This window comes from Allobosea sp. TAB14, assembly GCF_052113865.1.
In the GTDB taxonomy this organism is placed as follows: Bacteria; Pseudomonadota; Alphaproteobacteria; order Rhizobiales; family Beijerinckiaceae; genus Allobosea; species Allobosea spartocytisi.
The window spans coordinates 1-42275 of sequence record NZ_JBFRDQ010000056.1 but is presented as its reverse complement, the minus strand read 5'-3'; the positions used below and the strand labels follow the sequence as shown (position 1 = coordinate 42275).

Genomic DNA, 42275 nt, shown 5'->3' with positions numbered 1-42275 from the left:
CCTGCGCGTCGGCCCGGCTGCGGATGGTCTCGCCGACCAGCGCGAAGAACAGGATCATCACCGGCGTCAGGACGAGAACGAGCAAGGCCGCCTGCCAGGAGACGACGGCGAGCGCGACCGCCGCCATGAGCGGACCGATCGCCATCATCAGGCTGGCGGCACGGTGACCGATGACGAGGCCCGCCACCGCCTCGGGATGGCGCTGGAGGCCGACCGTGACGCTGCCGGCCGCGAGCGAGCGCAGCCGGCCTGCCGGCATCGCTTGCAGCCTTTCGATGGCGGCGTCGCGCAGTGCCGTCGAAACCTCCGTCTCGGCCCGTGCCTGCGCACGATCGGCCATCAGGCCGGCGACGGCGGCGCCCGGCACGGAGATCGCCAGCGCAATCAGGAGCGAGGTCTCGAATGGCTGCTCCATGATCAGCTTGCCGAAGAGCACGGCCATCGACGCCGCGGCGGCGAGGCGCAGCGCGGTGCGGGCGAGCTGCCAGCTGAGCAGGCGGCCGAGCCCTGCGCTGCCGAGACGCCGCGCCCGGGCGAGCGCCGCGAAGGCGTCATGGCTTCCGCCGCGACGGTCAGGCCGATCTTCCGGGGTGACGGGCTGCTCCATGAGCTTTCTTTCGCACGACGCCGGGCGCGCCCGCTTGATCCAGATCAAGAGGCTCGACGGGGAGTGCGGCTACAAGAGAGCGTCCCGAAAGGATGATGCCATGGTCGATCCGCTCCTCGTCGATTTATCCCGCCTGCAGTTCGCGCTGACGGCCCTCTATCATTTCCTCTTCGTGCCGCTGACGCTCGGCCTCTCCATCCTGATCGCGATGATGGAGACGGTCTATGTCATGACCCGCCGGCCGATCTGGCGCGACATGACGAAGTTCTGGGGGGTGCTGTTCGGCATCAACTTCGCGCTCGGCGTCGCGACCGGCATCACCATGGAATTCCAGTTCGGGATGAACTGGGCCTATTACTCGCATTATGTCGGCGACGTGTTCGGGGCGCCGCTGGCGATCGAGGGCCTGATGGCCTTCTTCCTCGAGGCGACCTTCGTCGGCCTGTTCTTCTTCGGCTGGGACAGGCTCTCGCCGCGCGCCCATCTGATCGTGACCTGGCTGATGGCGCTGGGCACGAACTTCTCGGCGCTGTGGATCCTCATCGCCAATGGCTGGATGCAGAACCCGGTCGGCGCGGCCTTCAACCCCGACACGATGCGCATGGAAGTCACCGACTTCATGGCGGTGATCTTCAACCCCGTCGCGCAGGCGAAGTTCGTGCACACCGTCTCGGCCGGCTATGTCTGCGCCGCCACCTTCGTGCTCGGCGTCTCCGGCTGGTACATGCTGCGCGGCCGGCATGTGCAGCTCGCCAAGCGCTCCTTCGTCATCGCATCGGCCTTCGGCCTCGCCTCGGCGCTCTCGGTCATCGTGCTGGGCGACGAGAGCGGCTATGCGCTTACCGACAACCAGAAGATGAAGCTCGCCGCGATCGAGGCGATGTGGGAGACCGAGCCGGCCCCGGCCTCCTTCACCGCCATCGGCATCCCCAGCCTTACCGATCGCAAGACCCATTTCGCCATCCATATCCCCTGGGTGATGGGGCTTATCGGCACGCGCTCGGTCGATACGCCGATCCCCGGCATCAACGAGCTGGTGCAGCGGGCCGAGGCGCGCATCCGCGACGGGCTCGTCGCCTATGACGCGCTGGAGAAGATGAAGGCTGATCGCAATGACGGCGTCGCCCGCGCGGCCTTCAAGGCCTCCTCGCATGATCTCGGCTACGCGCTGCTGTTGAAGCAATTCGTCGCCGATCCACGGCAGGCGACCGAGCAGCACATCAAGGACGCCGCCTGGTCGACCGTGCCGGGCGTGCCCTGGCTGTTCTTCGGTTTCCGCCTGATGGTGCTGTGCGCCTTCATCCTGCTCGGTGTCTTCGCGGTCTCGCTCTGGCACACCATCCGCGAGTCGGAAGCGTCGCGCTGGCTGTTCCGCATGGCGCTGCTGGCGATGCCGCTACCCTGGATCGCGATCGAGGTCGGCTGGTTCGTCGCCGAGTTCGGACGCCAACCCTGGATCATCGAGGGCGTGCTGCCGACCTTCCTCGCGACCTCCGAGCTCGGCGTCTACAACCTGCTGCTCACCATCGCCGGCTTCACCCTTCTCTACGGCACGCTCGCCGTCATCGAGGTCAAGCTGATGCTCGCCGCCATCCGCAAAGGGCCCGATGTCGCCGATGTGGTCGAGGGGCTGCGGCCGAGGCGACCGGGGCAGCCGGGGCCGCACGCCGTCGCGCCCTATCCCGCCGAGTGACCGGACGCCAAGCCAAGGATCACGATGATGATCGACTTTCTCTTCTCCTATGAAACGCTGCGGCTGGTCTGGTGGGTGCTGCTCGGCGTCCTGCTGATCGGGTTCGCCGTGATGGACGGCTTCGACATGGGTGTGGGCACGCTCCTGCCCTTCGTCGCGAAGGAAGACATCGAGCGGCGGGTGGCGATCAACACGATCGGCCCGGTCTGGGAGGGCAACCAGGTTTGGTTCATCCTGGGCGGCGGCGCGATCTTCGCGGCCTGGCCGGCGCTCTACGCGATGAGCTTCTCGGGCTTCTACCTCGCGATGTTCCTGGTGCTGTGCGCGCTGATCCTCAGGCCCGTCGGCTTCAAATACCGCTCCAAGAAGCCCGATCCGGCCTGGCGCGCGCGTTGGGACTGGGCGCTGTTCATCGGCGGCGCGGTTCCCTCGCTGATCTTCGGCGTCGCGGTCGGCAACACGCTGCAGGGCGTGCCCTTCCATTTCACGCCGGATCTGCGGCCGATCTACGAGGGCAATCTCTTCGGCCTGCTCAATCCGCTCGCCTTGTATTGCGGGCTGGTCTCGCTGGCGATGCTGACGATGCATGGCGCCGCCTGGCTGACCTTCAAGGCCGACGGGGCCGTCGCCGGCCGGGCCCGCGATTTCGGCACGATGGCGGCGTTCCTGACGGCCCTGCTGTTCGCGGGCGGCGGGGTGCTGGTCTGGCTCGGGCTGCTCGGCGGCTATCGCGTGACCTCGCCGATCGTCTGGGACGGGCCGTCGAATCCGCTGCTCAAGACCGTCGTCGCCGATCCCGCCGCCTGGCTTGCGAATTTCCGGGCGCATCCCGCGCTCTGGGCGGTGCCGGCGCTCGGCGTCGTGGCGCCGCTGCTGGCGGCGATCGGCTTCCGGGCGCGGTGGGAGGGGCTGACCTTCCTCGCCTCCAAGCTCGGCGTCGCCATGATCGTGGCGACGGTCGGCGTCGCGATGTTCCCGATCCTGCTGCCCTCGAGCAGTAATCCCGGCCATTCGCTCGCGGTGTTCGATGCCTCGTCGAGCCGCGCCACGCTGCGCAACATGCTGCTGGCGACGGTGATCTTCATGCCGCTGATCCTGGCCTACACCGCCTGGGTCTACAGCGTGCTGTGGGGCAAGGTCACCGAGAAGAGCGTCGAGGACGCCGGCCATTCGGCCTATTGATCCGGACAGGAGTGAACGCGCCATGTGGTATTTCGCCTGGATTCTCGGCCTCGGCCTCGCCGCCTCCGTCGGCATCCTGAACGCGCTGTGGTACGAGCTGCGCACCGTGCGTGAGGAGCCGGCGAAGGCAACCGTGCCGCTGCCGACGCCCTGACCGGCAGGCCGGCCATGGCGCGGCATGCAGCCAGCGGCGGCGGACAGAGTGGGGCCGGCTTCGTCCCGCATATCGACATGGCGCGCGGCCATGCGCGGATGCTGGAAATCTGCGACGCGCTGGAGCAGCTCGCCGACGACCTGCCCTCCCATGTCGACCGGCTGCGCTGCCTGATGCTGGGGAACAGTCTGGTGCCGCTCATCGACGCCTGCCACCGCTTCGAGGAGCGCTCGGTCTTTCCGGCTTTCGCGACGTCGCGGCGCAACGCCGGGATCGTGAACCGGCTCAGGGCCGAGCATGTGCAGGATCGCTGTGCCGCCGAGGATCTCAGCGAAGCGCTGCTGGCCTATGGCAATGGCCGGCCGATCGCGAATCCGGAGGCCTTCGGCTACATGCTGCGGGCGCTGTTCGATTCGATGCGCCGGCACATCGCCTTCGAGCAGGACTGCATCCTGTCGGCGCCGCCCGGGCCGGATGGGCGCTGAGGCGCGCGACCGTCCGTTCAATCCCCCGAAGAGGCGGCGAGCTTGCGGATGTCGTCGAGGATGACGTGGCGATTGTGCTCGATGCTGATCGCGCCCTCGGTGCGCAGGCGCGTGAATTGCCGGCTGACGGTCTCGATGGTCAGCCCGAGGAAATCGGCGATCTCGGCCCGCGACAGCGGCAGGTCGAAGGCGACGGCGCGCTGCCCCGGCTGCATCGTCGGGTCGATATTGCGCGCGATCATCAGCAGGAAGCTTGCGACCTTCTCTGCGGCGGTCTTGCGGCCGAGCGTCACCATCCAGTCCCGGGCCTGATCGAGCTCCTTCAGGGTCTGCTGCAGCAGACGATGCTCCAGATCGGGCTGCGCCACCATCATCCGCTCGACGGCCGCGCGAGGGAAGGAGCAGAGCTCGACATCGGTCGCAGCCTCGGCGGTGAGCGTGCTCTCGGTCCGGAAGGGCCTGCCGACGAAATCCGGCGCGAATTGCAGGCCGACGATCTGCTGCCGGCCGTCGGAGAGCATCTTCGTCAGCTTCACCACGCCGGACAGGACGTTCGCGTAGCTCTCGACGTTCTCGGCCTCGCCGATCAGCTCGGCACCCTGCTCGGCTCTTCGCTTCGAGGAGGATTTCGCCAGCTGGGTGAGCTGCTCGGCCGTCAGCGAGCCGCAGATGCCGCGGTGGCGCGCCTCGCAGGAGGCGCAAAGGACCGGAAAGCCGGTTGTATGAATGTCTTCGCGCACGGTGAAGTACCTTATCCCGATCCGCGCTGCGCGGCCAGTGTGCTTCCTGGAGGTGGCCCGGCTGAAGAGCGTGGTGAAGGCGGCCGCTCTGCTTGGATTGAGCCAGCCGGCCATCTCCAAGACGGTTCAGGAGCTGGAGGACGCGCTCGGGGTTTCGCTGTTCGAGCAGAACCGCCGGCCGATGATGCTGACCGGGCCGGGGGAGGTCTTCCTGCGCTATGCCGGATCGAGCGTGACGGCGCTAAGGCAAGGCATCAGCATGGTCGGGCGCGACGGCGCCAATACGGATGTCGCCTTCTCCGTCGGGGCGCTGCCGACCGTTTCCGCGCATATGCTGCCGCGCGCGCTCGCGCAGGTCATGGAGCGCCATGGCGCGATGCGCCCGCGTGTCGTGACCGGGCCGAACGACGTGCTGATGTCGCAGCTCAGGCTGGGCGACCTCGATCTCGTCATCGGCCGCATGGGGGACCCGGAGACGATGCGGGGCTTCGCCTTCGAGCACCTCTATTCCGAGCGGATCGCGCTGGTGGTCGGTCCGCACCACCCGCTGCTGGCATCCTCGCCTTTCGACATCRCCGGGGTCGCCCGCCATCAATGGCTGCTGCCGCCGCCGGGCTCGGTGATCAGCTCTACGGTCGAGCGCTATCTCGTCGCCCATGCGCTGCAGCCGGCAGCCGGAGTGATCGAGACGGTCTCGGACGCCTTCGCGCGCAATTATCTGCGCCTGACCGACGGAATCTGGTTCATCTCGGAAGGCGTCGTCGCGGAGGATGTCAGGACGGGCTGGCTGTCCGTGTTGCCAGCCGATACGGGCGATACGTTCGGCCCGGTCGGCCTGACGACGCGGACCGATACGGCATTGCCGCTGCCGGCGCAGCTTCTGGCCGCGGCGCTGCGGGAGCTCGTGGCGCAACGGGCCATGGACACGGCCCCGCACGGTTGAGTGCGACCACAAGCGGGGTTGCCCTCGCCGGCCCGGACCCTATATCGGCGCGGTGACMATGCCCGATAGCTTCATGTCCGATACGCCGATCCAGAGCCGCTCCTTCCGTTTTCCCGGAGTGCTGAACTCCAGCGAATTGCTCGTCGCCGAAGCGGTCCATGCCCGCGCCTGGGCGTCGCTCGACCATGACGGACGGCTGGATCCGGAGCTGGAAACAGATGCCAAGGCCCGTCTCGGGCGGATCGTGCTGCGCCTCATCGGGGCGCCGCCTGCTTCCGTCACGGACCTCGCCACCGCGGCCRTCGAGGAATTCAAGGCGACCCGCCCGACCGGCCCCGAAGCGTAGAGCCGGCCGAGCCGAATCGACTCAGTGAGCGGCCATGTCGAGCGGCGGCTCGACATCATCCGTGATCGGATTGGCGAAGGGGTTGCCCGCGCGGAAGCTGGCGAACTCATCCTTCGCGGCCTTGAGCAGGGCCGGATCGTTCAGCACGTCCTGGGCGACGCCGGCCATGGCCTTGGCCGCGAGGGCAAGGCCCTTATGCGCCGCCGGCGCCAGGCCTTGCGCGACAAGCTGCCAGGAATGGCCGGGCGTGCCGACCGCATAGCAGGCGGCGCGGCACTGGACGGTGGGGACGACCCAGCTCACCGTGCCGACATCGGTGGAGCCGACGAAGGAATCGCTGCCGGAGCCGAGCGGGTAGATCTCGTCGCTCAGCGATTCGCCCGCCTTCGGCCTCAAGCCGAAGCGGGCATAGGAGGAGGCGATGTCCTCGCCATTGAGGGTCTTCTGGAACTTTGCCGCGAAAGCCTGATCGGCCGCGTCGAAGCCGGGCCCGCCCAGCGCCTGCAGATTGGCATGCATCGCTTCCTCGAGCGGGCGGTTGCCGACGAGATTGGCATCGCCCGAAAGCTGCTTGGCTGCGACCTGCGTCTCCGTCATCAGCGCGGCGCCCTCGGCGATCTTCTTCACGCGGGCGACGAGGCTCCACATCTCCGACAGGTTGGCGGCCCGGATGAGCTGGCGTGTCGTCGCCGTCGCCTGCACCACGTTCGGCGCGRTGCCGCCGGCGTTGATGATGGCGTAGTGCACGCGGGCCGTCGATGGCATGTGCTCGCGCATGTAGTTGACGCCGATATGCATCAATTCGACCGCATCGAGCGCCGAGCGGCCGAGATGGGGGGCGGCGGCGGCGTGCGAGGCCCGTCCGGTGAAGGTGAACTCGACCTCGACGCAGGCCAGCGAGAACGGCCGGTTGACCCCGGTGAAGGAGGCCGGGTGCCAGCACAGGGCGATGTCGACATCGTCGAAGGCGCCGGCGCGGACCATGAAGCCCTTGGCGGAGCCGCCTTCCTCGGCGGGGCAGCCATAATAGCGCACCCGGCCCTTGAGCCCGTTGGCCGCGAGATAGTCCTTGACCGCGGCGGCCGCGAGCAGCGAGGCGGAACCCAGCATGTTGTGGCCGCAGCCATGGCCATTGCCGCCCTTCTGAACCGGCGTCTCGCTCGCGATGCCGGCCTCCTGGCTCAGGCCGGGCAGGGCGTCGTACTCGCCCATGATCGCGATGACCGGGCCGTCCTCTCCCGCTTCGCCGATCAGGGCGGTCGGGATGCCCGCGACATTCTCGGTGATGCGGAAGCCTTCGCGCTCCAACATGGCGCGGTGCTCGGCGGCGGAACGGACCTCCTGATAATTGAGCTCGGGCATGTGCCAGATGCGGTCTGACAACGCGAAATAGTCCGGCGCCTTGTCGTCCACGCGCTGCCAGACTTCCTTGCTGTTGCTCATCGGAGTTCCTGTTCCCGGGTGTAAGTCATCTTTGATATTGGCGCCAATTTCTCGCATAAGGGTTGTGGCGGGACAAGCCGAGCCGGATGCGGGGCGGCCGCTCGAACGGTGCATGGGGCGACGATGTCTGAGAGCGAGCCGAGCGGCGGGGCCGTTCGCGGCAAGAATCGCGGCAAGAGCGCGAAGGCGCGTGCGGAGCGTCACGAGGCCCTGGCGAATCTCCTCGCGGCGGAGATCCAGTCCGGTGCGCTTTCCCCCGGCCAATGGCTCAAGCAGATCGACATCGAGGAGCGCCATGGAGCCAAGCGCATGGATGTCCGCCGGGCGCTCGACCGGCTGGTGCAGAAGCGGCTGGTCGTGCATCTGCCCAATCGCGGCTACCACGTCTTCAAGCCGGATGGGCGGCTGGCGCAGGAGATCCGGGCCGTGCGGGTCATTCTGGAAACCAGCGCGGTCGACGGCATCGTGGCGCGGGCGCGGGAAGAGGATATCGCGCAGGCGATGCGGCTGGCGCGGCACTTCGAGGCGCTGCTGCTGAACGGCACGGCCATCGACCTGCACGATGCGAACATCGCCTTCCACGAGCATCTGCTCGGGCTGTGCGGCAATCTCGAATTGGCGGCGCTGGTGAAGGAGCTGCGCGGGCGCATCTCCTCGGCCGTGGCCGGGCAATGGCAGAAGCGCAGCCGCATCGAACAGTCGAACCGCGAACATCTGGCGATGGTCGAGGCGCTGGCCGCGCGCGACACGGAGGCGCTGCGGCGGCTGGTGGGGGAGCATATCCAGCAGAGCGCGGAATAGGCGCGGGATTCCGCCGATGGCTCATCGGTCCGATTTCGAATGCAAGCGTCATTCTCTCCGGCCGCCGCTGGCATCTGGAGATTGAAGTTTAGATTTGATCGAATTCAGTTTCCTTGCCGAAAAGACACATGGCGAGATCTGTTTGGGGGCGTGGTGCATCGGGTTTTGACGCTGCCCGGGTGCCTTGCTACCTGTCGTTCCAGGCCCTCTTGCTGAACTGAGCCGTCATGAATCTTTCTTGCCGCCTGACCTTGGTTTCCTCCGCAGCGCTTCTGATCTCGGCGCTTTGGTTCGGCATCGGGCCGCTGCAAGCGCAGGAAGAGCCCTCTGCCGCGCCTGCGGCGCACGCTGCCCAACGGCGCCAGCGCCATCAACGAGACCTATGGCGACTGGACGGTCGATTGCCGCATCCTCAACGGCCAGCGGCTCTGCGTGCTCAGCCAGTCGCAAGGCAACAGCCAGACAGGCCAGCGCGTCTTCGCCATCGAATTGCGMACGCCGCGCGAGGGCAGGGCGGAAGGCACGATCCTGATGCCGTTCGGCATGAAGCTCGACAATGGCGCGGTGCTGCGGCTCGACGACAAGAATCTGGGCCAGGGCCTGCGCTTCTCGACCTGCCTGGCGCAGGGCTGCCTCCTGCCGATCTCCTTCCCGACGGTCGCGACCGATGCGATGAAGACGGGCAAGACGCTGACGGTGGCGGCGCTCAACCTCTCCACCAGCGAGCCGGCTTCCTTCAATGTGTCGCTCAACGGCTTTGCCGCGGCGCTCGACCGCATCGCCCAGATCGATCGATAGCCGGCATTCGGCTCACAGGAGCAGATTGGCAGCTTCCGGCTTTCATGCCGCCTCGATTGGCGGAATCCGCCAAGTCGGGCGGGCCTGTCGCTGAAAATTGGTTCGCTTAGCCAGAGGCTTCGATGCATGATCGGAGTTCTGGGGAGTTCGAGCCAATCATGACGACCGATCCGCGCCTGCCGTTTCTCGCCGAGCTGGAGAGGAAGATCCTCTGGCTGGCCTCATGGACGATCCACAACGCCAATCATCTGCGCGACAACGGCGACGGCATGAAGGTCGGTGGGCATCAGGCCTCCTCGGCTTCGCTCGCCACGATCATGACCGCGCTCTACATGGCGGCGCTACGCCCGCAGGACCGGGTCGCGGTGAAGCCGCATGCCTCGCCGATCTTCCACGCCATCAACTATCTGATGGGGCTTCAGACGCGCGAGAAGCTGGAGAATTTCCGCGGCTACAAAGGCGCGCAGAGCTATCCGTCCCGCACCAAGGACATCGACGACGTCGATTTCTCGACCGGATCGGTCGGCCTCGGCGTCGCGCAGACGCTGTTCTCCTCGCTGACGCAGGATTACGTGAAGGCGCATGGCTGGGCGAAGGATCGCCCCGAAGGCCGCATGGTCTCGCTGATCGGCGATGCCGAGCTCGACGAGGGCAACATCTTCGAGGCCCTGATGGAGGGCTGGAAGCACGGGTTGCGCAACACCTGGTGGATCATCGACTACAACCGCCAGTCGCTCGACGCCGTCATCCGCGAGGGGCTCTACGACCGCTTCGAGACGATGTTCCGCAATTTCGGCTGGGATGTCGTCACGCTGAAATACGGCTCGCTGCAGCAGGCCGCCTTCAAGGAGAAGGGCGGCGAGCGGCTGAAGGCCTGGATCGATTCCTGCCCGAACCAGCTCTATTCGGCGCTGACCTTCCAGGGCGGTGCGGCCTGGCGCAAGCGGCTGATGGACGATCTCGGCGATCAGGGGCCGGTGACGAAGCTGATCGAGAAGCGTTCCGACGCGGAGCTCTCGAAGCTGATGTGCAATCTCGGCGGCCACGACCTGCCGTCGCTGCTCGAAGCCTTCGAGAACATCGACCATGACCGGCCGGTCTGCTTCCTCGCCTACACGGTGAAAGGTTTTGGCCTGCCACTCGCCGGCCACAAGGACAACCATGCCGGGCTGATGACCAAGGAGCAGCTCGACGGCTTCCGCAAGGCCAACGACATCCGCCCCGGCCATGAATGGGATCTGTTCGAGGGGCTCGACCTGCCCGAGAGCGAGATCCGGGCCTTCCTCGACAAGGTGCCGTTCTTCTCGCAGGGGCGGCGGCGTTTTTCGGCCGCCAAGCTGCCGGTTCCGGAGAAGCTGGAGGCCGGCATCCAGGCCACGATGTCCACCCAGATGGGCTTCGGCAAGGTGCTCGACGATCTCGCCAAGACCGGCGGGCCATTGGCTGACCGCATCGTSACSACSGCGCCGGACGTCACCGTCTCGACCAATCTCGGSCCMTGGGTGAACCGGCGCGGSCTSTTCGCCMRGGCCTCGATGGCGGACACCTTCAAGGACGAGCGCATTCCCTCGATGCAGAAATGGGAATTCTCGCAGAACGGCCAGCATATCGAGCTGGGCATCGCCGAGATGAACCTGTTTATCAACCTGTCGGCGCTCGGCCTGTCGCATTCGATCTTCGGCGAGCGACTGATCCCGATCGGCACGCTCTACGATCCCTTCATCTCGCGCGGGCTCGATGCGCTGAATTATGCCTGCTACCAGGATGCGCGCTTCATGGTGGTGGCGACGCCGTCGGGCGTGACGCTGGCGCCGGAAGGCGGGGCGCATCAATCGATCGCGACGCCATTGATCGGCATGAGCCAGGACGGGCTCTGCGCCTTCGAGCCCGCCTTCGTCGACGAACTCGCGGTGATGATGCGCTGGTCCTTCGACTACATGCAGCGCGATGGCGAGGGCGATCCCGACGAGCGTACCTGGCTGCGCGACGAGACCGGCGGCTCTGTCTATCTCAGGCTCTCGACCCGGCAGGTCGAGCAGCCGAGCCGGACGATGACGCCGGAGCTGGAGCGCGASATCATCGAYGGYGCCTAYTGGCTSMGKAAGCCCGGYCCGAACGCCTCSGTCGTCATCGCCTATACCGGTGCGGTKGCRYCYGAGGCGATCGAGGCKGTGGGGCTGCTCRRCGARGACCGGCGCGATGTCGGCCTGCTCGCCATCACCTCGGCCGATCGGCTCAATGCCGGCTGGCAGGCGGCGGAGCGGGCGCGTCAGCGCGGCAACCATGCTGCGACGAGCCATATCGAGCGGCTACTCGGAGAGCTGTCGCGGGATTGCGGCATCGTCTCGGTGCTGGACGGGCATCCGGCGACTTTGGCCTGGCTCGGCAGCGTCCATGGCCATCGGCAAAAGGCGCTCGGCGTTGAGCATTTCGGCCAGACCGGCACGGTCGCCGATCTCTACCGGCATTTCGGCATCGACGCGAACGCGATCGTGCACGCGGCGAATGCGGCCGCGCCGGGGCGGCCGGTGCGCTATCTCAAGGCGCTGCCCTGACGGTAATGCGTCATGGTCGGGCTTGGCCCGACCATCTCGGAAACCAGAAGACGCTGGTCAGGTGATGTTCGGCTCAAGCCCGAACATCACGACGGCTGGCCCGTTCAGAAGCGGGGCGTCTCGATCGTATTGGCGAAGGGATTTGCGCCGGAGCCGACACGGCCGGGCAGGGTGCTCTCGCCATAGAGCGAGCCGGTGTTCACATAGACCGGCGCCGCCGCGAAGTGCTGGCTGGCATAGTTGTTCATCGAGCCGACCGGCACGACGTTCCCGGCATCGAAATAGCTGCGCTTCTGGACGATGATGCGCAGCGGCTCGCGGCGGCTCTGGGCCTCGGCGATGCCCGCCATGACGGTCGACGCCGCCAGTGCGATGGTGAGGGCAGTGGCAACGCGCTTGAACGACATCATGACGGCGGTCTCCGGGAGTGGCGCTACCCACCCGATGTAAGCATGCTGAACACGAAGCAAAGCCTAGCGCCTGCCTGTTAACAATATTGTTAGCACGGCGAGCCGCTGCGCGGATTCAGCGCTTCCGGCGCGTGGCCTTTGGGCGGACCGGTCGCGCGGGCGGCGTGGCTTTCGCCGGTTCGGTCGTCGCCGTCTTCATGCGCAGGGCCGGCACGGAGCCGTCGGTGTCGAGCCAGGACGCCTTGCGGCCCGCCGTGGCGAGGAAAGGCGTTGCGCAGGCCGCGTCGCGCTTGAGCTCGCTTTTCGTGAAAGACTGGCGCAGCTCCTCGCTGCCTGCGGCATTGGCGAGGTCGAGGCGGTCGATCAGGCAGGTGAGCTGACGCCGGTCAGCCGGCTTGCCGCCAGCGCACCACCAGCCGCTCATCGCGAAGCCTGCCTCGGCGCCGTCGGAGCGGAAGGCGAGGCAATTGCGGCTGGTATTGCCGTCGTCGAGGAGGACGTCGGCCGTTTCGAGTGAGCCGAAGCGGGTCGGGATCGCAGCCGGCGCGCTGCTGCGCCCGACCGAGAGGGAACGCAGCGCGGCCTCGCGGACGAGATCGATCGTGAAGGGTCGCGTGCTGGCCATGTCGAGCGGCCCGGTGCGCAGGCGCAGGACGAGATGCGGCCCGGCTTCCGCGAAGGCGGCGAAGGTCATGACATCCTCGCGGCGCCCATCCTTCGTGCGCTGGGCCTCATAGGCCGGCGTCGCACGCCCGAGCTCGGGGGAGCTGAGGTGGAACATCGCGATCGGCCGCGGAATCGCCATCCAGTTCGCGGGGCCGGGGCGGTCGGAACGGGTCGCGGCCGGGCGCGACAGCTCAGAAGGCGTCCGATCGATCGTGAGGCTGGCAAGTTGGGGCTGGTCCTCATCCTTGGCTGACAGGCCGGTGATGAGCGCGGCCGTCAGGCCGAGGCCGGCCAGCGCCGCAGCACTGCGCCAGAGCAGGGCGCCGGCGAAGCCGAGGCCGCGGCGTGGCGCGAGGCGGCGCATGCCTTGCCAGAAGGCACGAGCGAAGCGCTCGCCGTGATCGGCGGCGCTGATCAGCCCGGGAACGAGATCGAGACTCTTGAGACGTGCCGCGAGCATGTGAGCCCAATCGCGCGCCGTCGCGAGACCGGGCCGCATCCGCGCGAGCCCCTCCCGGACCGCCTTTTCCGCCATGCTTGAAACCAGACGCAACCCGTCACTCCCGCGCGGCATCGCCGCCCCTGCACCATCCCAGCCCGTGCCGAGCTTGCCCGTGGGGAGTCGCCCGGCGGTTACCGAGCGGGCGGAATCGACCGGCAGCGTGAACAGGCGGTCAAGAAGCAGGGTTAACGGGCGGGCGGCCGAACCGGGCAGGAGTGGGAGGGAGATTGACTTTTCGACGCAACGGGTGTTCTCACGGATCTCGGCGCATCCTCGCGCCGCCTGCGAAGTTTGCAGCCCTTTGGGATTGGTTCCGTGACTGTCGGCCTGACGACGAAACACACGACCAAAACGACGACCGGGAAAGCCGGTACGTCGCGCTGACGCTTCGCCTCGGTTCCGGGTCCATCTCCCCCCGGCGGGGGCAGATCGCCGAACCAGCCCGAAGACCGGGCGGGTCGGCTCCCAAAGGGAGATCCGAACCGATCTATCCGCAAAGGATCACATCAATGAGCTTCAAGGTCGCAGTGGTCGGGGCTACCGGCAATGTGGGCCGCGAGATGCTGGACATCCTGGCCGAGCGCGCTTTTCCCGTCGGCGAGGTGGTGGCGCTGGCCTCATCCCGCTCCATCGGCACCGAGGTCTCCTTCGGCGACAAGACGCTGAAGTGCCGGGCGCTGGAGCATTACGACTTCTCCGACACGGATATCTGCCTGATGTCGGCCGGCGGCGAGGTCTCCAAGGAATGGTCGCCGAAGATCGGTGCGCAGGGCGCGGTGGTGATCGACAACTCCTCCGCCTGGCGCATGCATCCGGACGTGCCGCTGATCGTGCCGGAAGTGAACGCCGCCGCAGCAGCCGGCTTCACCAAGATGAACATCATCGCGAACCCGAACTGCTCGACCGCGCAACTCGTCGTGGCGCTGAAGCCGCTGCATGACAAGTTCGGCGTCAAGCGCGTGGTCGTCTCGACCTACCAGTCGGTGTCCGGGGCCGGCAAGGAGGGCATGGACGAGCTCTTCAACCAGACCCGCGCGGTGTTCTCGGCCGGCGAGGTCCTCACCAAGAAGTTCCCCAAGCGCATCTCCTTCAACCTCATCCCGCAGATCGACGTCTTCATGGAGGACGGCTTCACCAAGGAAGAGTGGAAGATGATGGTCGAGACCAAGAAGATCCTCGACCCGAAGATCAAGCTGACCGCGACCTGCGTGCGCGTGCCGGTCTTCATCGGCCATTCCGAGAGCGTCAACATCGAATGCGAGAAGCCGGTCACCGTCGACGAGGCGCGCGAGGTGCTGCGCACGGCGCCGGGCATCCTCGTCATCGACAAGCACGAGCCCGGCGGCTACATCACCCCGCATGAGGCGGCCGGCGAGGATGCGACCTATATCTCGCGCATCCGCGAGGATGCGACCGTCGAGAACGGCCTCGCCTTCTGGTGCGTCTCCGACAATCTGCGCAAGGGCGCGGCGCTGAACGCGATCCAGATCGCCGAGGTGCTGGTCAACCGCAAGCTGATCCAGCCGCGCAAGCAGGCGGCCTGACCGGCGCGGCCGCGTTTTTCGGGTGGTTTCCAAGGCGGGCTTCGGCCCGCCTTTTTGCTGCCAATCGTCATTCCGGGCGACCGAAGGGAGACCCGGAATCCATCGTAGAGCACGGAGCTTTATGATGGATTCCGGATCGGTGCCGCTTCGCGGCTTGTCGGGAATGACGGGGATGTCGCCGCCGATCGAGGACCGGCGTCTGAAACCGACACTGCATAAGGCGCCTGTGATCTTTGCGCAGCGACGCGGCTCTCAAATCGATTAGACTATGGTTCCCCTCGCGATTTTCCGCCCTGTGCCCAGCCCCATTCCGCCCGGACCTGCTTCCGAAACCGCGCATCCGACCTCAGCCGGATCGCTGCGGCACGACAATGCCCTGCTCGGCATCGGCATCATGCTGCTGGCGACGGTCTTCCTGTCGGCCGGCGATGCGGCCTCGAAATATCTCGCGGCGAGCGTGCCGGCGCTGCATATCGTCTGGCTGCGTTACGCCACCTCGGCGCTCATCCTGCTCGCGATCATCGGCTTCCAGCGCGRCAAGATCTCGTTGCGGACGCGCCGGCCGGGCCTGCAATTGCTGCGTGGAATCGGGCTGATCGGCTCGTCGATCTTCTTCGTCTCGTCGCTGAAATACCTCAAGATCGCCGATGCGACGGCAACGAGCTTCGTCGCGCCGCTCTTCGTCACCGCCCTATCGATCCCGCTGCTCGGCGAAAGCGTCGGCTGGCGGCGCTGGCTCGCCACGATCGTCGGGTTGATCGGCGTGCTGATCGTGGTCAGGCCGGGCGGTAGCGGCTTCCAGCTCGCCTCGCTGCTGCCGGTGGTCTCGTCGCTGAGCTGGGCGTTTGCCCTCATCGTGACGAGGATGATGAGCGGGACCGAGAACCCGATCGCGACGATCACCTACTCGACCGTGTTCGGTGCGATCGTCTCGAGCCTGCTGCTGCCGGTGCACTGGGTCGAGCCGAATTGGACGATCGCGCTGGTCGGCCTCTTCATCGGGGCGGTCTCGACGGCGGGGCACTGGCTGGTGATCGTCGCCTTCCGCTATGCGGCGGCCTCGCTGCTCGCACCCTTCTCCTATATCCAGCTCTTCTGGGCCGCGCTCTTCGGTTTCCTGTTGTTCGCGGCGTTGCCGGACCTGTGGACCTGGGTTGGGGCTGCTGTCATCGCGGGCTCGGGCCTCTACACCGCCCATCGCGAGCGGATTCGGGCGCGGCAGGTCACGGCTGGTAACCAAGGCTCGCGATAGGGCGGCCGCTCCGCCTTTGGAGGAATGGCATTGCGGCCGAGTTGCTGTAGGGYGACGTTACGCCAACCGGCGCCCTTTTTGCCAGGATCCCCCTATGCCGATGCATCTCGCACGCGCGGTTCTCGCCGCGAGCCTCCTCCTGCTGCCGGGGCTTGCGAGCGCCAAGACCTATTCGATCCCCGATCCCAATCCCGTCGCGGTCATCACGATGCCGGACGATTGGGAATCCACAGAGATCGACAAGGGTGTCGAATCAACGTCCGACGACGAGGCGGTCTACGTCTCGGTCGAGGTGACGGAGCTGAAGGACGCCGCACAGGCCATCGCCGAAGCGGTCACCTGGCTGAAGAGCAAGGGCGTCGTCGTCGATCCCGCGACGCAAGAGAAGAAGCCGTTCTCCAACAATGGCATGGAAGGCGTCCAGGTGCAGTGGACCGGCAAGGACGAAGACGGTCCCACCCATGTCAGCCTGACCCTGCTGCAGGTCACCGAGACCAAGGGCCTCGTCGTGACCTACTGGGCCTCTCCCGAAGGCGAGAAGGAGAACCTGAAGGAGCTCGCCTCGATCATCGACAGCCTGAAGGGCCTCAAATAGAGCGTAACGGCCGGCGCGCGGCAGGCTGTGCGCTGGCCGCGCGGGCGTAACGCGCCATGAACATCGTGACCGCCTCGCTGACGATGCGGTGCACCTCCTCGTCGCTCGGGGGCGTCTGGATGGCGTTGAACAGACGCGGCCGCGTCAGGGTCGACTGGCAGAGATCAAGGAACTGCATCGCGGCAAGCTGGGTATCCTCGATGTCGAGCTTGCCCTCGCCGACCATGCGGTCGAGATAGCGCGCGATCATGTTCGCGCCCGTCAGGGGACCGTTCTCGTAGAATTCCCGACCGAGATCCGGCATCCGCTCGGCGACGCCGATAACGATGCGATGGGCGCTGACCGCGAATTCCTGGTTGATCATGCGCACGAGGCATTGGCCGAAATTCTGCAGTGCGCGCGCCGGCTCTGGATCCTCGTTCAGGGCCGCGATGGCGCCACGCTTCTGGGCCTCGCGCTCGCGCTCGATCAGCGCGACGAAGAGATGTTCCTTGTCCTCGAAGTAGACATAGAGCGTGCCCTTCGAGACATTGGCGGCGAAGGCGATGTCGCTCATGCTGGCGGCGTCGAAACCACGGGCCGTGAAGACCTGATAAGCGCCGTCGAGAATCTGGCGCCGCTTCTCGGGGTCGGTCCCGGCAACGCGTCGATTGCGCCGGTCCACCTTAACCTCCGGCTTGGAGTTCTCTGCCATGCTTCTCCGCCGGGCGGTCCGGCCATGCAATGCTGCTTTGCAAAAATAATCGAACCAATCAGTTCGATTTCACTTGATATGCATCATCACTGGCGCTATTTCAACCGCAATCGAACCAATCGGTTCGAATTGTTCTCATCAGGATAGCTCATGTCCGCCGAGATCACAGAACAGCGCCGGGACCGCCTCAAGCTGGTCGACCCGGCCCTGGAGACGGCACAGCCCACCGAGGCGCGCCAGCCCGTCGAAACCGCGCCGGCCGCGCCTGTCGAGGCGGTGCAGCCTGCCCCGAAGCGCAATACCGTCCGCCGTGCCGGGCTGATCCTGCTCGCCGGCGTCGCGCTCGGTGCCGGCCTCTGGTACGGCATCGACTGGTGGCGCAACGGTCGCTTCATCGTCTCCACCGACGACGCCTATGTCGGCGCGGAGATGGCGACGGTGTCGGCCAAGCTCTCGGCCAATGTCGCCAAGGTTTCGGTGCTGCAGAACCAGGAAGTGAAGGCCGGGCAGTCGCTCGTCGCTCTCGACGACGGCGACCAGCGCATCGCGCTCGCCGCCGCGCAGGCGAAGACGGCGACCGCGCAGGCCACGCTCGGGCGCATCGACAGCCAGATCGAGGCCGGCCGCGCCAGCCTGCTGCAGGCCAAGGCGCAGCAGAACTCGGCGCAGGCCGGCGTGACCCGCACGGCGGCCGATTTCGATCGCGCCAAGAGCCTCGCGGCCAAGTCCTATGGCTCGCAGGCGACGCTCGATGCCGCGACGGCGGCGCGCGACCAGGCCCAGGCAGCACTGGTCAGCGCCAATGCCGGCGTCACCGCCGCGGAAGCGAACATCAAGGTGCTGGAGGCGCAGCGCGTCGAGGCCGCAAGGCAGATCGACGAGCTCAAGGTGGCCGAGGACAAGGCCGCCCGCGACCTGACCTTCATGAAGATCGACGCGCCGATCGACGGCCTCGTCGCCAACACCAATGTCCAGCTCGGCGACCTCGTCGGCGCCGGCAAGCGGCTGATGTCGATCGTCCCGCTCGATCAGGTCTATGTCGACGCCAACTTCAAGGAGACCCAGATCGGTCCGCTGAAGATCGGCGACAAGGCGAGCGTCACGGTCGATGCGCTGCCGGGGCAGGTCTTCCACGGCACGGTCAGCGGCATCGCCGGTGGCACGGGCTCGGTCTTCACGCTGCTGCCGCCCGACAACGCGACCGGCAATTTCACCAAGGTCGTCCAGCGCGTGCCGGTGCGCATCGCGCTCGACCGGGAATCGACGGGCAAGCATGTGCTGCGCCCCGGCATGTCGGTCATCGTGTCCATCGATCCGCGTCCCGCCGGCCAGCGCTGACGCTGCAAGGAGGCCGTCATGGCCACCGCGACCCTGAACGCGCCGGCGGGTGCCCCGCCGGCCTCGGACGCCATACCGCTACGCCGGATCTTCGCCTTCATCGCGATGGTCTTTGGCATGTTCATGGCGATCCTGGACATCCAGATCGTCTCGGCCTCGCTGGCGGAGATCCAGGCCGGACTCTCGGCATCCTCGGATGAGATCGCCTGGGTGCAGACGGCCTATCTGATCGCGGAAGTGATCATGATCCCGCTCTCGGGCTATCTCAGCCGCGCCCTGTCGACGCGGGTGTTCTTCTCCATCGCGGCCGCCGGCTTCACGATCTCCAGCGTGCTCTGCGCCCAGGCCTCCTCGATCAACGAGATGATCCTGTGGCGCGCCGTGCAGGGCTTCATCGGCGGCGGCATGATCCCCGGCGTCTTCGCGGCCGCCTTCACGATCTTCCCGCCCTCCAAGCGGCCGATCGTCTCGCCGATCATCGGCCTCGTGGCGACGCTGGCGCCGACCATCGGGCCGACCGTCGGCGGCTATCTCAGCCATGCCTTCTCCTGGCACTGGCTGTTCCTCGTCAATGTCGTCCCCGGCATCGCCGTCACCATTGCGGCCTGGACGCTGATCGACTTCGACAAGCCGGATCGCGGCCTGCTGAAGCGCTTCGACTGGCTGGGCCTCGCCGGCATGGCCGCCTTCCTCGGCAGCCTCGAATATGTGCTCGAGGAAGGCACGCGGCTCGACTGGTTCGAGAGCCATGAGATCGTCTTCTTCTCGGTGGTCATGGTCTTCGGCGCGGTGCTGTTCTTTTGGCGTGCGCTGACGCGCGACGATCCCCTGGTCGATCTCTATGCCTTCCGGAACCGCAACTTCGCCTTCGGCTCGCTGTTCTCCTTCTGCATGGGCATCGGCCTTTACGGGTTGACCTATCTCTACCCGGTCTATCTCGGGCGCATCCGCGGCTATGACGCGCTGATGATCGGGGAAACCATGTTCGTCACGGGACTGGCCATGTTCCTGACGGCGCCGATCGCCGGCCGGCTCTCGGCCAAGCTCGATCCGCGCATCATGATGATCATCGGGTTCAGCGCCTTCGCCCTCGGAACCTGGATCGTTTCGCACATCACCGCGGATTGGGACTTCTACGAGTTGCTGCTGCCGCAGATCCTGCGCGGCTGCGGGCTGATGCTGTGCATGGTGCCGATCAACAACGTCGCGCTCGGCACCTTGCCGCCGCAGCAGCTCAAGAACGCCTCCGGGCTCTACAACCTGACCCGCAATCTCGGCGGCGCGGTCGGGCTCGCCGTCATCAACACCATGCTGAACACGCGCACCGACGTGCACATCACCCGGCTGCACGAATGGGTCGCGGCCGGGCGGCAGGTCGCCGAAGAGGCACTGGCGAACACGGCGCAGCGCTTTGGCGACTTCGGCGATGCCGCCAATACGATGGCTCTGGCTCTGCTCAATCAGCGTGCCCACAAGCAGGCGCTGATCATGGCGTTCGGCGACGTCTTCCTCGGGCTGACGGCGATCTTCGCCTGCCTCGTGGTGTTGTCGCTGTTCCTCAGCAAGCCGAAACCGGCACCGACCGGCGCGGGCGGCGGGCACTGAGCCTGCGATCCCGCCCGCTGGACCTCCTGGAATCGTTTCCGTCATGATCCCCAGTTTCGAACGCGTCTTCGGCCGCCTGCTGCGGCCTATCCGGGGCCATGACGCGGACCTGCTGTGCAACGATCCGCGCCTTGCCGTCGCGGCCGGGACGATGCAACTGACCAGCCCGGCCTTTGCCGAGGGCGGCGATATCCCGAGCCGATATGCCGGGCGCGGGGTCGGCGAGAATGTGTCGCCGCCGCTGGCCTGGAGCGGCGTCCCGGCCGAGACGGTGGAACTCGTCCTCGTCATGCAGGATCCGGACGCACCGCTGCCGCGGCCGGTGACGCATCTCGTCGCGACGGACATCGCCGTCGACAGCGAAGGCGTGGAGGAGGGCATGCTCCGGCCCGAGACGAATCCGCAGATCGCCTTCCTGCCGGGTTCGCTCGGCCGCATCGGCTATGAGGGGCCGCGGCCGATCCGCGGCCATGGCCCGCACCGCTATGTCTTCCAGCTCTTTGCMCTGGCACGGGTCCTGCCCGCTCTCGATGACGTGATGCTTCCCGAGCTGGCATCGGGGATGGCGGGATGGGTGCTGGCGCGCGCGGTTCTGACCGGAATTTTCGAGCTCATCTAGGCGGATTGCAGCCGCGGATGGCGGTGGACGGAGCGGTGCTGCAGCGGAATGTCGCAAACCGCGCGATTGACATTGCGATGCCGGCAGGGCAAATATGGCAGTAATATCAGTAGTTTAGATGTTTTCTAAACTGCGAGGCCGCAAGGCCCCATGGTGGAAGGCGTTTCGATGAGCGTTCTGGTGAGCAAGGATCGGGAGCAGGCTGTCGCGGCGGAGCATATCCCGTGGCCGCAGAAAAGCCCGGCCTCCTGCCCGATCAGCGCGGTGAAGGCGCGCCTGCGTATGGCGGGTCTTCGCCCGACGCGGCAGCGCATGGCGTTGGGCTGGCTGCTCTTCGCCAAGGGCGACCGCCATGTCAGCGCCGAGATGCTCTATGAGGAGGCGATCCGCGCCCGCGAGCCGCTGTCCCTCGCCACGGTCTACAACACGCTGCGCCAGTTCTCGGAAGCCGGGCTGCTGCGCCAGGTTTCGGTGTCCGGCCCCAAGACCTTCTTCGACACCAATGTCTCGGAGCACCACCACTTCTACAATGAGGACGACGAGACGGTCACCGATATCCCCGGCTCGACGATCCATGTCTCGGGCCTGCCGGATGCGCCGGAGGGCATGATGATCGCCTCGGTCGAGGTCATCGTCCGGCTGCGCAGCGCCGATGGCGAAGAGGTCACGACGACGAAGCGGGTGGCGGGCCATCACGCGTGATCGTCTGTTCCTGCAACGTCATTTCGTGCCGGCAGATCAAGGGCACCGTCGGCGCTGACGGCAGCGGGCCGCGGACGGCCGGCGAGGCGTATGACTGCCTCGGTTGCAGCCCCGATTGCGGGCGTTGCGCGCGCGCGGTCCGTGCGATCCTGGCCGAGGCCCATGCCGCATGCGCGACGCAGTGCGGCAGCTGCGCCAGCCGCGAGATCGCATGCGCCGTCCATGTCAGCGTCGGCCGCATGCTGGACGGCATCGTGACGCCAGAGGATGTCTCGCAGGCCGCGTAAGCGACGCGCTGCCGGGATTGGGCGGCGTTGGATGATTGCAGCCGCCTTCGTTTTCCCTCTTTCCTTCCCGGATGCACCTCTCTACATTAGTATCATTCTAATGTAGATTGCGAGGAGCGACGCCATGAAGGGCGACAAGAAGGTCATCGAATATCTCAACAAGGGGCTGCGCTCGGAGCTCACCGCGATCAACCAGTACTGGCTGCATTACCGGATGCTCGACAATTGGGGGCTGAAGGAGATGGCCAAGACCTGGAAGAAGGAGTCGATCGAGGAAATGGTCCATGCCGACCGCTTCGTCGACCGCATCCTCTTCCTCGAGGGCTTCCCGAACCTGCAGACGCTCGACCAGCTCCGCATCGGCGAGACCGTCACCGAGGTCATCGAATGCGACCTCAAGGCCGAGATCGAGGCGCGGACGCTGTATCAGGAAGCGGCCAAATATTGCCGCGAGGTCGGCGATTACCCGTCCGAGGATCTGTTCAAGGCCCTGATGAAGGATGAGGAAGGCCATATCGACTTCCTCGAGACGCAGCTCGATCTGATCGGCCGCATCGGCCTGGAACTCTACACCCAGAAGCATATCGGCGGCCTCGAAGGCGACGATCACGCGCATTGATCGGCGGCGCTGCCTGCGTGGCACGCCGTCATGCTTGGGCTTGATCCGAGCATCTCAGGAACGAAAAGCGCTCGATCCTGCACGAGATTCTCGGGTCGCCGCCATGCGGCGCCCGAGAATGACGAGCCCGGTTGATCATGATCCAACAAAAAAAGGCCCGCCATTGGCGGGCCTTCGTCTTTTGCGGCAGAAGCCGCCTCAGATGAAGCTGATGTTCGCCGCTTCCGGCCCCTTCCGGCCGGCACGAATCGAGAAGCGCACGCGCTGACCGTCCATCGGCGGCTGCAGACCGCTGCGGCTCAGCGAGGAGACGTGCAGGAAGACGTCTGGGCCGCCCTTGTCGGGGGCGATGAAGCCGAAACCGCGATCCGAGTTGAAGAACTTCACGGCGCCGTCATAGGGGCCTTCGACCGGTCCGCTGTCGCGATCCTGGAAACCGCCACCGCCATTGCGGTCCTGAAAGCCACCGCCGCGGGGGCCGCGGTCCTGGTAGCCGCCACCGAAATCATCGCGCGGCGGACGCGCGCCGAAGCCACCGCCGCGCGGCGCGGGCGCCGCCGTCTGGGTCGCTGTCGACGGGTCGATCTCATGGACTGCGACCACCTGCAGCCCCCGGCGGCCTTCACCGAGGTCGGCGACGATGGTTGCGCCGGGAAGCAGATCCTGCTGGTCCAGCGGGCCGATCGCCGAGATGTGCAGGAAAACGTCGGCAGAACCATCGGCCGGCGAGGCGAAACCGAACCCCTTCTCGGGGYCGAACCATTTGACTTTGGCTTCGATATTTTCGTGCGTGACGAAAGGCTGGGCAGCAGGAGGCTTGCGACGATCGAACATGGGGCTTCAGATATGAGTGACCGGGAGCACACAACTTAGCTCATGCCGGGCGCGCCGTCATCGGGGTCAACGCGAAATTATCGCACGACAATTTCGAGGGTTATAGTGCTTTTTTTCGCGGCATCCCCAGGCTGGTGACGGCACTCACTATGCATCAGGGGCATGGGCTTTCGGCATTTTCGCCTGTTTCTTCGGCAGTTACGGCGAAAATGCCGCAGGTCTGCCCCTTGCAATCGCCGCATTCGGACGCGATCTCAGGCAATCGGATGCAATAACAAATCGATAGATCACCGTCGCCGCGTCCTGTCGGATGCGCGACGATCCAGGGAAGAACGCCTCCTGTTCGATCGCGCCCCAAGGCGCTGTTCGGGAGATGATAATGGCTCGATCAAAACAAGCTCGCGGCAAGGCCGGCCGCGGGGAAATTCGCCGGCTCTGGCTGGCGGAACGCGATCTCTTCAGGGAGCATCTGCTCAGGCTCGATCCGCTGACGCGCCAGCAGCGCTTTGGCACGGCCGTGAACGATGCCTTCCTCGAGAACTATGCCACGACGACCTTCGGGGTCGGCGGGCTGGTCTACGCCTATATCGAGGACGGGGTGGTGCGCGGCGCGGCCGAGTTGCGCGGCCTCGACGACATCGCCGCGCAGACAGGCGAGGCCGCCTTCAGCGTGGAGACGGGCTGGCGTCGTGCCGGCATCGGCGGCCAGCTGTTCTCGCGGCTGATCACGGCGGCCCGTAACCGCGGGATCAGGACGCTCTACATGACCTGCCTGCCGGAGAACGCKGCGATGAGGCGGCTCGCGCAGAAGTTCGAGGCCGATCTGGCCGGCGGCTACGCCGATATCGAGGGCGTGATCGCGACCGGTGGTCCGACGCCCTTCACCATCCTGGACGAAGCGTTCGACAATGCGAAAGGCTTCGCCACGCTCGCCCTGTCGCTCCAGAAGACCTTCTGGCCGACGCGGATCCTGGCTCGCGCCTTCGGCGCCTGACCGGCGCTGCCCTCAGCGATTGAGCGAGAGGGCGGCGCCCGATTTCGTCACGGCGCCGTCCAGCGCGTTGCCGCCCGAGGCGCGCAGCCGCGCCGCGACCGTGCCGCCCTGCTGGTAGAGATAGACCTCGCCGTCGCGATAGTCCCAGGCCGTGATCTTCTGAAGATCGCGATTGGCGCAGCCCGATGAGCTGGCGCGGTAGAGATCGAGRGYCGGCGWGCTCGAGAGCTGGACGCGGCAGGTGCCGCCGGTGGCCTCGCGCGCGGTCCAGCTCCCGATCACGTTGTCACGCGTCGCCGCCGGGCGGGCCGGGGCGGACGGCGCCGGGCCAAGGCCCGCAACCTGGTTGTTGCCGGGAGCGACCGGCGCGGGAGCCGGCTGGCCGGCCGGCGGCAGGCCCTGGCCTTGCGGCGTCCCGGCATTGGGATCGAAGAACGGATCCTGCGGCGGCGGCAGACCGGCGCCCGTCCCCGGCGGCGGGRCAGCGGCGGTCGGATAGCCACCGGGCGGCGGCAGCGGCTCGGAGGTGATGGGGGCCGAGGTGACCGGCGGAGCGGAGGGCAGGGCCGGCTGACTGTAGGAAGGCGGATTCATCACCGGCCCGGAGAAGCGCTGGGAGCTGGCACAGGCCGTCAGGGCGAGGAGCGGGAGGAGCGCGGTCGCCTTCAGCGCCGGGATGGCGGTTTTCGTCGTCGTCATGCGGCGCGGTTCCGATTCCGATCAATCTAATGTTGCGTCAATATCATAGAGGCATAATGAACGCGGCATGAGCATGGTTTAGCTCAGCCGGGGCCGCTTGCGAACCCGCGAAGTCCGATCTGGTTCCGCTGTCACGTCAAAGGCATAGTGCGGCCTTCCCGGAAGGACCTGTCATGACGCCGCTCACCCCTGCCAGCATCGCCGCTCCCTTCGCCCGCTACAGCCACGGCATGGAAGTGCCGGCGGGCTGGCGCCTCGCCATCTGCTCCGGGCAACTTGGCGTCGCGGCGGATGGGAGCGTGCCCGAAGATGCGCGCGCGCAGGCCGATCTCTGCTTCGCCAATATCGCCGCGATCCTCACTGAGGCGCGGATGACGCTCGCCGATATCGTGCGGGTGAACGCCTATGTCACCGACCGCGCCCATATGAAGGGCTATATGGATTCGCGCGACGCCCATGTCGGCGCGCCGCCGCCGGCCTCGACCCTGGTGATCGTCTCGGGCTTCACCCGGCCGGAGTTCAAGGTCGAGATCGAGGTGATCGCGGCCGCGCCCTGAGACGCGACCGCGCGCTGCGGTTCACCCCGCCTTGCGCTTGTTCTGGCGGTTGGCGACGAGGTCGTCGACCACGGCGGGATCGGCGAGCGTCGAGGTGTCGCCGAGCGCGCCATGCTCGTCCTCGGCGATCTTGCGCAGGATGCGGCGCATGATCTTGCCGGAGCGGGTCTTGGGCAGGCCCGGCGCGAACTGGATCAGGTCCGGCGAAGCGATCGGGCCGATCTCCTTGCGGACATGGGCTACGAGGTCCTTGCGCAGATCCTCGGACGGCGTCTCTCCGGCCATCAGCGTGACATAGGCGTAGATGCCCTGGCCCTTGATGTCGTGCGGGTAGCCGACGACCGCGGCCTCCGAGACGGAGGGGTGCGCGACCAGCGCCGATTCGACCTCAGCCGTGCCCATGCGATGGCCGGAGACGTTGATGACGTCATCGACGCGGCCGGTGATCCAGTAATAGCCATCGGCGTCGCGCCGGCAGCCGTCGCCGGTGAAGTACTTGTTCGGATAGGTCGCGAAATAGGTTTCCTCGAAGCGCTTGTGGTCGCCATAGACCGTGCGCATCTGGCCGGGCCAGCTTTCGGCGATGACGAGATTGCCCTCGCAGGCGCCGGTCAGCACCTTGCCCTCGGCATCGACGATCTCGGGCTCGACACCGAAGAAGGGCCGCGTCGSGGAGCCGGGCTTGAGGGAGGTGGCGCCCGGCAGCGGCGTGATCAGGATGCCGCCGGTCTCGGTCTGCCACCAGGTATCGACGATCGGACAGCGGCGCTCGCCGACGACGCGGTGGTACCACTCCCAGGCCTCGGGATTGATCGGCTCGCCGACCGAGCCGARCAGGCGCAGCGACTTGCGCTTCGTCTTCTTCACCGGTTCCTCGCCAGCGCCCATCAGCGAGCGGATGGCGGTGGGGGYGGTGTAGAAGGTGTTGACCTTGTGCTTGTCGATGACCTCCCAGAAGCGCGAGATCGTCGGATAGGTCGGGATGCCCTCGAACATCAGCGTCGTCGCGCCGTTGGCGAGCGGTCCGTAGAGGATGTAGCTGTGGCCCGTCACCCAGCCGACATCGGCGGTGCACCAGTAGATGTCGCCGTCATGGTAGTCGAAGACGTATTGGTGGGTGATCGCGGTGTAGACGAGATAGCCGGCGGTGGTGTGGAGCACGCCCTTCGGCTTGCCSGTCGAKCCGGAGGTGTAGAGGATGAAGAGCGGGTCCTCCGCCTTCATCTCGACGGGCGGGCAATGGGTCGAGACCTTCTCCGCCTCCTCGTGATACCAGACGTCGCGGCCTTCCTTCATGGTGACATGGCCGCCGGTGCGCTTGACGACGATGACGGTGCCGATGCCTCCCTTGACCTTGGCGTCGGCGGCGTCGACATTTTTCTTGAGCGGCACGGCGCGGCCGCCACGCAGACCTTCATCGGCGGTGATGACGACCTTGGAATCGGCATCCTCGATGCGGTTCGAGAGGGAATCCGGCGAGAAGCCGCCGAAGACCACCGAATGGACGGCGCCGATGCGCGCGCAGGCGAGCATCGCATAGGCCGCCTCCGGGATCATCGGCAGGTAGATGGTGACGCGGTCACCCTTCTTGACGCCATGCGCCTTCAGCACGTTGGCGAATTTGCAGACTTCGGCGTGGAGCTGGCCGTAGCTGATCTTCCTCGATTCGGAGGGGTCGTCGCCTTCCCAGATGATCGCGGTCTGCTTGGCGCGCGTGGCGAGGTGCCGATCGACGCAGTTATAGGCGACGTTGGTGGTGCCGTCCTCGTACCATTTGATCGAGACCTTGCCCGGCTTGTAACTGACGTTGCGGACCTTGCTGAACGGCTTGAACCAGTCGATCCGCTTGCCCTGCTCGGCCCAGAACTTGTCGGGATCCTTGACCGAGGCCGCGTACATTTTCTTGTACTTGGCGTCGTTGGCCCAGGCCTTCTTCGCCCATGCGGCGGGCACGTCGTAGATGATCTCGGTCATTGGCAGGCATCTCCCCGGACAGGGTTCTTTGTCGCATTCCCGTGTCCGCCTGCCGGCGGGCGCGGTCCCGCTTCGTTTGAATTGTGCGCATCATAGGGTGAGTGCGCGGTGCGGCAAGCGCTTCGCGCTCGCACTTTCGTGTCACAGACTTTCGGCGATAGGCGCCTGCGGTCCGGATCGGTTCAGAGCCCGCCCATCTTGCAGACGAGGTCCCATTCCTCATCCGTCACCGGCTGGACCGAGAGGCGGAAGGAGGTGACGAGCGACATCTTGGCGAGCTTCGGCTCGGCCTTGACGGCGGCGAGGGGCACCGGCCTGGGCAGCGGCTTCACCGCCTTGAAGTCGACCAGCACCCAGGGCGGGCCGGCGGCCTCCCAGGGGTAGGCCTCGCGGATGACCTCGACGATGCCGACGACCTCGAGGCCTTCGTTCGAATGGTAGAAGAAGACCTGATCGCCCTTTTTCATCGCCATCAGGTTGAGCTTGGCGGTGTGGTTCTTCACCCCGTCCCAATGCGTGCCCTTGGCACCGGCCTTGACCTGGTCGTCCCAGGACCAGACCGAGGGTTCGGATTTGATCAGCCAGTGAGCCATCAGGCCTCGTCCTCCTTCAACGGCACGGGCGGCTTGGAGGCCGCTTCGCCCTGTTCGTTCCAGAACCGCACCATCTCGCGCGTCAGCGCGGCGTAATCCTTCGGGTCGAGCTCGACCCGGACCTCGCCCTCGCCGAAAGGCAGGATCAGCACGAAGCGATGCGTGCCCTCGGCCTTTCGCCGGCGATGCTGGATGACGGGCGTGGCGATGCGGCCGGCCAACGGCACCGGGCCGCTTTCGGCGACGAGCTCGGAGCCGGTCGTCTTCCTGACCTCCGCGATGCCGCGCGCGATGCGCTTGCCGAGATCGTTGAGCTCTCCCGCCATGGCTTCCTCCGTCATTCCGCCCTGAGTGGCCGGGCGAGCAGCGCCGCCACGGCTTCACGCACGCCGATCCTGCCCGCGATGACCGCCGCGACGGCTTCGGCGATCGGCATCTCCTTGCCCTCCCGCCGCGCCATCTCGGCAAGGACGGGAGCGGTGAAGGCGCCTTCCGCGAGCTTGCCGCCGGCGGCTTCAGCCGGGCTCCTGCCCTGGCCCAGCGCCAGACCATAGGCGAAATTGCGCGATTGCGGCGAGGCGCAGCTCAGCACCACGTCGCCCAATCCCGAAAGGCCCATCAACGTCTCGGGATCGGCGCCATGCGCCTCGCCGAAGCGGCGCAGTTCGGCGAAACCGCGCGCGACCAGCGCGGCGCGGGCGCTCTCGCCGAAGCCGAGTCCGATGACGATGCCGGCGGCGATGGCGAGCACGTTCTTGGCCGCGCCGCCGATCTCGACGCCGCGCGGATCGCCCGAATGATAGATGCGGAAAGCGGGCGAGCTCAGCGCCTCGGCGAGGCTGCGCGCCAGCGCGGGATCGGCCGCGGCGAGCGTCACCGCGGTCGGCAGGCCGTGCCCGATATCGGCGGCGAAGCTCGGGCCGGAGAGGATGGCGGTCGGGGCTTGCGGCCAGCTTCCGGCGATGATCTCGGTCGGGAACAGCCCGCTCGCCTGCTCGATGCCCTTGGCGGCCGAGATCACCGGCGCGCCGGTGGGCAGAGCGGCTGCTATCGCGGTGCAGGCCGCGCGCAAGTTCTGGGTCGGCACGGCGACGACCAGCGCGTCGCAGGAAGCGAGATCGCCCAGCGTCGAAGTGGCGCGGATTGCTTCGGGCAGGTCGATGCCGGGCAGGCGTGGGGCCTGCCGCGTCGCGCGAATGGCCCCGACCGTTGCGGTGTCGCGCGCCCAGAGGAGAACCTCGCGGCCGGCGCGATGGGCGGCGAGCGCCAGCGCGGCGCCATAGGAGCCGGCGCCGACGACGCCGACCGTCGCGAAGCCCGGATTCTGACTCATGCGGCGGTCGCGGGCTTGGCCGCGAGTTCGTCGAGCGGCCAGCGCGGGCGGGCGACGGCCGACATGTCGTCGACGAGGCCGAGTCGCAGCCGCTCCAGCCCGGCCCATGCGATCATCGCGCCATTGTCGCCGCACAGCGCCAGCGGCGGGGCGACCATCGGCAGGCCGGCCTCGGTGGCCAGCCGCGTCAGCCCGCTGCGGATTGCCTGGTTGGCCGCGACGCCGCCCGCGACGACGAGGGTCGTGGGCGTGATGCCGGCCTCGCGGCAGGCGCGCAGGCCGGCGCGGGTCCGGTCGACCATGACGTCGACGATCGCGGCCTGGAAGGAGGCGCAGAGATCGGCGACGTCGTTGTCGGAGAGCGGCGCGATGCGTTCGGCGACGAGGCGCACGGCCGTCTTGAGGCCGGAGAGCGAGAAATCCGGCGTCGGCCGGCCTTGCAGCGGGCGCGGGAAGTCGAAGCGCTCGGGATCGCCCTTCGCCGCCTCGCGCTCGACCGAGGGGCCGCCGGGATAGGGCAGGGCCAGCATCTTGGCGATCTTGTCGAAAGCCTCGCCGACCGCGTCGTCGATGGTGCCGCCGAGCTTGAGATAATCGCCGACGCCGCGCACGGCGAGCAATTGGGTATGGCCGCCGGAGACGAGCAGCAGCAGATAGGGAAAGGCGAGGTCGTCGGTGAGGCGCGCGGTCGGCTTGAGGTCGGCATGGGCGAAGGCGCGCGCGATGATGCGGTCGATCGCCTCGACATGGGCGCGCGCCGCGATCTCCGGCACGACGCCGCCATAGGCGGCATGCGCCGCGATCTGGCTCAGCACCTCGTTGGACAGGATCCTGCTCTCGCCCGAACGCTCGATGGAGACGATCGCCGCTGCCGTTTCGTCGCAGGTCGTCTCTATCCCTAGAACACGCATGATCGGTCGACTTGTCCCGCGGAATGGAGGATCAGGTGATGAAGCTTCGCGGCTGGCGGTGGCCCGCCGGCAATTCCTTCGTATAGTGCGTGCCATGGCCCAAGGCCAAGGGCAATGCAGCGGGCGCCGTCAGCGGGTCCGTGGCGCCGGAAAGAAAAAGGAGAGGGAATGGCCGGCATCATCGTTCCGCCTCAATGCGTCCCGATCGCCTTGGCCGGTGCCGTTCGCGGTTCGGCCTGTGACCGGTGGTTGCCTCGCTAGAGCGCCGCGCGTCCTGCCGGACGCGATGACGGTGGTCTATGTATTTGTTATCGCATCGGATTGTTCCGGAAGCTGGATTCCGTGTTTCGGTCCGATGCCATAGGAGCTGCGAATGCGCGTCTTCGTCTTCCGACCCCGCCCCGATGCCGACCGGACGGCGCAGGCGATCGCCGCCCATGGCTTCGAGCCGCTGGTCGCGCCGCTGTTCGAGGTGGTCAGGCTGCCGGGGGAGGCACCGGCCGGCGATTTCGCGGCCATCGTCCTGACCAGCGGCAATGCCGTTCCCGTGCTCGCTGAGGGACCCGAGGGCTGGCGCGACCTGCCGGTGTTCACCGTCGGCGCCCGCACGGCGGCGAAGGTCCGTGAGGCCGGCCTCGATGACGCCCGCAGCGCCGACGGCGACCGCAACGACCTGATCGAGCTGATCACGCGGACGGTGCCGGCGCCGGCGCGGCTGCTGCTGATCCTCGGCCGCGACCGCAAGGAGGACGTGCCACAGCGGCTGAAGGACGCAGGCTACGACATCACGCTCTGGGAGGCTTATGCCGCCGAGCCGGTCTCGGTATTGCCGGAGGACACGCAGGCCGCGCTGCGGCACGGCCAGGCCGACGCCGCCCTGCATTATTCGGCGCGCGGGGCGCGGACTTTCCTGAGCCTCGCGCAAGCGGCCGGCGTCGGGGCGGAAGCGCTCGAACTCACCCATGTCGCGCTCTCGGCCGATGTCGCCTCGCCCTTGATCTCGGCCGGCGCCAGCACGGTGCTCGTCGCCGAGCACCCCGAGGAGGCCGCGATGCTGGCGGCGCTGGAGGAGGTTTCCCGGCGGCAGAAGCCGGACGGGTCGGCGCAGGCGGAGCCGCGCGGCAGCCTGAAGCGCACGCCGCCGACGATCGATCTCAAGGCACAGTCGGACGCCGATATGGCCGGGAAGGCCGAGGCCGTTGCAGGAGCGTCCGCGCCCGAGGCCGTGGCGCCCACCGAGGCGCTGCCGCAGGAATTCTCGCCGCCGCCACCTGAACCGCCGCGGGCCGCGGCCGCAGCGCCGGTTGCGAAGCCGGCGACGCCCTGGCCGGCTTTGGCCATTGCCGGCGTCGTCGGCGGCATTCTCGGCGCGGGGCTGATGCTCTACGCACTGCGGGCGAGCAGCCCGGCCGTCACGCCCGAACAGCTCGCCGATCTGAGCGGGCGGGTCGACGGGCTTCAGGCCTCCGTCACCGCCGCCGATCGCAAAGCCGGCACCGCCGGGGATGCCGCGGCGAAGGCAGGCTCGGAACTGCAAGCGCTTTCGGGCAGGATCGGCTCGCTCGCCAAGGCGCCAGCGGCCGATACGGGCGCCCTCACGGAGCAACTCCAGCGCACCGAGGCGGCGCTCGCCGCCACAAGCGAGCGGTTCGACAAGCTCACCGGGCGGGTCTCCGCCATCGAGACGCAGGCGAAGGCCGCTCCCACTGCGAATCCGGAGGGGATGGCGGCGGCGCGAATCGTGCTGGCCGAGCGGGTCCAGCGGGCTCTGGCGGCGGGGCGCCCCTTCGGGAGCGACGTCGCCGCCCTGGTCAAGGCCGGCGTCCCGCAGGCCGATGTCGCGGCGCTCTCCGCTGTCGCGACAGCGGGCGCGGCGACGCGCGAGGCGCTGCTGGCGGGCTTCCGCACGCATGGCGCGATGTTCCAGCGCGAAGTCACGCCGCAATCGGATAGCTGGACGGACAAGCTGATCGGCTTGACGAGCCGCATCGTCACGGTCCGTCCGGTCGGCGACAACAGCTCGAATGATCCCGCCACGCTGCCGCTGCGGCTGGAGAGCGCGGTTGCGGCCGGCGACATGCCGAAGGCGGCGGCGCTCTGGGGCCAATTACCCGAGCCGGCGCGTCGCGCCAGCGCGGAATTCGGCGCCGATCTGCAAAAGCGGGCGGCGGCGGATGCAGCCATCGCCAAAATCGCGCAGGATGCGGTCGCAGCGCTTGGCGCCGCCGGCTGACGGAGGATAGAGAGGTCCATGGTTCGCGTTCTCGTCTACCTCGCCGTCTTCGCCTGCCTTGCCTTCGGCGCGGTATGGCTCGCCGATCGGCCGGGCGAAATCTCGGTGATCTGGCAGGGCTACCGCATCGACACCAGCGTCGCGATCGGCGCGATCGGCGTGGTCCTGCTCGCCTTCCTGGTGTTGCTGGCCTGGGCCATCATCCGCTTCGTCTTCGGCCTGCCTTCCGCCTTCAGCCTCTCCTCGCGGGCGCGGCGCCGGGCACGCGGCTTCGAGGCCGTTTCGCGCGGCATGGTCGCGATCGGCGCGGGCGATCCCGTCGCGGCCGGACGTTATACTGGCGAGGCGCGCCGCTTCGTGCCGAACGAGCCGCTGACCTTGCTGCTGGAAGCGCAGACGGCTCAGCTCACCGGCAATCGCGCCCAGGCCGAGGCCGCCTTCAAGGCGATGCTGGACCGCTCGGAGACGCGCGTGCTCGGCCTGCGCGGGCTCTTCGTCGAGGCCAAGCGCCGCGGCGACATGGCGGCGGCGCGCGCCTTCGCCGACGATGCCGTGCGGCGCTCGCCCTCGCTCGCCTGGGCGAACGATGCGCTGCTCGATTTCCACACCAATGCCGGCGACTGGCAGGCGGCGCGCACCGCCGTCGAGCGTCGTGCGGCCTTGCGTCTCGCGGACAAGGCGGAGGCGCGCCGGCAGCGCGCCGTGCTGCTCGCGGCCGAAGCGCTCGAAGCCCGCGACAAGGAGCCGGAGCGGGCGCTCGCCGCGGCGCTGGAAGCGGTGAAGCTCGCGCCGGCGCTGACGCCTGCGGCGGCGCTTGCCGGCCGAATGCTTGCCGAGCGTGGCGATGTGCGCAAGGCGTCGAAGCTGCTGGAGGCGGCCTGGCGCGAGGCGCCGCATCCCGATGTCGCGGCGGCCTATCTCGATGTCCGCCTCGGCGACAGCGCACTCGACCGGCTGAATCGCGCCATGACGCTGTCGAAGCTTCGCCCGGCCGACCCGGAAAGCGTGCTGGTGCTGGCCGGCGCGGCCATTCAGGCGCGCGAGTTCCAGAAGGCGCGCGACACGCTGAAGCCATTGCTCGCGGGTGGTGCCTCGGTGCGGGCCTGCCTGCTGATGGCGGAGCTGGAGGAGGCCGAACATGGCGCCGCCGGCAGGGTGCGCGAGTGGCTGGGGCGGGCAACGCGCGCACCGCATGACGCGGCTTGGGTGGCGGACGGGCTCGTCTCCGATCACTGGATGCCGGTCTCGCCGATCACCGGGCGGCTCGACGCCTTCGTCTGGACGGTTCCGCCGGCGACGCTCGGCAGCCCGCCGCAGGCGCTGGACGACGTGCTCGCGGATCTCGACGATTCGACCAAGCTGATCGAGGTGAAGCCGGAGAGCGTCACCGTCGTCGAGCCGGCTACGGTCGTGGTGTCCGCACCGCCGAAGGAGGAGCCGAAGCCCGCTCCTGCGGTTCCGGTCGAGGCCAAGGTCGAGATCAAGAGCGAGCCGGCTGCGAAGCCGGAGCCGGAAGCACAGCCCGCTCCGGTGCCGAAGCCTGCCGGGGCGACCAACTCCACGGCCTCAGCGGCCCATGGCGCTGTGGCCCGTGAAACGGTGCCGCCGAAGCCGGTGATCTTCCCCGTTCCGCACGCGCCCGACGATCCCGGGCCGGATGAGGAGCCGCCGGGCGAACCGAAGAAGAGCGGTTTCCGCCTGTTCGGCTGAGCGCGAACTTTTCCCTCCCCTCTTGCGGGGGAAGGTGGCTGCCGAAGTGCCGACGGATGAGGGCGCGCGATCTGCACCGTCATGCTCGCCCTTGTGGCGAGCATCTACGTCTTGAACACGCCCTCGACCAGCGAAGAGGTGGATGGTCGGGACAGGCCCGACGCGGGAGAGGCCGCGCGACCTCCAACCAATCCCGGAAAGATGAGCGGGTTACGGCTTTCCATGCCTCACCTTCCCGAGATACACCGGTCAAGCCCGAGCATGACGGCAGCCGCGTGCGAAAAGGCGTGCGGCCGGGGCTCATGAGCCTTATAGCGGCGGCATGAACTCCGTTTTCGAACAGAACAACGACAATGGCGCCACGACCCTGCAGGTCGGGGCGGAGCAGGCGGGCCTTCGGCTCGACAAGGCGCTCGCCATGCTTGCCGGCGAGATTTCGCGGGCGCGGCTGCAGCAGGTGATCAAGGAAGGCGGTGTCGGCCTCAACGGCACCCCCGTCAGCGATGGCAGCCGCAAGGTGGCCGAAGGCGACGCCATCACGCTGGTGATGCCGGAGGCGAAGCCGCCCGATCCGGTCGGGCAGGACATCCCGCTCGACGTCGTCTACGAGGACGAGCACCTGATCGTGATCGACAAGCCGGCCGGGCTCGTCGTGCATCCTGCGGGGGGCCATGAGGACGGCACGCTCGTCAACGCGCTGATCGCCCATTGCGGCGAGAGCCTTTCCGGCATCGGCGGGGTCAGGCGGCCGGGCATCGTCCACCGGCTCGACAAGGATACGAGCGGCCTGCTCGTCGTCGCCAAGAACGACCGTGCGCACCAGAAGCTCGCCAAGCAGTTCGCCGACCATGGCCGCACCGGTCCGCTGCAGCGTGCCTATCTCGCCATGGTCTGGGGCACGCCGCGCCTGCGCGAGGGCACGATCGACGCCCCGCTCGAGCGCTCCAACCGCAATCGCGAAAAAATGGCGGTGGTGAAGGAGGGGCGCGGCCGCGAGGCGATCACGCATATCCGCCTGATCGAGCGCTATCCGCCGCTTCTGAAGGGGCTCGACGAGACCGAGCCGCTGGCGAGCCTGATCGAATGCCGGCTCGAAACCGGGYGCACGCATCAGATTCGCGTGCATATGAGTCATATCGGCCATCCGCTTCTGGGCGATCAGCTCTACGGCTCCGGGTTCGCGACCAAGGCGGTGCGCTTGCCGGAGGAGGCGCGCGAGGCGCTGGCGGCGCTCGGACGGCAGGCGCTGCATGCGGCGGTGCTGGGTTTCGCGCATCCGGCGACGGGCGAGGAGATGCTGTTCGAATCCGACCCGCCCGAGGATTTTGCGAAACTGCAAACAGCGCTCGCGAGGCTGTGAGCCAATCGGGCGTTCCTGCCACCTTTCCGCCAGAGTGAGTTCGCATATACTGGGGTTGTCGGATGCGGATGGCCAAGGGGGCGCCGCACGCAATCGATCCCGCCGAACTCCCGACCGGTTTCTGCGTTGGATCAATTCGCATTGTCCGAAACCTGCGCGAAGGTTGATCGCGCGGTGGGCCCGCCGCACAGCGGGGGCCTCGACGAGGAGACACGCGCATGGYGAGTGCTTCGCTGCCTGTCCTGTCCGCCGAGGGTGGACTCTCACGTTATCTCGATGAAATCCGCAAGTTCCCGATGCTGGAACCGAGCGAGGAATACATGCTGGCCAAGCGCTGGCGCGAGCATGGCGACCGCGACGCGGCGCACAAGCTCGTCACCTCGCATTTGCGCCTCGTCGCCAAGATCGCCATGGGCTATCGCGGCTATGGCCTGCCGATCGGCGAAGTCGTGTCCGAGGGCAATGTCGGCCTGATGCAGGCGGTCAAGCGCTTCGAGCCCGAGAAGGGCTTCAGGCTGGCGACCTATGCGATGTGGTGGATCAAGGCCTCGATCCAGGAATACATCCTGCGCTCCTGGTCGCTCGTGAAGATGGGCACCACGGCCAATCAGAAGAAGCTGTTCTTCAACCTGCGCAAGGCCAAGAGCAAGATCGCGGCGCTGGGCGAGGGCGATCTGCGCCCCGACCAGGTCAAGCAGATCGCGACCAAGCTCGGCGTCAACGAGCAGGACGTGGTCGAGATGAACCGCCGCCTCGGCGGCGACGCCTCGCTCAACACCCCGCTGCGCGAGGATGGCGAAGGCGAATGGCAGGACTGGCTGGTCGACGATTCCGAGAGCCAGGAGCGTCGCCTTGCCGATTCGGAGGAGGCCAGCAACCGCCATACGGCGCTGCACGAGGCGCTGGAGGTGCTGAACCCGCGCGAGCGGCGCATCTTCGAGGCGCGCCGCCTCGCCGAGGATCCGATCACGCTGGAGGAACTCTCCGAGGAGTTCGGGGTGTCGCGCGAGCGCGTCCGCCAGATCGAGGTTCGCGCCTTCGAGAAGGTGCAGGACGCGGTGAAGAAGGCGATCACTCGCATCGAGGCGCCGCGCGCGGCGCTGCCGGCGGCGTGACCGCGATCATCGACGTCGAGAGAATTTAAAAAGGGGCGCTTCGGCGCCCCTTTTCATTTGCTCGACATTTTCAAACGAGCACCTGGCTGCGGCTCGGCAAGCTTCTGCCGGAGAAGGCGCTGACCCCTCCGCTTCCCGAGATGGTCGGGTCGAGCCCGACCATGACGAGGAGACGCGCGCCGCCTCAATACAACGGTAGCAGCGGCTTCAGCGGCAGGCGGATCGGGCCGAGGAAGACGCGGCCCTCCCGCAGCGAGACCGGCGGCAGCGGCGTGAGGCCGGGCGCCGCGGCGGCGGCGCTGCCGCCGCGCCCGCCCAGCAGGCCGCCGAGCCCGCCCAGCAGATTGCCGACGCGGACGCCGCCGATCTGCTGGATGCCCGCGGCGGCCAGCTGCAGATCGCCGCCGATATGGTGGGTCGGGTCGAGCAGCAATTGCCCGCTGCCGTCGATGCGGGCCGCGCCCTTGGTCGTGGCGAGGCGCGTGATGTCGAGGACGCCGTTGGCGTTGCGCCAGGCTTCGAGCGCATCGGGRTTGAAGCCCTGGCGGAATGCCTCCGACTGGGTCAGCGTCGCCTGCAGGTCGATCGTGCCGGCATCGGTCGTGCCGAGCAGGGCGTCGATCACCGGCAGCACGGTGCCCTTGGCGGAGAGCGCGATATCGACGGCCTGATCGGTTGCCGGGCGGTCCGGATTGCGGCGCAGATGCGTTTCCAGCGAAGCGGCGCGCCAGTTCTCCGCGGCCTGCCCCGGCGTGGTGAGGGTGGCGTTCGGCTCCGCCGCGACCAGCGCGAAGCGCTGCGGATCGCGCCAGGCCAGGCTGGCGTCGAGCTGCTTCCAGGTGATGTCGAGGCTGCGGCCTTCCGGCAGGGAGACGCGGGCGGGGCTGGTCGCCTCGAGGATGACGAGCCCCGGCGAATAGATCTGCCCGACAGCCAGCGCCGGGCCGGTCTCGACCCGCACGGCATCGCCCCAGCGCGTCGAGGTCAGGGCGAGCGAATCGCAGCGGATCTCGATGCGGAAGGGAAAGCCGCGAACGGTCCGGTTGTTGCAGGTCCAGCTCCGGCCGCGCTCGGCCTCCTTGGCGAGAGCCTTGTCGATCTCGGCGACGGTGCGGCCATGGACGTAGAACCAGAAGCCCGACCAGGCCGCCGCCAGCACGACGAGGAGGCCGAAAGGGGCATAGAGCCAGAAGCGGCTCTGGCGGCGCGTCGGGGAGAGGTCAGTCATGCGGCAGGCGTTCCTTGCGCGAAGGCGGGYCGATTGTTAGCTCGCCAGAACGGCGGATGCCAGAGTGGCGGATGCCCGCCACCAAGCAGGCCGGCATGGCCAAATGATGAGACGGCGATGACGAGCGAAAGCGATGCGGCGGATCTCTGGGTCTTCGGCTACGGGTCGCTGATCTGGCGGCCGGGATTCGCCTTTGCGGAAAGCGTTCCGGCGAAGCTCCATGGCTATCACCGCTCGCTTTGCGTGTTCTCGCATGTCCATCGCGGCACGCCGGACCGGCCGGGCCTCGTGCTCGGGCTCGATCGCGGCGGGGTGTGCCGGGGGCTGGCCTTCCGGGTCGAGGCCGGCCGGGCGGAGGAAACGGTCGCCTATCTCAGGGCGCGCGAGCAGGCGACGGCGGTCTATCTCGAGCGCCGTGTTCCGTTGCGGCTGGATGATGGCCGGCGAGTCGAGGGGCTGGTCTATGTCGCGGACCGCCATCACCTGCAATATGCCGGCAAGCTGCCGCCCGCCGCCTTGCTGAAGCTGGTTCGCCAGGGGCGCGGCCAGTCGGGCGAGAATCCCGATTATGTGCTGCAGACCCATGAGCATCTGCGCAAGATGGGGGTCTATGATCCCGTGCTCGCCGCGCTGGCGCAGGAGCTGGCGCCGGGCCTCCACGCGACGCATCCGCCGGTGAAGGGCTGACCGCCACACCATGCGCCCGCGACCGGGCGCGCACCGTCATTTCCGGGCTAGCCCGGGAATGACGGTGCGTTTCCATGCGATGCGCGCGGCGCCGAACCGGCTCAGGCGCCCTTCAGGCGGGCGTTGCACTGGCTGTAATAGCCGCCGCCCTTCTGGATCCATTTCAGGCCGCCATTGCCATTGGTGGCCTTGTTGGCGTTGTACTGGTCGTCGCAGGTCTTGAAGCGCTGCTTGCCGGCCGAGAGCTGCGAATATTTCGGATCGACCTTGCTCGGGAACACGGCGTTGCCGGCCGGGGCGGGGGCCGCCATCGGCTTCGGCGCTGCCGGTGCGGCTGCGGTCGTGGCGGCGGGTTTCGGCGCGGCCGGAGCGGGCGCCGTCGTGGCTGCCGGGGCGGAGGCAGGGGCCGCGGTGGCGCTGTCGCCGCATTGCGTCTTGCGGAAGTCGTTCCAGGACTGGCCGTTGAGCGCGTTGCCCGTTTTGGCCGCCTGATACTTGGTGCTGCATTCCTTCATCGTCAGCGCGAGCGCCGGCGTCGAAGCCTGGATCATGAACCCGCCGGCGAGCGCGAGAAGGCCGGCAGCAAGCGCGAATCTGGTCTGTGTCATGATGATCCTCCCCCGTATGGGGTGCTTGTCGATGCCGCTGCGGCCGGACGGATCATTCCGGGCGGTCGGGCAGCAAGGATGAGGCTAGCCCCGCGAAGATGAACTGTCGCTGACGATTTTGGCCGGATTTCGGCCATGTTTCGTAAGGTAAACCCGCGCCGCATTGCCGCCGAAGATTGCGGCCCGCTCGGCGTCCGAGAGCGTCGCGGTGAGACGTTCGGCGGTTGCGAGCCATTCGGCGTAGGGCGCACGCAGCGTCGCGACCGGCCAGTCGCTGCCCCAGAGCAGGCGTTCCGGCCCGAAACAGGCGAGGAGATGCGCCACCGCAGGCGCCAGCGTCGCGTCCGTCCAGTCCGGCCCGGCTTCGGTGACGAGGCCGGAGAGCTTGCAGACCGTGTTCGGCTTTGCGGCCAGCTTGGCGATGCCGTCGCGCCAGGCGGCAAGGTCGGCGCCGGCCACGCCTGTTGATGTGAGATCAGGTTTGGCGCCGTGGTCGATGACGACAGGAAGCTCCTTCTCGCGCTCCAGCAGGGCAAGCAGTGCCGGGATCTGCGGCAGCTTCACCAGCGCGTCGAAGACGAGGTCGTGCTCGCGCAGTGCCGCGAAGGCGGGGGCGAGATCTGGCCGAGCGAGCCAGTGCGGATCGGGAATATCCTGCGCCATGGGTCTGAGGCCCACCAGCAGCGGGTCTGCGGCCAGCGCGGCGATGCGGGCGGGGGCATCGGGCGCCGCGAAATCGGCCCAGCCGACGACGCCGGCGATGAAGGGCGTGGCGGCTGCGGTTTCGAGCAGGAAGCGCGTTTCGGCCTCGCTCGGCGCGGCCTGGACGAGGATGGTGGCGTCGATGTCGTGGGCGGCCAAAAGCGGCGCGAGATCGGCCGGGGCGAAGTCGCGGTGGATGGCCTCGAGCGCGGGCGTGAGCCAGCCATAGTCGCCGCGGTCGAGCCGCCAGAGATGCTGGTGGGAATCGATGCGCGGCGGGGCAGGCGGCTTGCTGGGAGAGGGGCTCGTCATGCGCGTCGCCATGCGGATCCTGGGCTCTGCGGCGGCAGCGTTCGGCCGGCGCGGCCCCCTATGTGCACGCCAACATGTTAGCTTGCAACCGGCTTGAAAGCAGATTAGCGTCCTGCCCGGGTCGCTGTCGCGGCGGAGCCCAAAAGCTTGCCGCGACGGAGACGAAAGCCCGAAAATGGGCCGCCTGCAAGTGGGCGAAATACCGTTTCACAGGTCCTGGGGAGGACGCCGATGACCGACAGCATTCTCAAGCCGACTCGCCGTGCGCTGTTGCGCGGCGCCGCCGCAACCGGCGCGGGCGTCATCGCCGCGCCGCTGGTGCTGCGCGAGGCGCGTGCGCAGGCGCCGTTCAACTGGAAGCGCTTCTCCGGCCAGTCGATCGACGTGCTCTTGGTCAAGAACCCGCGCTCCGAGCTGATGCAGGCGGCGGAGAAGGAATTCACCGAGCTGACCGGCATCAAGGTCTCCTCCGAACAGGTGCCGGAGCAGCAGCAGCGCCAGAAGGCGGTGATCGAGTTCGCCTCGGGCAAGCCGAGCTTCGATGTCAGCGGCATCTCGCTGCATGTGCAGAAGCGCATGGCGGCCAAGGGCAAGTGGTTCGAGAACCTCGACCCCTACATCAAGGACGCCTCGCTGACGGCGCCGGATTTCGACTTCGCCGATTTCGGCGCCGGGCCGGTCGCCTATGCCCGGCAGGCCGACGGCTCGCTCGATACCGTGCCGTTCTTCGTCGACTACTGGATCGTCTACTACAACAAGGAGCTCTTCGACGCGAAGGGCGTCGCCTATCCGAAGTCGATGGACGAGATGTTCACCGTCGCGCAGAAGCTGCACGATCCCACCAAGGGCATCGCGGGCTTCGTCTCGCGCGGCTTGAAGAACGCCAATGTCCCGGTCTGGACCTCGCTGATGCTCGGCCAGGGCTCGGAGACGACCTCGCCCGACGGCAAGCTGCTCACCGACACGCCGGAGGCGATCTGGGCGGGCGAGCTCTACAAGAAGCTCAACAAGGAGACCGGGCCGGTGGGTTCGGTCGGCTTCAACTGGAACGAGTGCCAGACCACCTTCATGCAGGGGCGGGCGGCGATGTGGCTCGACGGCGTCGGCTTCGCCACGCCGCTGGAGGACCCGTCGAAGTCGCGCATCGTCGGCAAGGTCGGCTACGGCATCACCCCGCCGGGGCCGAAGGCGCATCACGCCGGCATGTTCGCCGACGGAATGGGCATCTCGCGCGGCTCCTCGAAGAAGGAGGCCGCCTGGCTCTATGTGCAGTTCATGACCAACAAGAAGAACCAGATCGCCATGCTGAAGGCCGGCGCCGGCGCGCCCGGACGCTCCTCGGCCTATCTCGACACCGAGACGATCCAGCAGTCGAAGTTCGGCAAGCAGTATTTCGATTGCCTGCTCGGCTCGGCCAAGATCGCCCGGGCCGGCCTGCCGCAGATCGTGCCGGTGACCGAGTTCCGCGACGTCTTCGGCGTGGGTCTGACCAATATGATCGGCGGGGCCGATGTCGCGAGCGAGCTCAAGAAGGCGACGGAGACCTTCGCCCCGGTGCTCGCCAAGAGCGAGCAGGGGTGAGCGCAACAGACGTCATGGCCGGGCTTGATCCGGCCATCTCGTCACCAGTGCACACTCTCGAAAAGGTGCTCGGGTCAAGCCCGAGCATGACGGTTCCAGACACATGACCAGCACATCCCTGCCAGCCAATCTCGCCAGCACGGTGCCTGCGAGCTCCGCGACGTCGCAGGATTTCACGCCGCGCTACTGGCTGTTCTCGTTGCCGGCCGTGCTGGTGATTGCGGCGGTGATCGTGTTCCCGTGGCTGTTCACGCTGTTCATGTC

42 protein-coding genes are annotated in these 42275 nt (G+C 67.4%); 26 read left to right on the top strand and 16 right to left on the bottom strand.

Annotated features, from left to right (window positions below; translation table 11 throughout):
- Nucleotides 1-607, bottom strand: a 607-nt coding sequence (locus tag AB4Y99_RS10970) for a 6TM ABC transporter family protein (RefSeq protein WP_465248675.1), incomplete at its 3' end; no start/stop codon positions are given.
- A gap of 100 nt (nucleotides 608-707) precedes the next feature.
- Between AB4Y99_RS10970 and AB4Y99_RS10965 the strand changes: the two genes are divergently transcribed.
- Genes AB4Y99_RS10965 through AB4Y99_RS10950 form a run of 4 tightly spaced genes read left to right on the top strand, consistent with a single transcriptional unit; the run spans nucleotide 708 to nucleotide 4121 of the window.
- Complete coding sequence (locus AB4Y99_RS10965; protein WP_441523328.1) at nucleotides 708-2300, top strand: cytochrome ubiquinol oxidase subunit I; 1593 nt, start codon at nucleotides 708-710, stop codon at nucleotides 2298-2300.
- Nucleotides 2301-2324: 24 nt separating this feature from the next.
- Complete coding sequence (gene cydB, locus AB4Y99_RS10960) at nucleotides 2325-3482, top strand: cytochrome d ubiquinol oxidase subunit II (protein ID WP_133560666.1); 1158 nt, start codon at nucleotides 2325-2327, stop codon at nucleotides 3480-3482.
- 22 nt (nucleotides 3483-3504) lie between these two features.
- Nucleotides 3505-3636, top strand: a complete 132-nt coding sequence (cydX, locus tag AB4Y99_RS10955) for a cytochrome bd-I oxidase subunit CydX (RefSeq protein WP_112763656.1) — start codon at nucleotides 3505-3507, stop codon at nucleotides 3634-3636.
- Between the two features lie 14 nt (nucleotides 3637-3650).
- On the top strand, nucleotides 3651-4121 hold the full coding sequence (locus tag AB4Y99_RS10950; RefSeq protein ID WP_441523327.1) for a hemerythrin domain-containing protein: 471 nt from the start codon (nucleotides 3651-3653) through the stop codon (nucleotides 4119-4121).
- Between the two features lie 17 nt (nucleotides 4122-4138).
- Here the strand turns inward: AB4Y99_RS10950 and AB4Y99_RS10945 are convergent, their stop codons facing one another.
- Nucleotides 4139-4861, bottom strand: a complete 723-nt coding sequence (locus AB4Y99_RS10945; protein WP_349236406.1) for a Crp/Fnr family transcriptional regulator — start codon at nucleotides 4859-4861, stop codon at nucleotides 4139-4141.
- Here AB4Y99_RS10945 and pcaQ point away from each other — a divergent pair.
- Together pcaQ and AB4Y99_RS10935 are read left to right on the top strand one after the other, a co-directional pair.
- Nucleotides 4848-5804 carry a pca operon transcription factor PcaQ gene (gene pcaQ / locus AB4Y99_RS10940; RefSeq protein ID WP_441523326.1) on the top strand — a complete coding sequence of 319 codons (957 nt, stop codon included), beginning with the start codon at nucleotides 4848-4850 and terminating at the stop codon, nucleotides 5802-5804. The two genes, AB4Y99_RS10945 and pcaQ, sit on opposite strands and share 14 nt — an antisense overlap.
- A gap of 73 nt (nucleotides 5805-5877) precedes the next feature.
- Complete coding sequence (locus AB4Y99_RS10935; protein WP_441523325.1) at nucleotides 5878-6150, top strand: hypothetical protein; 273 nt, start codon at nucleotides 5878-5880, stop codon at nucleotides 6148-6150.
- A gap of 21 nt (nucleotides 6151-6171) precedes the next feature.
- On the opposite strand, the gene AB4Y99_RS10930 is transcribed toward AB4Y99_RS10935, so the two are convergent.
- Nucleotides 6172-7593 carry an amidohydrolase gene (locus tag AB4Y99_RS10930; protein WP_441523324.1) on the bottom strand — a complete coding sequence of 474 codons (1422 nt, stop codon included), beginning with the start codon at nucleotides 7591-7593 and terminating at the stop codon, nucleotides 6172-6174.
- 123 nt (nucleotides 7594-7716) lie between these two features.
- Here AB4Y99_RS10930 and AB4Y99_RS10925 point away from each other — a divergent pair, with 123 nt between their 5' ends.
- From AB4Y99_RS10925 to AB4Y99_RS10915, 3 genes are all read left to right on the top strand, one after another.
- A complete protein-coding gene (locus tag AB4Y99_RS10925) occupies nucleotides 7717-8394 on the top strand; it encodes a GntR family transcriptional regulator (RefSeq protein ID WP_441523323.1) in 678 nt (225 codons plus the stop codon).
- A 432-nt stretch (nucleotides 8395-8826) separates the two neighbouring features.
- Nucleotides 8827-9192, top strand: coding sequence for an invasion associated locus B family protein (locus tag AB4Y99_RS10920; protein WP_441523322.1), 366 nt, complete (start codon nucleotides 8827-8829; stop codon nucleotides 9190-9192).
- A gap of 158 nt (nucleotides 9193-9350) precedes the next feature.
- A complete protein-coding gene (locus AB4Y99_RS10915) occupies nucleotides 9351-11747 on the top strand; it encodes a transketolase-like TK C-terminal-containing protein (protein WP_441523321.1) in 2397 nt (798 codons plus the stop codon).
- Between the two features lie 104 nt (nucleotides 11748-11851).
- On the opposite strand, the gene AB4Y99_RS10910 is transcribed toward AB4Y99_RS10915, so the two are convergent.
- On the bottom strand, nucleotides 11852-12157 hold the full coding sequence (locus AB4Y99_RS10910) for a hypothetical protein (protein ID WP_038363524.1): 306 nt from the start codon (nucleotides 12155-12157) through the stop codon (nucleotides 11852-11854).
- A 115-nt stretch (nucleotides 12158-12272) separates the two neighbouring features.
- Complete coding sequence (locus AB4Y99_RS10905) at nucleotides 12273-13376, bottom strand: hypothetical protein (RefSeq protein WP_441523320.1); 1104 nt, start codon at nucleotides 13374-13376, stop codon at nucleotides 12273-12275.
- Nucleotides 13377-13834: 458 nt separating this feature from the next.
- Here AB4Y99_RS10905 and AB4Y99_RS10900 point away from each other — a divergent pair, with 458 nt between their 5' ends.
- From AB4Y99_RS10900 to AB4Y99_RS10890, 3 genes are all read left to right on the top strand, one after another.
- Nucleotides 13835-14869 carry an aspartate-semialdehyde dehydrogenase gene (locus tag AB4Y99_RS10900; RefSeq protein ID WP_441523319.1) on the top strand — a complete coding sequence of 345 codons (1035 nt, stop codon included), beginning with the start codon at nucleotides 13835-13837 and terminating at the stop codon, nucleotides 14867-14869.
- 295 nt (nucleotides 14870-15164) lie between these two features.
- Nucleotides 15165-16121, top strand: coding sequence for a DMT family transporter (locus AB4Y99_RS10895; protein ID WP_441523318.1), 957 nt, complete (start codon nucleotides 15165-15167; stop codon nucleotides 16119-16121).
- A gap of 94 nt (nucleotides 16122-16215) precedes the next feature.
- Entirely contained in the window at nucleotides 16216-16716 is a 501-nt protein-coding gene (locus AB4Y99_RS10890; protein WP_038363530.1) for a hypothetical protein, read from the top strand.
- On the opposite strand, the gene AB4Y99_RS10885 is transcribed toward AB4Y99_RS10890, so the two are convergent.
- Nucleotides 16709-17410 (bottom strand): TetR/AcrR family transcriptional regulator, encoded by a 702-nt coding sequence (locus AB4Y99_RS10885; RefSeq protein ID WP_112763646.1) that lies wholly within the window; start codon nucleotides 17408-17410, stop codon nucleotides 16709-16711. The two genes, AB4Y99_RS10890 and AB4Y99_RS10885, sit on opposite strands and share 8 nt — an antisense overlap.
- Nucleotides 17411-17560: 150 nt before the next feature.
- On the opposite strand from AB4Y99_RS10885, the gene AB4Y99_RS10880 reads away from it, so the two are divergent.
- The 6 genes from AB4Y99_RS10880 (at nucleotide 17561) to bfr (ending at nucleotide 22580) form a co-directional block, all read left to right on the top strand.
- Complete coding sequence (locus AB4Y99_RS10880; protein ID WP_441523317.1) at nucleotides 17561-18748, top strand: HlyD family secretion protein; 1188 nt, start codon at nucleotides 17561-17563, stop codon at nucleotides 18746-18748.
- A gap of 18 nt (nucleotides 18749-18766) precedes the next feature.
- On the top strand, nucleotides 18767-20353 hold the full coding sequence (locus tag AB4Y99_RS10875) for a DHA2 family efflux MFS transporter permease subunit (RefSeq protein ID WP_133560647.1): 1587 nt from the start codon (nucleotides 18767-18769) through the stop codon (nucleotides 20351-20353).
- Between the two features lie 43 nt (nucleotides 20354-20396).
- Nucleotides 20397-20972 carry a YbhB/YbcL family Raf kinase inhibitor-like protein gene (locus tag AB4Y99_RS10870; RefSeq protein WP_112763643.1) on the top strand — a complete coding sequence of 192 codons (576 nt, stop codon included), beginning with the start codon at nucleotides 20397-20399 and terminating at the stop codon, nucleotides 20970-20972.
- A gap of 168 nt (nucleotides 20973-21140) precedes the next feature.
- Entirely contained in the window at nucleotides 21141-21674 is a 534-nt protein-coding gene (gene irrA, locus AB4Y99_RS10865; RefSeq protein ID WP_051988175.1) for an iron response transcriptional regulator IrrA, read from the top strand.
- Nucleotides 21671-21961: a (2Fe-2S)-binding protein gene (locus AB4Y99_RS10860; RefSeq protein ID WP_441523316.1), complete on the top strand. Its 291-nt coding sequence runs from the start codon at nucleotides 21671-21673 to the stop codon at nucleotides 21959-21961. Before irrA ends, AB4Y99_RS10860 begins: the two co-directional genes overlap by 4 nt.
- Before the next feature lie 124 nt (nucleotides 21962-22085).
- Nucleotides 22086-22580, top strand: coding sequence for a bacterioferritin (gene bfr / locus AB4Y99_RS10855; RefSeq protein WP_441523315.1), 495 nt, complete (start codon nucleotides 22086-22088; stop codon nucleotides 22578-22580).
- A gap of 198 nt (nucleotides 22581-22778) precedes the next feature.
- Here bfr and AB4Y99_RS10850 read toward each other — a convergent pair whose 3' ends face one another.
- A complete protein-coding gene (locus tag AB4Y99_RS10850) occupies nucleotides 22779-23414 on the bottom strand; it encodes a cold-shock protein (RefSeq protein ID WP_441523314.1) in 636 nt (211 codons plus the stop codon).
- 379 nt (nucleotides 23415-23793) lie between these two features.
- On the opposite strand from AB4Y99_RS10850, the gene AB4Y99_RS10845 reads away from it, so the two are divergent.
- A complete protein-coding gene (locus AB4Y99_RS10845) occupies nucleotides 23794-24408 on the top strand; it encodes a GNAT family N-acetyltransferase (RefSeq protein ID WP_441523313.1) in 615 nt (204 codons plus the stop codon).
- A gap of 12 nt (nucleotides 24409-24420) precedes the next feature.
- Here AB4Y99_RS10845 and AB4Y99_RS10840 read toward each other — a convergent pair whose 3' ends face one another.
- Nucleotides 24421-25107 (bottom strand): AprI/Inh family metalloprotease inhibitor, encoded by a 687-nt coding sequence (locus AB4Y99_RS10840; protein ID WP_441523312.1) that lies wholly within the window; start codon nucleotides 25105-25107, stop codon nucleotides 24421-24423.
- A gap of 173 nt (nucleotides 25108-25280) precedes the next feature.
- On the opposite strand from AB4Y99_RS10840, the gene AB4Y99_RS10835 reads away from it, so the two are divergent.
- Nucleotides 25281-25664 carry a RidA family protein gene (locus AB4Y99_RS10835; RefSeq protein ID WP_441523311.1) on the top strand — a complete coding sequence of 128 codons (384 nt, stop codon included), beginning with the start codon at nucleotides 25281-25283 and terminating at the stop codon, nucleotides 25662-25664.
- Nucleotides 25665-25685: 21 nt separating this feature from the next.
- Here the strand turns inward: AB4Y99_RS10835 and acs are convergent, their stop codons facing one another.
- From acs to AB4Y99_RS10810, 5 genes are all read right to left on the bottom strand, one after another.
- Nucleotides 25686-27638 (bottom strand): acetate--CoA ligase, encoded by a 1953-nt coding sequence (gene acs, locus AB4Y99_RS10830; protein ID WP_441523310.1) that lies wholly within the window; start codon nucleotides 27636-27638, stop codon nucleotides 25686-25688.
- Nucleotides 27639-27820: 182 nt separating this feature from the next.
- Nucleotides 27821-28231: an EVE domain-containing protein gene (locus AB4Y99_RS10825; protein ID WP_441523309.1), complete on the bottom strand. Its 411-nt coding sequence runs from the start codon at nucleotides 28229-28231 to the stop codon at nucleotides 27821-27823.
- Nucleotides 28231-28557, bottom strand: a complete 327-nt coding sequence (locus AB4Y99_RS10820; RefSeq protein ID WP_038363555.1) for a hypothetical protein — start codon at nucleotides 28555-28557, stop codon at nucleotides 28231-28233. The genes AB4Y99_RS10825 and AB4Y99_RS10820 overlap by 1 nt, the downstream gene beginning before the upstream one ends.
- Before the next feature lie 11 nt (nucleotides 28558-28568).
- On the bottom strand, nucleotides 28569-29564 hold the full coding sequence (locus AB4Y99_RS10815; protein WP_441523308.1) for an NAD(P)H-dependent glycerol-3-phosphate dehydrogenase: 996 nt from the start codon (nucleotides 29562-29564) through the stop codon (nucleotides 28569-28571).
- Nucleotides 29561-30475: a tRNA (adenosine(37)-N6)-threonylcarbamoyltransferase complex transferase subunit TsaD gene (locus AB4Y99_RS10810; protein ID WP_441523307.1), complete on the bottom strand. Its 915-nt coding sequence runs from the start codon at nucleotides 30473-30475 to the stop codon at nucleotides 29561-29563. The genes AB4Y99_RS10815 and AB4Y99_RS10810 overlap by 4 nt, the downstream gene beginning before the upstream one ends.
- A 373-nt stretch (nucleotides 30476-30848) precedes the next feature.
- Between AB4Y99_RS10810 and AB4Y99_RS10805 the strand changes: the two genes are divergently transcribed.
- From AB4Y99_RS10805 to rpoH, 4 genes are all read left to right on the top strand, one after another.
- Nucleotides 30849-32708, top strand: coding sequence for a uroporphyrinogen-III synthase (locus tag AB4Y99_RS10805; protein WP_441523306.1), 1860 nt, complete (start codon nucleotides 30849-30851; stop codon nucleotides 32706-32708).
- Between the two features lie 18 nt (nucleotides 32709-32726).
- The gene (locus AB4Y99_RS10800) at nucleotides 32727-34418 is read left to right on the top strand and encodes a heme biosynthesis protein HemY (RefSeq protein ID WP_441523305.1); all 1692 of its coding nucleotides are present in this window, start codon (nucleotides 32727-32729) and stop codon (nucleotides 34416-34418) included.
- A 322-nt stretch (nucleotides 34419-34740) separates the two neighbouring features.
- Nucleotides 34741-35778, top strand: a complete 1038-nt coding sequence (locus AB4Y99_RS10795; protein WP_441523304.1) for an RluA family pseudouridine synthase — start codon at nucleotides 34741-34743, stop codon at nucleotides 35776-35778.
- A gap of 218 nt (nucleotides 35779-35996) precedes the next feature.
- Nucleotides 35997-36893, top strand: coding sequence for an RNA polymerase sigma factor RpoH (gene rpoH, locus AB4Y99_RS10790; RefSeq protein ID WP_441523303.1), 897 nt, complete (start codon nucleotides 35997-35999; stop codon nucleotides 36891-36893).
- Nucleotides 36894-37077: 184 nt separating this feature from the next.
- Here rpoH and AB4Y99_RS10785 read toward each other — a convergent pair whose 3' ends face one another.
- Nucleotides 37078-38121, bottom strand: coding sequence for a DUF2125 domain-containing protein (locus AB4Y99_RS10785; protein ID WP_441523302.1), 1044 nt, complete (start codon nucleotides 38119-38121; stop codon nucleotides 37078-37080).
- A 117-nt stretch (nucleotides 38122-38238) separates the two neighbouring features.
- Here AB4Y99_RS10785 and AB4Y99_RS10780 point away from each other — a divergent pair, with 117 nt between their 5' ends.
- A complete protein-coding gene (locus AB4Y99_RS10780) occupies nucleotides 38239-38808 on the top strand; it encodes a gamma-glutamylcyclotransferase (RefSeq protein ID WP_038363565.1) in 570 nt (189 codons plus the stop codon).
- A gap of 101 nt (nucleotides 38809-38909) precedes the next feature.
- On the opposite strand, the gene AB4Y99_RS10775 is transcribed toward AB4Y99_RS10780, so the two are convergent.
- Both AB4Y99_RS10775 and AB4Y99_RS10770 read right to left on the bottom strand, forming a co-directional pair.
- On the bottom strand, nucleotides 38910-39416 hold the full coding sequence (locus AB4Y99_RS10775) for a hypothetical protein (protein ID WP_166652890.1): 507 nt from the start codon (nucleotides 39414-39416) through the stop codon (nucleotides 38910-38912).
- 84 nt (nucleotides 39417-39500) lie between these two features.
- Entirely contained in the window at nucleotides 39501-40430 is a 930-nt protein-coding gene (locus AB4Y99_RS10770) for an amidohydrolase family protein (RefSeq protein ID WP_441523301.1), read from the bottom strand.
- Nucleotides 40431-40661: 231 nt separating this feature from the next.
- Between AB4Y99_RS10770 and AB4Y99_RS10765 the strand changes: the two genes are divergently transcribed.
- Nucleotides 40662-42011: an ABC transporter substrate-binding protein gene (locus AB4Y99_RS10765; protein WP_441523300.1), complete on the top strand. Its 1350-nt coding sequence runs from the start codon at nucleotides 40662-40664 to the stop codon at nucleotides 42009-42011.
- Nucleotides 42012-42275 lie beyond the last annotated feature (264 nt).

What these genes read in the sequence shown, in the direction of transcription:
- cydX (WP_112763656.1), top strand. Translation starts at nt 3,505, where the DNA reads ATGTGGTATTTCGCCTGGATTCTCGGCCTCGGCCTCGCCGCCTCCGTC.
- AB4Y99_RS10820 (WP_038363555.1), bottom strand. Translation starts at nt 28,557, where the DNA reads ATGGCGGGAGAGCTCAACGATCTCGGCAAGCGCATCGCGCGCGGCATC.
- AB4Y99_RS10890 (WP_038363530.1), top strand. Translation starts at nt 16,216, where the DNA reads ATGCCGATGCATCTCGCACGCGCGGTTCTCGCCGCGAGCCTCCTCCTG.
- AB4Y99_RS10810 (WP_441523307.1), bottom strand. Translation starts at nt 30,475, where the DNA reads ATGCGTGTTCTAGGGATAGAGACGACCTGCGACGAAACGGCAGCGGCG.
- AB4Y99_RS10875 (WP_133560647.1), top strand. Translation starts at nt 18,767, where the DNA reads ATGGCCACCGCGACCCTGAACGCGCCGGCGGGTGCCCCGCCGGCCTCG.
- AB4Y99_RS10805 (WP_441523306.1), top strand. Translation starts at nt 30,849, where the DNA reads ATGCGCGTCTTCGTCTTCCGACCCCGCCCCGATGCCGACCGGACGGCG.
- AB4Y99_RS10825 (WP_441523309.1), bottom strand. Translation starts at nt 28,231, where the DNA reads ATGGCTCACTGGCTGATCAAATCCGAACCCTCGGTCTGGTCCTGGGAC.
- AB4Y99_RS10765 (WP_441523300.1), top strand. Translation starts at nt 40,662, where the DNA reads ATGACCGACAGCATTCTCAAGCCGACTCGCCGTGCGCTGTTGCGCGGC.
- AB4Y99_RS10780 (WP_038363565.1), top strand. Translation starts at nt 38,239, where the DNA reads ATGACGAGCGAAAGCGATGCGGCGGATCTCTGGGTCTTCGGCTACGGG.
- AB4Y99_RS10775 (WP_166652890.1), bottom strand. Translation starts at nt 39,416, where the DNA reads ATGACACAGACCAGATTCGCGCTTGCTGCCGGCCTTCTCGCGCTCGCC.
- AB4Y99_RS10815 (WP_441523308.1), bottom strand. Translation starts at nt 29,564, where the DNA reads ATGAGTCAGAATCCGGGCTTCGCGACGGTCGGCGTCGTCGGCGCCGGC.
- cydB (WP_133560666.1), top strand. Translation starts at nt 2,325, where the DNA reads ATGATGATCGACTTTCTCTTCTCCTATGAAACGCTGCGGCTGGTCTGG.
- AB4Y99_RS10965 (WP_441523328.1), top strand. Translation starts at nt 708, where the DNA reads ATGGTCGATCCGCTCCTCGTCGATTTATCCCGCCTGCAGTTCGCGCTG.
- AB4Y99_RS10880 (WP_441523317.1), top strand. Translation starts at nt 17,561, where the DNA reads ATGTCCGCCGAGATCACAGAACAGCGCCGGGACCGCCTCAAGCTGGTC.
- AB4Y99_RS10835 (WP_441523311.1), top strand. Translation starts at nt 25,281, where the DNA reads ATGACGCCGCTCACCCCTGCCAGCATCGCCGCTCCCTTCGCCCGCTAC.
- irrA (WP_051988175.1), top strand. Translation starts at nt 21,141, where the DNA reads ATGAGCGTTCTGGTGAGCAAGGATCGGGAGCAGGCTGTCGCGGCGGAG.
- AB4Y99_RS10885 (WP_112763646.1), bottom strand. Translation starts at nt 17,410, where the DNA reads ATGGCAGAGAACTCCAAGCCGGAGGTTAAGGTGGACCGGCGCAATCGA.
- bfr (WP_441523315.1), top strand. Translation starts at nt 22,086, where the DNA reads ATGAAGGGCGACAAGAAGGTCATCGAATATCTCAACAAGGGGCTGCGC.
- AB4Y99_RS10910 (WP_038363524.1), bottom strand. Translation starts at nt 12,157, where the DNA reads ATGATGTCGTTCAAGCGCGTTGCCACTGCCCTCACCATCGCACTGGCG.
- AB4Y99_RS10800 (WP_441523305.1), top strand. Translation starts at nt 32,727, where the DNA reads ATGGTTCGCGTTCTCGTCTACCTCGCCGTCTTCGCCTGCCTTGCCTTC.
- AB4Y99_RS10770 (WP_441523301.1), bottom strand. Translation starts at nt 40,430, where the DNA reads ATGACGAGCCCCTCTCCCAGCAAGCCGCCTGCCCCGCCGCGCATCGAT.
- AB4Y99_RS10950 (WP_441523327.1), top strand. Translation starts at nt 3,651, where the DNA reads ATGGCGCGGCATGCAGCCAGCGGCGGCGGACAGAGTGGGGCCGGCTTC.
- AB4Y99_RS10900 (WP_441523319.1), top strand. Translation starts at nt 13,835, where the DNA reads ATGAGCTTCAAGGTCGCAGTGGTCGGGGCTACCGGCAATGTGGGCCGC.
- AB4Y99_RS10925 (WP_441523323.1), top strand. Translation starts at nt 7,717, where the DNA reads ATGTCTGAGAGCGAGCCGAGCGGCGGGGCCGTTCGCGGCAAGAATCGC.